Origin of the sequence: Pseudomonas sp. DWP3-1-3b3 (assembly GCF_049896305.1) — a bacterium.
GTDB lineage: Bacteria > Pseudomonadota > Gammaproteobacteria > Pseudomonadales > Pseudomonadaceae > Aquipseudomonas > Aquipseudomonas azotoformans_A.
In genome coordinates this window covers 50,048-106,455 of sequence record NZ_JAFCUA010000001.1, presented here as the reverse complement: position 1 = coordinate 106,455, position 56,408 = coordinate 50,048, and the positions used below count along the sequence as shown (strand labels likewise).

General features: G+C 60.5%; 50 protein-coding genes, 2 tRNA genes and 2 pseudogenes (1 of these 54 cut by a window edge). 38 read left to right on the top strand and 16 right to left on the bottom strand.

Annotation, left to right across the window (positions count from 1 at the left end; all coding sequences use genetic code 11):
• Positions 1-607, bottom strand: the 5' end (the start) of a protein-coding gene (locus ACP7BX_RS00515) for a serine/threonine protein kinase (protein WP_033897629.1). The gene continues 692 nt to the left of window position 1, outside the view; only the first 607 of its 1,299 coding nucleotides appear in the window; it begins with the start codon at positions 605-607; its stop codon lies off the left edge, out of view.
• Positions 608-843: 236 nt separating this feature from the next.
• Between ACP7BX_RS00515 and ACP7BX_RS00510 the strand changes: the two genes are divergently transcribed.
• A complete protein-coding gene (locus tag ACP7BX_RS00510) occupies positions 844-1,215 on the top strand; it encodes a hypothetical protein (RefSeq protein ID WP_314534227.1) in 372 nt (123 codons plus the stop codon).
• A gap of 110 nt (positions 1,216-1,325) precedes the next feature.
• Here ACP7BX_RS00510 and ACP7BX_RS00505 read toward each other — a convergent pair whose 3' ends face one another.
• Positions 1,326-2,879, bottom strand: coding sequence for a glycosyl hydrolase family 17 protein (locus tag ACP7BX_RS00505; RefSeq protein ID WP_426130395.1), 1,554 nt, complete (start codon positions 2,877-2,879; stop codon positions 1,326-1,328).
• A 332-nt stretch (positions 2,880-3,211) separates the two neighbouring features.
• On the opposite strand from ACP7BX_RS00505, the gene ACP7BX_RS00500 reads away from it, so the two are divergent.
• The 3 genes from ACP7BX_RS00500 (at position 3,212) to ACP7BX_RS00490 (ending at position 6,247) form a co-directional block, all read left to right on the top strand.
• Positions 3,212-4,063: a glycine betaine ABC transporter substrate-binding protein gene (locus ACP7BX_RS00500; RefSeq protein ID WP_025857941.1), complete on the top strand. Its 852-nt coding sequence runs from the start codon at positions 3,212-3,214 to the stop codon at positions 4,061-4,063.
• A gap of 217 nt (positions 4,064-4,280) precedes the next feature.
• Positions 4,281-4,592: a DUF485 domain-containing protein gene (locus ACP7BX_RS00495; RefSeq protein WP_016972153.1), complete on the top strand. Its 312-nt coding sequence runs from the start codon at positions 4,281-4,283 to the stop codon at positions 4,590-4,592.
• Complete coding sequence (locus ACP7BX_RS00490; protein WP_038850336.1) at positions 4,589-6,247, top strand: cation acetate symporter; 1,659 nt, start codon at positions 4,589-4,591, stop codon at positions 6,245-6,247. Before ACP7BX_RS00495 ends, ACP7BX_RS00490 begins: the two co-directional genes overlap by 4 nt.
• Positions 6,248-6,404: 157 nt before the next feature.
• On the opposite strand, the gene gltA is transcribed toward ACP7BX_RS00490, so the two are convergent.
• Entirely contained in the window at positions 6,405-7,694 is a 1,290-nt protein-coding gene (gene gltA, locus ACP7BX_RS00485; RefSeq protein WP_078047629.1) for a citrate synthase, read from the bottom strand.
• A 364-nt stretch (positions 7,695-8,058) separates the two neighbouring features.
• Between gltA and sdhC the strand changes: the two genes are divergently transcribed.
• The 11 genes from sdhC to ACP7BX_RS00430 all read left to right on the top strand — a co-directional run bounded on the left by sdhC (position 8,059) and on the right by ACP7BX_RS00430 (position 21,939).
• On the top strand, positions 8,059-8,433 hold the full coding sequence (gene sdhC, locus ACP7BX_RS00480; protein ID WP_016979564.1) for a succinate dehydrogenase, cytochrome b556 subunit: 375 nt from the start codon (positions 8,059-8,061) through the stop codon (positions 8,431-8,433).
• On the top strand, positions 8,427-8,795 hold the full coding sequence (sdhD, locus tag ACP7BX_RS00475) for a succinate dehydrogenase, hydrophobic membrane anchor protein (protein ID WP_016974690.1): 369 nt from the start codon (positions 8,427-8,429) through the stop codon (positions 8,793-8,795). The genes sdhC and sdhD overlap by 7 nt, the downstream gene beginning before the upstream one ends.
• Before the next feature lie 3 nt (positions 8,796-8,798).
• Positions 8,799-10,571 carry a succinate dehydrogenase flavoprotein subunit gene (gene sdhA / locus ACP7BX_RS00470; RefSeq protein WP_016979563.1) on the top strand — a complete coding sequence of 591 codons (1,773 nt, stop codon included), beginning with the start codon at positions 8,799-8,801 and terminating at the stop codon, positions 10,569-10,571.
• Between the two features lie 11 nt (positions 10,572-10,582).
• Positions 10,583-11,287, top strand: coding sequence for a succinate dehydrogenase iron-sulfur subunit (locus ACP7BX_RS00465; RefSeq protein WP_003172807.1), 705 nt, complete (start codon positions 10,583-10,585; stop codon positions 11,285-11,287).
• 262 nt (positions 11,288-11,549) lie between these two features.
• Positions 11,550-14,381 (top strand): 2-oxoglutarate dehydrogenase E1 component, encoded by a 2,832-nt coding sequence (locus tag ACP7BX_RS00460; RefSeq protein WP_016979562.1) that lies wholly within the window; start codon positions 11,550-11,552, stop codon positions 14,379-14,381.
• 44 nt (positions 14,382-14,425) lie between these two features.
• Complete coding sequence (odhB, locus tag ACP7BX_RS00455) at positions 14,426-15,646, top strand: 2-oxoglutarate dehydrogenase complex dihydrolipoyllysine-residue succinyltransferase (RefSeq protein ID WP_016979561.1); 1,221 nt, start codon at positions 14,426-14,428, stop codon at positions 15,644-15,646.
• A gap of 99 nt (positions 15,647-15,745) precedes the next feature.
• Entirely contained in the window at positions 15,746-17,182 is a 1,437-nt protein-coding gene (gene lpdA, locus ACP7BX_RS00450) for a dihydrolipoyl dehydrogenase (RefSeq protein ID WP_016979560.1), read from the top strand.
• Positions 17,183-17,386: 204 nt separating this feature from the next.
• A complete protein-coding gene (sucC, locus tag ACP7BX_RS00445) occupies positions 17,387-18,553 on the top strand; it encodes an ADP-forming succinate--CoA ligase subunit beta (RefSeq protein WP_003210567.1) in 1,167 nt (388 codons plus the stop codon).
• The gene (gene sucD / locus ACP7BX_RS00440) at positions 18,553-19,434 is read left to right on the top strand and encodes a succinate--CoA ligase subunit alpha (RefSeq protein ID WP_010166265.1); all 882 of its coding nucleotides are present in this window, start codon (positions 18,553-18,555) and stop codon (positions 19,432-19,434) included. Before sucC ends, sucD begins: the two co-directional genes overlap by 1 nt.
• A 309-nt stretch (positions 19,435-19,743) precedes the next feature.
• Entirely contained in the window at positions 19,744-21,057 is a 1,314-nt protein-coding gene (gene brnQ, locus ACP7BX_RS00435; protein ID WP_033897633.1) for a branched-chain amino acid transport system II carrier protein, read from the top strand.
• A 144-nt stretch (positions 21,058-21,201) separates the two neighbouring features.
• Entirely contained in the window at positions 21,202-21,939 is a 738-nt protein-coding gene (locus tag ACP7BX_RS00430) for a DUF599 domain-containing protein (RefSeq protein WP_033897634.1), read from the top strand.
• 91 nt (positions 21,940-22,030) lie between these two features.
• Here the strand turns inward: ACP7BX_RS00430 and ACP7BX_RS00425 are convergent, their stop codons facing one another.
• Entirely contained in the window at positions 22,031-22,282 is a 252-nt protein-coding gene (locus ACP7BX_RS00425; protein ID WP_010211724.1) for a hypothetical protein, read from the bottom strand.
• Between the two features lie 156 nt (positions 22,283-22,438).
• Here ACP7BX_RS00425 and ACP7BX_RS00420 point away from each other — a divergent pair, with 156 nt between their 5' ends.
• The 4 genes from ACP7BX_RS00420 to ACP7BX_RS00405 all read left to right on the top strand — a co-directional run bounded on the left by ACP7BX_RS00420 (position 22,439) and on the right by ACP7BX_RS00405 (position 26,147).
• Positions 22,439-22,915, top strand: coding sequence for a PaaI family thioesterase (locus ACP7BX_RS00420; RefSeq protein ID WP_426130388.1), 477 nt, complete (start codon positions 22,439-22,441; stop codon positions 22,913-22,915).
• On the top strand, positions 22,912-23,364 hold the full coding sequence (locus ACP7BX_RS00415) for a PaaI family thioesterase (protein ID WP_016979555.1): 453 nt from the start codon (positions 22,912-22,914) through the stop codon (positions 23,362-23,364). Before ACP7BX_RS00420 ends, ACP7BX_RS00415 begins: the two co-directional genes overlap by 4 nt.
• An 89-nt stretch (positions 23,365-23,453) precedes the next feature.
• Positions 23,454-25,358: a molecular chaperone HtpG gene (gene htpG, locus ACP7BX_RS00410; RefSeq protein ID WP_038850343.1), complete on the top strand. Its 1,905-nt coding sequence runs from the start codon at positions 23,454-23,456 to the stop codon at positions 25,356-25,358.
• 66 nt (positions 25,359-25,424) lie between these two features.
• Complete coding sequence (locus tag ACP7BX_RS00405; RefSeq protein ID WP_426130385.1) at positions 25,425-26,147, top strand: dienelactone hydrolase family protein; 723 nt, start codon at positions 25,425-25,427, stop codon at positions 26,145-26,147.
• 99 nt (positions 26,148-26,246) lie between these two features.
• Here ACP7BX_RS00405 and ACP7BX_RS00400 read toward each other — a convergent pair whose 3' ends face one another.
• Positions 26,247-27,113 carry a pirin family protein gene (locus tag ACP7BX_RS00400; RefSeq protein WP_426130383.1) on the bottom strand — a complete coding sequence of 289 codons (867 nt, stop codon included), beginning with the start codon at positions 27,111-27,113 and terminating at the stop codon, positions 26,247-26,249.
• 64 nt (positions 27,114-27,177) lie between these two features.
• Complete coding sequence (locus ACP7BX_RS00395; protein ID WP_033897639.1) at positions 27,178-27,594, bottom strand: OsmC family protein; 417 nt, start codon at positions 27,592-27,594, stop codon at positions 27,178-27,180.
• Positions 27,595-27,735: 141 nt separating this feature from the next.
• On the opposite strand from ACP7BX_RS00395, the gene ACP7BX_RS00390 reads away from it, so the two are divergent.
• From ACP7BX_RS00390 to ACP7BX_RS00380, 3 genes and pseudogenes are all read left to right on the top strand, one after another.
• On the top strand, positions 27,736-28,758 hold the full coding sequence (locus ACP7BX_RS00390; RefSeq protein WP_426130381.1) for an amidohydrolase family protein: 1,023 nt from the start codon (positions 27,736-27,738) through the stop codon (positions 28,756-28,758).
• A 95-nt stretch (positions 28,759-28,853) separates the two neighbouring features.
• Positions 28,854-29,624: pseudogene (locus ACP7BX_RS00385) on the top strand (MCP four helix bundle domain-containing protein); the annotation flags it as partial.
• Positions 29,616-30,479: a methyl-accepting chemotaxis protein gene (locus tag ACP7BX_RS00380; protein WP_371317968.1), complete on the top strand. Its 864-nt coding sequence runs from the start codon at positions 29,616-29,618 to the stop codon at positions 30,477-30,479. The pseudogene ACP7BX_RS00385 and the gene ACP7BX_RS00380, both read left to right, overlap by 9 nt.
• 164 nt (positions 30,480-30,643) lie before the next feature.
• On the opposite strand, the gene fabB is transcribed toward ACP7BX_RS00380, so the two are convergent.
• The 5 genes from fabB to ACP7BX_RS00355 all read right to left on the bottom strand — a co-directional run bounded on the left by fabB (position 30,644) and on the right by ACP7BX_RS00355 (position 37,590).
• Complete coding sequence (gene fabB, locus ACP7BX_RS00375; protein WP_016979549.1) at positions 30,644-31,864, bottom strand: beta-ketoacyl-ACP synthase I; 1,221 nt, start codon at positions 31,862-31,864, stop codon at positions 30,644-30,646.
• 11 nt (positions 31,865-31,875) lie between these two features.
• Positions 31,876-32,391 (bottom strand): 3-hydroxyacyl-[acyl-carrier-protein] dehydratase FabA, encoded by a 516-nt coding sequence (fabA, locus tag ACP7BX_RS00370; RefSeq protein ID WP_010211704.1) that lies wholly within the window; start codon positions 32,389-32,391, stop codon positions 31,876-31,878.
• A 249-nt stretch (positions 32,392-32,640) separates the two neighbouring features.
• Positions 32,641-34,542 carry an ATP-binding protein gene (locus ACP7BX_RS00365; protein WP_426130379.1) on the bottom strand — a complete coding sequence of 634 codons (1,902 nt, stop codon included), beginning with the start codon at positions 34,540-34,542 and terminating at the stop codon, positions 32,641-32,643.
• Complete coding sequence (locus ACP7BX_RS00360) at positions 34,539-35,468, bottom strand: ABC transporter substrate-binding protein (protein WP_314534272.1); 930 nt, start codon at positions 35,466-35,468, stop codon at positions 34,539-34,541. Before ACP7BX_RS00360 ends, ACP7BX_RS00365 begins: the two co-directional genes overlap by 4 nt.
• A gap of 1 nt (position 35,469) precedes the next feature.
• The gene (locus ACP7BX_RS00355; protein ID WP_426130376.1) at positions 35,470-37,590 is read right to left on the bottom strand and encodes a TonB-dependent receptor plug domain-containing protein; all 2,121 of its coding nucleotides are present in this window, start codon (positions 37,588-37,590) and stop codon (positions 35,470-35,472) included.
• A 195-nt stretch (positions 37,591-37,785) separates the two neighbouring features.
• On the opposite strand from ACP7BX_RS00355, the gene ACP7BX_RS00350 reads away from it, so the two are divergent.
• From ACP7BX_RS00350 to ACP7BX_RS00310, 9 genes are all read left to right on the top strand, one after another.
• Positions 37,786-38,811: an NAD(P)H-dependent glycerol-3-phosphate dehydrogenase gene (locus ACP7BX_RS00350; RefSeq protein ID WP_269133346.1), complete on the top strand. Its 1,026-nt coding sequence runs from the start codon at positions 37,786-37,788 to the stop codon at positions 38,809-38,811.
• A 10-nt stretch (positions 38,812-38,821) separates the two neighbouring features.
• Positions 38,822-39,169 (top strand): DUF4389 domain-containing protein, encoded by a 348-nt coding sequence (locus ACP7BX_RS00345; protein WP_314534274.1) that lies wholly within the window; start codon positions 38,822-38,824, stop codon positions 39,167-39,169.
• Positions 39,166-39,615 (top strand): phosphohistidine phosphatase SixA, encoded by a 450-nt coding sequence (gene sixA, locus ACP7BX_RS00340; protein WP_426130373.1) that lies wholly within the window; start codon positions 39,166-39,168, stop codon positions 39,613-39,615. Before ACP7BX_RS00345 ends, sixA begins: the two co-directional genes overlap by 4 nt.
• A gap of 85 nt (positions 39,616-39,700) precedes the next feature.
• Positions 39,701-41,350, top strand: a complete 1,650-nt coding sequence (locus ACP7BX_RS00335; protein ID WP_426130371.1) for an AMP-binding protein — start codon at positions 39,701-39,703, stop codon at positions 41,348-41,350.
• Positions 41,351-41,381: 31 nt separating this feature from the next.
• On the top strand, positions 41,382-41,825 hold the full coding sequence (locus tag ACP7BX_RS00330; RefSeq protein WP_038843957.1) for a hotdog fold thioesterase: 444 nt from the start codon (positions 41,382-41,384) through the stop codon (positions 41,823-41,825).
• Between the two features lie 97 nt (positions 41,826-41,922).
• Positions 41,923-42,726, top strand: coding sequence for an alpha/beta fold hydrolase (locus tag ACP7BX_RS00325; RefSeq protein ID WP_033897650.1), 804 nt, complete (start codon positions 41,923-41,925; stop codon positions 42,724-42,726).
• The gene (locus ACP7BX_RS00320) at positions 42,723-43,577 is read left to right on the top strand and encodes an alpha/beta hydrolase (protein ID WP_314534278.1); all 855 of its coding nucleotides are present in this window, start codon (positions 42,723-42,725) and stop codon (positions 43,575-43,577) included. The genes ACP7BX_RS00325 and ACP7BX_RS00320 overlap by 4 nt, the downstream gene beginning before the upstream one ends.
• A gap of 102 nt (positions 43,578-43,679) precedes the next feature.
• Positions 43,680-44,498: a DUF4892 domain-containing protein gene (locus ACP7BX_RS00315; protein ID WP_426130368.1), complete on the top strand. Its 819-nt coding sequence runs from the start codon at positions 43,680-43,682 to the stop codon at positions 44,496-44,498.
• A 72-nt stretch (positions 44,499-44,570) separates the two neighbouring features.
• The gene (locus tag ACP7BX_RS00310) at positions 44,571-45,632 is read left to right on the top strand and encodes an AI-2E family transporter (RefSeq protein WP_033897653.1); all 1,062 of its coding nucleotides are present in this window, start codon (positions 44,571-44,573) and stop codon (positions 45,630-45,632) included.
• Here the strand turns inward: ACP7BX_RS00310 and ACP7BX_RS00305 are convergent.
• Complete coding sequence (locus ACP7BX_RS00305) at positions 45,629-46,663, bottom strand: sensor histidine kinase (protein ID WP_426130366.1); 1,035 nt, start codon at positions 46,661-46,663, stop codon at positions 45,629-45,631. The two genes, ACP7BX_RS00310 and ACP7BX_RS00305, sit on opposite strands and share 4 nt — an antisense overlap.
• Positions 46,663-47,427, bottom strand: a complete 765-nt coding sequence (locus ACP7BX_RS00300) for a response regulator (protein ID WP_033897703.1) — start codon at positions 47,425-47,427, stop codon at positions 46,663-46,665. Before ACP7BX_RS00300 ends, ACP7BX_RS00305 begins: the two co-directional genes overlap by 1 nt.
• A gap of 260 nt (positions 47,428-47,687) precedes the next feature.
• Between ACP7BX_RS00300 and pyrF the strand changes: the two genes are divergently transcribed.
• Positions 47,688-48,386, top strand: coding sequence for an orotidine-5'-phosphate decarboxylase (gene pyrF / locus ACP7BX_RS00295; protein WP_010211681.1), 699 nt, complete (start codon positions 47,688-47,690; stop codon positions 48,384-48,386).
• 69 nt (positions 48,387-48,455) lie between these two features.
• Here the strand turns inward: pyrF and ACP7BX_RS00290 are convergent, their stop codons facing one another.
• Positions 48,456-49,463, bottom strand: a complete 1,008-nt coding sequence (locus tag ACP7BX_RS00290; RefSeq protein WP_177113624.1) for an NADP-dependent oxidoreductase — start codon at positions 49,461-49,463, stop codon at positions 48,456-48,458.
• Positions 49,464-49,692: 229 nt separating this feature from the next.
• On the opposite strand from ACP7BX_RS00290, the gene ACP7BX_RS00285 reads away from it, so the two are divergent.
• The 4 genes and pseudogenes from ACP7BX_RS00285 to ACP7BX_RS00270 all read left to right on the top strand — a co-directional run bounded on the left by ACP7BX_RS00285 (position 49,693) and on the right by ACP7BX_RS00270 (position 54,153).
• Positions 49,693-50,454, top strand: a complete 762-nt coding sequence (locus tag ACP7BX_RS00285; RefSeq protein ID WP_033897656.1) for an SDR family oxidoreductase — start codon at positions 49,693-49,695, stop codon at positions 50,452-50,454.
• Positions 50,455-50,658: 204 nt separating this feature from the next.
• Positions 50,659-52,071, top strand: coding sequence for a PLP-dependent aminotransferase family protein (locus tag ACP7BX_RS00280; protein ID WP_426130363.1), 1,413 nt, complete (start codon positions 50,659-50,661; stop codon positions 52,069-52,071).
• Between the two features lie 114 nt (positions 52,072-52,185).
• Positions 52,186-53,295, top strand: a pseudogene (locus tag ACP7BX_RS00275) (HAMP domain-containing protein); the annotation flags it as partial.
• On the top strand, positions 53,272-54,153 hold the full coding sequence (locus tag ACP7BX_RS00270) for a methyl-accepting chemotaxis protein (RefSeq protein WP_426130508.1): 882 nt from the start codon (positions 53,272-53,274) through the stop codon (positions 54,151-54,153). The pseudogene ACP7BX_RS00275 and the gene ACP7BX_RS00270, both read left to right, overlap by 24 nt.
• A gap of 36 nt (positions 54,154-54,189) precedes the next feature.
• Here the strand turns inward: ACP7BX_RS00270 and ACP7BX_RS00265 are convergent, their stop codons facing one another.
• Both ACP7BX_RS00265 and ACP7BX_RS00260 read right to left on the bottom strand, forming a co-directional pair.
• Positions 54,190-55,002, bottom strand: a complete 813-nt coding sequence (locus tag ACP7BX_RS00265) for an alpha/beta fold hydrolase (protein WP_426130361.1) — start codon at positions 55,000-55,002, stop codon at positions 54,190-54,192.
• 116 nt (positions 55,003-55,118) lie between these two features.
• Positions 55,119-55,889: a hypothetical protein gene (locus ACP7BX_RS00260; RefSeq protein WP_177053333.1), complete on the bottom strand. Its 771-nt coding sequence runs from the start codon at positions 55,887-55,889 to the stop codon at positions 55,119-55,121.
• Between the two features lie 360 nt (positions 55,890-56,249).
• Here ACP7BX_RS00260 and ACP7BX_RS00255 point away from each other — a divergent pair.
• A tRNA-Glu gene (locus ACP7BX_RS00255) sits at positions 56,250-56,325 on the top strand.
• A gap of 3 nt (positions 56,326-56,328) precedes the next feature.
• A tRNA-Gly gene (locus ACP7BX_RS00250) sits at positions 56,329-56,404 on the top strand.
• Positions 56,405-56,408: the final 4 nt, after the last annotated feature.

The following is a 56,408-nucleotide window of genomic DNA, read 5'->3' as shown; positions in this document are numbered from 1 at the left end:
TGCGACGCGTCTCGTCGAGCTTGCTGACGAACGCCGCATCCAAGGCGCCGAGGCTGTAGCCGGTGAGGTAGAAGTCGGTCACCGGCAACGAAGCGTTCTGCGCGCGCACGGCTTGCATCACGCGGTACATGTCTTCGGCGTCTTCCTGGGTGATCCCCGGCGTGGCGAAGCGCGAGGCGGCGCTGATGAAGTCGAAGCTGGTGGGCGACGACAGTTGCACCACGTGGTAGCCGGCCTGGTAGTACAGCTTTTTCAGGTATTCATTGATGCTGCTGTCGAAGCGCGCACCGGTGCCCGCGATCAGGAAGATCAGCGGCGCGGCACGATCTTGCTTGGCGATGCGGTAGGTGAGTTTCTTCACCGCCCAGAAGTTGTCCGGCAGGCTGAATTCGCGCTCGGGGCGCATGTTCAGGGTGTAATCGGATTGGTTGATCTCGTCATCACTCGGCAATTTGGGCCGAAGGTCAGGCGGGGTGGTGGCGATGGTGGCTTCAAACGGGTTGGTCAAAGGGTAGCCATAGCTGGCTTGGTCAATGTCGACGGCCAGTGCTGACGCACTCAGAAAAAGGCTGCCCAGCAGGGCAGCACAGCGCAAGGAACGGAGCATGACTTAATCCCTAGGAGGAAACGTGCTTGATGAAGTTCGCAGGCTATGACCGCCGTCCTATCGCCGAAGTGCCATCACGCGGCACGAAATGTCGGAAAATAACGTCGGAATCGGGGTAATAGTAGCCAGACGATACACTTTGACACGTGTAGGTAAACATTAATTGTGTGTATGCACCTTGCTAACGGCCTCTGGCGCATTAAGCTGAGCGCCGTTTTTGCCTATCGGAGTGCCTCATGTCCCGTCGTTTGCCGTTGATTCTGCTGCTTATTGCCCTGCCGCTGTGGCTGGCCGCCAGTTATGGCGCGCGCTATGGCTTTATGGAAGATGGCCAGTGGGTGGGCATCTGCGCGGATGAGGCCAGCCGCTGGGAATGCCAGTTGCGCTCGAACCTGGGCTTGATGATCCACTTCAAGGTGCTGGGCTGGGCGGCGTTGATCACGTCGGTGCTGGGGTTTTTCGTGCCGGGTCGCGCGGGGTGGGGGTTGGCCGTGCTGGGGATGGTGTTCGGGTTGCCGGCGCTGGCGTTGTATAACACCACGTTTGCGGTGTTTGCGGTGGTGATTGCGGGGTTGCGGTTGGTCAGGAAGCCTCGCGCTGCCTGGTAGGGCCTCTTCGCGAGCAAGTCGAACCGTCGAACCGCCGCTCCCACACTTGACCGAGTTCCAACATGAGAATGCGGTCGAATGTGGGAGCGGGCTTGCTCGCGAAAGCGGTGTTAAGCCTTGCGCACCCGCAAGCACCGCCACAAAGCCCCAACCATCAGCACGCTGACCACCGCCCAGCCCCAAGCCTGCTGGTTCAATAACCCCTCACGGTACAACTGCGGCGCAATACCTGCACCGATGATAAAGGCCAGCAGCGCAATCTCCCGGCGCGGTCCCGTCACTGGACGCACCAGATAAACCAGGGCCGGCAACACCAGCGCCGCGCTCGGGAAGCTGCGATAGCGCGGGTCAAACACCAACGCCAGCATCATCACCGCGCCCGCGAACCCGGCGATCGCCACCAGCCAGCCTGCCCGTTGCTCCAGCCAGTTGAACGCCCGCTCACGCCAACCTTCCCGTGGGCTCAAGGCCAAGGCCGCATGGGCCAGCACCAGCAGGTTCAACACCAGCAGCAAACCTGCCCACATCCATTCATCATTGAAGCGCGCCGTCACGCGGGTCAGCTCGGCCCAGGTGCCAATGGAGCAGGCTGCAACGGCGCCCAACAACGGCAGGGCAAGTGCGGCACGCGTGCTGCGAACGCGACCCCCGAATGCCAGGGTGCCCAGCAGGATCATCCCGCCGACGCCCAGCCACAGCGGCCAGTACGGCACATTGGTCACCGGCCCGGCGAGGATGCCCTTGTCCTGGCGATCCGCATCGAACAGGCCCCAGTAACCGCCCACGGCGCCTTCGCTCGCACGTTTCCACGGCTGGTCAAAGGCTTCGATCAGGTTGTAGTGCCAGCCATTGGCTTCAGCCATGGCGACAAAACCACGCATGAATTTCGCTTCATTGACCCGGCTCGGCACGGCGGTTTCACGCTGGCGGCCTTCGCTTGGCCAGCCGGTTTCACCGATCAGGATGTCCTTGGGGGCAAACTTGTTGCCGAAGGTCTGGCGCACATCGCCCACGTGCTTGAGGGCCTGGTCGATGCCGGACGGGTCATCTTCCCAGTACGGCAACAAGTGGATGGTGAGGAAATCCACGGCCGGGGCGATTTCCGGGTGTTGCAGCCAGAACTCCCACACGTCCGCGTAGGTCACCGGCTGCTTGATCTGGCTTTTGACGGTCTGGATCAGCTTCACCAGCTGTGCGGCGGTGACTTCCTTGCGCAGCAGCGCTTCGTTGCCGACGATCACTGAGGTCACCACGTCCGGATGGGCGTTGGCCGAGGCGATCAGTTCGTCGATTTCCTTTTGGGTTGCCACCGGGTCACTGCTGACCCAGGCGCCGGCCATCACCTTCAGCCCGTGCTTGCGCGCCATGTCCGGCAAGGCTTCCAGGCCGGTCATGGAATAGGTGCGGATGCACTCGAAGCGGGTCGCCAGCAGGGCAAGATCAGCGTCCATGCGCTCCGGACGCAGCGTGAATGGCTGGTCGAACGGCGATTGGTCTTTATCGAAAGGGGTATAGGACGCGCACTGCATCTTGTGCGTGGCACTGGCGACGTCGGGCAATACCACCGGCCGGCCGAGGCCATACCAGTAACCGATCAGGGCCAGCAGGCCGAGGATCAAGGCGAAAAAATAGGGCAGGGCGGGGAAGCGGGCAGTCGCGGGCATGGTCGGCTTAACTGTAGGAGCAAAGGCGCGCATCTTACCCGGATTTGCTCCGTCCCAGTGGGGCTGCATAATTTTGACATGCAAAGTTCGGGCGGGATTTTGACGTCAAGTCCTACAAAGCGTCCTACTGGCTATGTGATGTCGTTTCCTGCTTGTATGAGGTCGCTGACAGAGCAGGTCGAAGGCCCCGGCAGGTTGATGATCGAAGTGTCAGCACTCCACTGATGTCACTGCAACCGGATCGATGCGCGTGAAGGGGGCGCGGTGCACCACATAACAACAGGTTGACGTCGCTCGGCATCCGCCGGGCGCAGCACTTTCGGGGAAGTACTATGAAGATGCGACGACTCTTGGGCGCAGCTGCCACTCTGGTAGTTGCGATGAGCTCCACACTGGCCAGCGCCGACAGCAAGACCCTGAGCATCGGCTATGTGGACGGCTGGTCCGACAGCGTGGCCACCACCCACGTGGCGGCAGAAGTGATCAAGGCCAAGCTCGGTTATGACGTGAAACTGCAAGCCGTTGCCACCGGGATCATGTGGCAGGGCGTTGCCACCGGCAAGCTCGACGCCATGCTCTCCGCCTGGCTACCGGTCACCCACGGTGAATACTGGGCCAAGAACAAGGACAAGGTGGTCGACTACGGCCCCAACTTCAAGGATGCGAAGATCGGCCTGATCGTGCCGGAATATGTCAAAGCCAAGTCCATCGAAGACCTCAAGACCGACACCACCTTCAAGAACAAGATCGTCGGCATCGACGCAGGTTCTGGCGTGATGCTCAAGACCGACGAAGCCATCAAGCAATACGGCCTCGATTACAAGCTGCAAGCCAGTTCGGGCGCGGCGATGATCGCCGAGTTGACCCGTGCCGAAGACAAACAGGAATCCATTGCGGTCACCGGTTGGGTGCCACACTGGATGTTCGCCAAGTGGAAACTGCGTTTCCTGGACGACCCAAAAGGGATTTATGGTGCTGCTGAAACCGTCAACAGCATCGGCAGCAAGGGCCTGGAGAAGAAAGCGCCGGAAGTCGCAGCCTTCCTGAAGAAATTCCAGTGGGCCTCCAAGGACGAAATCGGCGAAGTCATGCTGGCGATTCAAGAAGGCGCCAAGCCTGATGCCGCCGCCAAGGATTGGGTTGCCAAGCACCCTGAGCGTGTCGCGGAGTGGACCGGTAAATAACCCCCGAAGCGTCTAAATAGTATCTTGCAAGCCCGCCTGGCGTTTTCGCCAGGCGGGCTTTGTCGTTTCTGGGGCAAAGGCTGTCAATTCAATCACTGCAAAACTGGCGGCAACCCCGATGTCGTTCTAATACTAAGGTCGTCTGGAACCTCTACGGCAGCCGCATACAGTGGATACGTTCCAATAATAAAAAAGCTGTGCTGCGAGGATAAAAACAATGAACGACAGCATTTACCTCTCGATTCAAAACAGCCCGCGTTTCAAGGAGCTGGTGAGAAAAAGGGAAAGGTTCGCCTGGATTCTCTCGGCGATCATGCTAGGGCTTTACTCCGCTTTCATCCTGTTGATCGCCTACGGGCCACAAGTACTGGGGGCCAAGCTCAGCCCCGGTTCGTCGATTACCTGGGGCATTCCCCTGGGCGTCGGGCTGATTGTGTCTGCCTTCATCCTGACCGGCATCTACGTGCGCCGGGCCAATGGCGAGTTTGACGACCTGAACAATGCGATTCTCAAGGAGGCTGCGCAATGATCGGTCGTCTACTGACACTACTCGGCGCTTCGTTCTTTGCTCCGGCCCTTTGGGCTGCGGACGCATTGACCGGCGAAGTGCACAAGCAACCCCTGAACGTTTCGGCCATCGTGATGTTTGTCGCGTTTGTCGGCGCCACCCTGTGCATCACCTACTGGGCTTCCAAGCGTAACAAATCGGCGGCCGACTACTATGCGGCCGGCGGCAAGATCACCGGTTTCCAGAACGGCCTGGCGATTGCCGGTGACTACATGTCGGCGGCGTCCTTCCTGGGGATTTCCGCGCTGGTCTACACCTCCGGTTATGACGGCCTGATCTACTCGATCGGCTTCCTGGTGGGCTGGCCGATCATTCTGTTCCTGATCGCCGAGCGCCTGCGTAACCTGGGCAAGTACACCTTTGCCGACGTGGCGTCCTATCGCCTGGGCCAGACCCAGATCCGCAGCCTCTCGGCCTGTGGTTCGCTGGTGGTGGTGGCGTTCTACCTGATCGCGCAGATGGTGGGTGCGGGCAAGCTGATTCAGTTGCTGTTTGGCCTGGACTATCACGTTGCGGTGATCCTGGTCGGTATCTTGATGGTGATGTATGTCCTGTTCGGCGGCATGCTGGCGACCACCTGGGTACAGATCATCAAGGCGGTGCTGTTGCTGTCCGGTGCCTCGTTCATGGCACTGATGGTGATGAAGCACGTCAACTTCGACTTCAATGCCCTGTTCTCCGAGGCGATCAAGGTTCACCCTAAAGGTGAGGCGATCATGAGCCCCGGCGGCTTGGTGAAAGACCCGATTTCAGCCTTCTCCCTCGGGCTTGCGCTGATGTTCGGTACCGCTGGCCTGCCACACATCCTGATGCGCTTCTTCACCGTCAGCGACGCGAAGGAAGCCCGCAAGAGCGTGTTCTACGCCACCGGTTTCATTGGTTACTTCTACATCCTGACCTTTATCATCGGCTTTGGCGCGATCCTGCTGGTCAGCACCAACCCGGCGTTCAAGGATGCCGCAGGCGCCTTGCTGGGCGGCAACAACATGGCGGCGGTGCACCTGGCCAACGCGGTGGGTGGCAGTATTTTCCTGGGCTTCATCTCGGCCGTGGCCTTCGCCACCATCCTCGCGGTGGTTGCCGGCTTGACCCTGGCCGGTGCGTCGGCGGTGTCCCATGACCTGTACGCCAGCGTAATCAAGAAAGGCAAGGCCAACGACAAGGATGAGATTCGCGTTTCGAAGATCACCACTGTCGCGTTGGGCGTGCTGGCTATCGGCCTGGGTATCCTGTTCGAAAGCCAGAACATTGCGTTCATGGTCGGCTTGGCGTTCTCCATTGCCGCCAGCTGTAACTTCCCGGTGTTGCTGCTTTCCATGTACTGGAAAAACCTCACCACGCGCGGCGCGATGATTGGTGGCTGGTTGGGCTTGATCAGTGCCGTTGGCCTGATGGTGCTCGGCCCGACCATCTGGGTGTCGATCCTGCACCATGAAAAAGCCATCTTCCCTTATGAGTACCCGGCGCTGTTCTCGATGATCATTGCGTTCGTCGGCATCTGGTTCTTCTCCATCACCGACAAGTCGGCGGCGGCAGAGAAAGAGCGTGCGCTGTACTTCCCACAGTTTGTGCGTTCGCAGACTGGCCTGGGATCGAGTGGGGCGGTGTCTCACTAAGGTAATAGCTGGATAGGAAAATACCCCGGTCGAAAGGCCGGGGTATTTTTTTTGTCTATAAATTAGAGATTGATCTGACAAAACTGTTTCTCAAATCCTGCACAAATAAAAACGGCCTCCACTAAGGGAGGCCGTTTTCAGTGCAACTAAGCGAGGCTTACTTGCGATCTTCCAGCTTGGTGATGTCACGCGACTCGTAGCCGGTGTACAGCTGGCGCGGGCGGCCAATCTTGTACGGGCTGGAGAGCATTTCTTTCCAGTGGGAGATCCAGCCCACGGTCCGCGCCAGGGCGAAGATCACGGTGAACATGCTGGTTGGAATGCCGATCGCCTTGAGGATGATCCCCGAGTAGAAGTCGACGTTCGGGTACAGCGAGCGTTCGATGAAGTACGGGTCGGTCAGGGCGATCTCTTCCAGGCGCATGGCCAGTTCGAGTTGCGGATCGTTCTTGATGCCCAGTTCCTTCAACACTTCGTCGCAGGTCTGCTTCATCACGGTGGCGCGCGGGTCGCGGTTCTTGTAGACCCGGTGACCGAAGCCCATCAACTTGAACGGATCGTTCTTGTCTTTGGCCTTGGCGATGAATTTGTCGATGTTCGAGACATCGCCGATTTCATCGAGCATGGTCAATACGGCTTCGTTCGCACCGCCGTGAGCAGGGCCCCACAGTGCGGCGATGCCGGCGGCGATACAGGCGAACGGGTTGGCACCCGAAGAGCCCGCCAGGCGCACGGTGGAGGTTGATGCGTTCTGCTCGTGGTCGGCGTGGAGGATGAAGATCCGGTCCATGGCCTTGGCCAGTGTCGGGCTGATCGGTTTGATCTCGCACGGCGTGTTGAACATCATGTGCAGGAAGTTTTCCGCGTACGTCAGGTCGTTGCGCGGGTACATCATGGGTTGGCCCATGGAGTACTTGTAAACCATTGCGGCCAGGGTCGGCATCTTGGCAACCAGGCGGATCGCGGAAATTTCGCGATGCTGAGGGTTATTGATGTCGAGGGAGTCGTGATAGAAGGCCGACAGGGCGCCGACCACACCGCACATGACGGCCATCGGGTGGGCGTCGCGACGGAAGCCGTTGAAGAAGGTCTTCAACTGCTCGTGAACCATGGTGTGGTTCTTCACGGTGCTGACGAACTGGGCTTTCTGCTCGGCTGTTGGCAATTCGCCATTTAGCAGCAGGTAGCAGGTTTCCAGGTAGTCCGACTGTTCAGCAAGCTGCTCGATCGGGTAGCCGCGATGCAGCAAAATGCCATTATCACCATCGATATAGGTGATCTTCGACTCGCAAGAGGCGGTCGACATGAAGCCTGGGTCGAATGTGAAACGGCCCGTGGCCGTCAGGCCCCGTACGTCGATAACATCGGGACCAACGGTGCCGGTTAAAATGGGCAGCTCGACGGGGGCTGCGCCCTCGATGATCAACTGCGCTTTTTTGTCAGCCATGTGGCCTCCTATTTATGCTTCAAATCATCAGACAGACCCCCCACGCAGGGCCCGCACCACTATATTGATATAAATCCAGATGTCAATTTGCCTAAAGTCTTGCACCAGAAGGCTTTAACCGTACTTTTTCCTCGAAATTGACTGCCATTTACGCCTTTTATCCCGTCAGCGCAATCCGCTATTAGGGTGAGGTGAGCGCGTTGTCATTAGTAACCTAACTGTCTATACTCGGCCACCGACCGCCAAGGGCTTTTGGGCTTGCTTTCATTGGGGGTCGCACTCCCTGGGTGGTGCTTACCTGACCAGTGCACTCCCCAACAACTTTGCCCTGATTGTTAGGGGCTCTTCAGTGTGAAAAAAAGCCGTGAATAGCCAACGACCTGTAAACCTAGACCTAAGGACCATCAAACTCCCCATCACCGGCGTTACGTCGTTCCTGCACCGTGTTTCCGGCATCATCCTGTTCCTGGGCTTGGGCATCATGCTTTATGCATTGAGCAAATCCCTGGGTTCCGAGGAAGGTTACGCCGAGGTGAAGGCATGCTTGACCAGCCCGCTGGCCAAGTTCGTAGCATGGGGCCTCCTGTCCGCTCTGCTGTATCACCTGGTAGCCGGTGTGCGCCACTTGATCATGGATGCGGGTATCGGTGAGACGCTGGAAGGCGGCCGCCTGGGCTCGAAAATCATCATCGCCATTTCCGTGGTGCTGATCGTTCTGGCAGGAGTTTGGATATGGTAACCAGCGTTACGAACCTTTCGCGTTCGGGCCTCTATGACTGGATGGCACAGCGTGTGTCTGCGGTCGTTCTCGCGGCTTATTTCATTTTCCTGATCGGATACCTCGTCGCAAATCCAGGCATCAGCTATGAGCAATGGCATGGCCTGTTTTCCCACAATGCGATGCGAATCTTCAGTCTGCTGGCCCTTGTAGCCCTGGGCGCACACGCCTGGGTTGGCATGTGGACCATCGCGACCGACTACCTGACGCCGATGGCGCTGGGCAAGTCCGCGACTGCAGTACGTTTTCTCTTCCAGGCAGTCTGCGGCGTCGCGATGTTCGCTTACTTCGTCTGGGGTGTGCAGATTCTTTGGGGTATCTGATTCATGGCTAACATTCCAACTATTTCATTCGACGCCATCATCATTGGTGGCGGCGGTGCTGGCATGCGCGCTGCGCTGCAGCTGGCCCAGGGCGGTCACAAGACTGCCGTGATCACCAAAGTGTTCCCGACCCGTTCCCACACTGTATCGGCCCAGGGTGGCATCACCTGCGCCATCGCCTCTGCCGATCCGAACGATGACTGGCGCTGGCACATGTACGATACCGTCAAGGGTTCCGACTACATCGGTGACCAGGACGCTATCGAATACATGTGTCAGGAAGGCCCGGCCGCGGTGTTCGAGCTGGACCACATGGGTCTGCCGTTCTCCCGTACCGAGCAAGGCCGCATCTACCAGCGTCCATTCGGCGGTCAGTCGAAGGATTACGGTAAAGGCGGGCAGGCTGCTCGTACCTGCGCCGCCTCCGACCGTACCGGTCACGCGCTGTTGCACACCCTTTATCAGGGCAACCTGAAAGCCGGTACCACGTTCCTGAACGAGTACTACGCTGTCGACCTGGTGAAAAACGCCCAGGGCGAATTCGTCGGTGTGATTGCTATCTGCATCGAAACCGGTGAAACCACCTACATCCGCGCCAAGGCTACCGTGCTGGCGACGGGCGGTGCAGGCCGTATCTACGCTTCCACCACCAACGCCCTGATCAACACCGGTGACGGCGTCGGCATGGCACTGCGTGCTGGCGTACCGGTACAAGACATCGAAATGTGGCAGTTCCACCCGACCGGTATTGCCGGCGCTGGTGTACTGGTTACAGAAGGTTGCCGTGGTGAAGGTGGTTACCTGATCAACAAGCACGGCGAGCGTTTCATGGAGCGTTATGCGCCGAACGCGAAAGACCTTGCCGGTCGTGACGTTGTGGCCCGTTCGATGGTTAAAGAGATCATCGCCGGTAACGGCTGTGGCCCGAATGGCGACCACGTACTGCTCAAGCTCGATCACCTGGGCGAAGAAGTGCTGCACAGCCGCCTGCCAGGTATTTGCGAGCTGTCCAAGACCTTTGCTCACGTTGACCCGGTGGTTGCTCCGGTGCCGGTTGTTCCGACTTGCCACTATATGATGGGCGGCGTGCCGACCAACATCCACGGCCAGGCGATCACCCAGAACGCCGAAGGCCAGGACGAAATCATCCACGGTCTGTTCGCCGTAGGCGAAGTGGCTTGCGTATCGGTACACGGTGCCAACCGCCTGGGCGGCAACTCGCTGCTCGACCTGGTGGTATTCGGCCGTGCTGCGGGCCTGCACCTGGAAAAAGCGCTGACCGACGGCATCGAATACGATGACGCGACCGACGCCAACATCGAAGCGGCCCTGGCTCGCCTGAACGCTCTGAACGAGCGCACCGACGGCGAAGACGTGGCAACCCTGCGTCGCGAGCTGCAAAGCTGCATGCAGAACTACTTCGGTGTGTTCCGTACCGGCGAATACATGCAGAAGGGCATCGCCCAGCTGGCTGATCTGCGCAAGCGCATCGCCAACGTCAAGATCAACGATAAGAGCCAGGCGTTCAACACCGCTCGTATCGAAGCCCTTGAGCTGCAAAACCTGCTGGAAGTGGCTGAAGCGACCGCAATCGCTGCCGAGGTTCGTAAAGAATCCCGTGGTGCCCACGCCCGTGAAGACTTTGAAGATCGCGACGACGAAAACTGGTTGTGCCACACCCTGTACTTCCCGGGTGACAAGCGCGTAACCAAGCGTGCCGTGAACTTCTCGCCGAAGACGGTTCCGACGTTTGAACCGAAGATTCGGACTTACTAAGGGTGGCTGCCATGTTGAAAGTCAGTGTTTATCGTTACAACCCTGATCAGGACGCTGCGCCGTTCATGCAGGAATTCCAGGTCGATACCGGTGGTAAAGACCTGATGGTGCTGGATGTATTGGCACTGATCAAAGAGCAGGACGAAGGTTTCTCCTATCGTCGCTCTTGCCGTGAAGGTGTGTGCGGTTCCGACGGCATGAACATCAACGGCAAAAACGGCCTGGCGTGCATCACGCCGCTGTCCGCCGTGGTCAAAGGCAACAAGCTGATCGTTCGTCCTCTGCCAGGTTTGCCGGTTATCCGTGACCTGGTCGTCGATATGAGCATCTTCTACAAGCAATACGAGAAAGTTAAGCCGTTCCTGCAGAACGACACGCCGGCTCCGGCTATCGAACGTCTGCAGTCCCCGGAAGAGCGCGAGAAGCTCGACGGTCTGTACGAGTGCATCCTGTGCGCTTGCTGCTCGACCTCTTGCCCGTCCTTCTGGTGGAACCCGGACAAGTTCCTGGGTCCAGCTGCCCTGCTGCAAGCGTACCGCTTCCTGGCAGACAGCCGTGATACCAAGACGTCCGAGCGTCTGGCTTCGCTGGATGACCCGTTCAGCGTATTCCGCTGCCGCGGGATCATGAACTGCGTCAACGTATGTCCCAAAGGCCTGAACCCGACTAAGGCCATTGGTCACATCCGTAACATGCTGCTGCAGAGCGGCGTGTAACTGACGTTGTAGTAAAAGCAGGACCGTTGTGCCCGTAAATGCTACGGCGCAGGCTTCAACCGGCGCCGTAGTTTTAACTTGAGCAGCGACTTACAAAGCCGCGGCTCTTATTTTGAAGAAATGAGACAAGCAGGGGCATTCGGGTTGGTACCCGAACTATCAGCGTGATCCTAAGTGGCTTGTTTTGGTCGCTGCACTTGGCCTTTTGCAAGCAAACTCGGTGTTTTCGCCGGTGGTGTCCCCAAATCGAGGGTGACCAAGCATGCAAGAAAGCGTGATGCAGCGCATGTGGAACAGCGGCTATCTTTCAGGTGGTAACGCTGCCTATGTGGAAGAGCTTTATGAGCTCTACCTGCACGACCCTAACGCTGTGCCAGAAGAATGGCGCACCAAATTTCAGACGTTGTCTTCAGACGGCAACGCTGCCACCGATGTATCGCACGCCACAATTCGCGATCAGTTTGTGCTGCTGGCAAAGAACCAGCGCCGCGCCCAACCGGTTTCCGCCGGCAGCGTGAGCAGTGAGCACGAGAAGAAGCAAGTTGAAGTATTGCGACTGATCCAGGCCTACCGGATGCGCGGCCACCAGGCGGCCCAGCTTGACCCGCTGGGGCTCTGGAAGCGTCCTGCACCTGCTGACCTGTCGATCAATCATTACGGCTTGACCAATGCCGATCTTGATACGACCTTCCGTGCCGGCGACCTGTTCATCGGCAAAGAGGAAGCGAGCCTACGCGAAATTCACGAAGCGTTGCAGCAGACATATTGCCGCACCATCGGCGCTGAGTTCACGCACATCACCGATTCCGAGCAACGCCACTGGTTCCAGCATCGCCTGGAAGGTGTGCGCGGTCGTCCGGTTTTGTCCGCTGACGTACGCAGCCACTTGCTTGAGCGCGTAACCGCTGCCGAAGGCCTGGAAAAATACCTGGGTACCAAATACCCGGGCACCAAGCGTTTCGGCCTGGAAGGCGGCGAAAGCCTGATCCCGATGCTCGACGAGCTGATCCAGCGTTCCGGTTCCTACGGCACCAAGGAAATCGTGATCGGCATGGCCCACCGTGGTCGCCTGAACGTGTTGGTCAACACCTTCGGCAAGAACCCGCGTGAGCTGTTCGACGAGTTCGAAGGCAAGAAAAAGGTCGAGCTGGGTTCCGGTGACGTTAAATACCACCAGGGTTTCTCGTCCAACGTGATGACCACCGGCGGTGAAGTTCACCTGGCCATGGCCTTCAACCCATCCCACCTGGAAATCGTTTCTCCAGTGGTCGAGGGTTCGGTCCGTGCGCGCCAGGATCGTCGTAACGACACCACCGGTGAAAAGGTCCTGCCGATTTCCATCCACGGTGACGCGGCATTCGCCGGTCAAGGCGTGGTCCTGGAAACGTTCCAGATGTCGCAGACCCGCGGCTTCAAGACTGGCGGTACGGTTCACATCGTCATCAACAACCAGGTTGGCTTCACCATCAGCAACCCGCTGGACGCACGCTCCACCGAGTACGCGACCGACGTTGCCAAGATGATCCAGGCGCCGATCCTCCATGTGAATGGTGATGATCCGGAAGCCGTGTTGTTCGTGACCCAGTTGGCCATTGACTACCGCATGCAGTTCAAGCGTGACGTCGTGATCGACCTGGTTTGCTACCGCCGTCGCGGTCACAACGAAGCCGACGAACCAAGCGGCACCCAGCCGTTGATGTACCAGCAGATCACCAAGCAGCGCACCACCCGTGAGCTGTACGCCGAAAGCCTGACCAAGGCCGGCGTGGTTGACGATGCGCGTGTTCAGGCCAAGGTCGATGAATACCGCAACGCGCTGGACAATGGTCTGCATGTTGTAAAGAGCCTGGTTAAAGAGCCGAACAAAGAGCTGTTCGTCGACTGGCGTCCGTACCTGGGCCACGCCTGGACTGCGCGTCACGATACGTCGTTCGATCTGAAAACCTTGCAGGAATTGTCCGCCAAGCTGCTGGAAATTCCTGAAGGCTTCGTGGTTCAGCGCCAAGTGGCGAAGATCTACGAAGACCGTCAGAAGATGCAAGCCGGCGGCCTGCCGATCAACTGGGGTTACGCCGAAACCATGGCGTACGCGACCCTGGCGTTCGAAGGTCACCCGATCCGCATGACCGGCCAGGACATCGGCCGTGGTACGTTCTCGCACCGTCATGCGGTATTGCACAACCAGAAAGACGCGGGCACCTACATCCCGTTGCAGAACCTGTACGAAGGCCAGCCACGTTTCGACCTGTACGATTCGTTCCTGTCTGAAGAAGCGGTTCTGGCGTTCGAATACGGTTACTCGACCACCACGCCAAACGCGCTGGTGATCTGGGAAGCCCAGTTCGGCGACTTCGCCAACGGTGCCCAAGTGGTGATCGACCAGTTCATCACCAGCGGCGAGCACAAGTGGGGCCGCCTGTGCGGTCTGACCATGCTGCTGCCACACGGTTATGAAGGTCAGGGTCCTGAGCACTCCTCGGCCCGTCTGGAGCGTTACCTGCAGCTGTGCGCCGAGCACAACATCCAGGTGTGCGTGCCGACTACCCCGGCCCAGATCTACCACTTGCTGCGTCGCCAGGTAATCCGTCCGCTGCGCAAGCCGCTGGTAGTGCTGACACCGAAGTCGCTGTTGCGTCATAAATTGGCCATCTCGACCCTGGAAGATCTGGCGGATGGTTCGTTCCAGACCGTGATTCCAGAAATCGACACGCTGGACGCGGCAAAAGTGACTCGCCTGGTCCTGTGCAGCGGCAAGGTCTACTACGACCTGCTGGAAAAACGTCGTGCCGAAGGCCGCGAAGATATCGCCATCGTGCGTATCGAGCAGCTTTACCCGTTCCCGGAAGACGACCTGATGGAGGCCATCGCGCCTTACACCAACCTCACCAACGTGGTGTGGTGCCAGGAAGAACCGATGAACCAGGGCGCGTGGTACAGCAGCCAGCATCATTTGCGTCGCAGCATGGGTAACCACAACAAGGCGCTGAACCTGGAGTACGCCGGTCGTGATGCTTCTGCAGCACCTGCGTGTGGTTATGCGTCGATGCACGCCGAGCAGCAGGAAAAACTGCTGCAAGATGCTTTCACTGTTTAACGCCTTCGCGCTGACTGAAACCGAATTTTAAGGACCCACAGATAATGGCTATCGAAATCAAAGCCCCGTCATTCCCGGAATCGGTTGCCGATGGCACCGTTGCCACCTGGCACAAGAAACCAGGCGACGCTGTAAAGCGTGACGACCTGATCGTCGACATCGAGACCGACAAAGTCGTGCTGGAAGTGTTGGCCGAAGCTGACGGCGTGCTGGGCGCAATCGTTGCTGAAGAAGGCGCTACCGTTCTGTCGAACCAGGTACTGGGTTCGATCGAAGAGGGCAGCGCTGCTGCCGCTGCTCCTGCTGCAGCACCGGCCGCCGCCGCTGCCCCTGCCGCCGCTCCGGCTGCTGGCGCTGAAGACCCGATCGCTGCACCGGCTGCCCGTCAGCTGGCTGAAGAGAACGGCATCAACCTGGCGTCCGTCAAAGGCACCGGCAAAGACGGTCGCATCACCAAGGAAGACGTGGTTGCTGCTGTTGAAGCCAAGAAAAACGCTCCAGCTGCCGCACCTGCCAAGGCTGCTGCCCCGGCTGCCGCTGCTCCAGTGTTCGCCGCTGGCGACCGCACCGAGAAGCGTGTACCGATGACTCGCGTACGTGCCACCGTGGCCAAGCGTCTGGTTGAAGCCCAGTCGAACATGGCAATGCTGACCACCTTCAACGAAGTCGACATGACCGAAGTCATGGCCCTGCGTTCGAAGTACAAGGACCTGTTCGAGAAGTCCCACAACGGCGTACGCCTGGGCTTCATGTCCTTCTTCGTGAAAGCGGCCACCGAAGCGCTGAAACGCTTCCCGGCTGTCAACGCTTCCATCGACGGCGGCGACATCGTTTACCATGGCTACGCAGACGTCGGCGTAGCCGTGTCCAGCGACCGTGGCCTGGTGGTGCCGGTACTGCGTAACGCCGAGCTGATGAGCCTGGCTGAAATCGAAGGCGGCATCGCCGGCTTCGGCAAGAAAGCCCGTGACGGCAAGCTGACCATCGACGAGATGACCGGCGGTACCTTCACCATCACCAACGGTGGTACCTTCGGTTCGATGATGTCGACGCCGATCGTCAACCCGCCACAAGCCGCGATCCTGGGCATGCACAACATCATCCAGCGTCCGATGGCCATCAACGGCCAAGTCGTGATCCGCCCGATGATGTACCTGGCGCTGTCGTACGATCACCGCCTGATCGATGGTAAAGAAGCCGTGACTTTCCTGGTGACCATCAAGAACCTGCTGGAAGACCCGGCTCGTCTGCTGCTGGACATCTAAAGACGCAGCTGCACGTTGCGAGCTACAGGCTGTAGGAAAAAGCAGCTTGGCTTGCAACGTGTCGCTTGAAGCTTGTCGCTGAATAGAGGAACTATTTTCATGACGCAGAAATTTGACGTTGTAGTGATTGGTGCAGGTCCTGGCGGCTACGTTGCTGCCATCAAGGCCGCACAACTGGGCCTCTCGACTGCTTGCATCGAAAAATACACCGACAAGGAAGGCAAACTGGCACTGGGCGGTACTTGCCTGAACGTCGGTTGCATTCCTTCCAAGGCGCTGCTGGACAGCTCCTGGAAATTCCACGAAGCCCAAGACGGTTTCGCGATCCACGGCATCAACCATGCTGGCGTGACCATGGACGTGCCAGCAATGGTCGGCCGTAAAGCCAACATCGTTAAAGGCCTGACTTCCGGCGTTGCCACCTTGTTCAAGGCCAACGGCGTGACTTCCCTGCAAGGCCACGGCAAGCTGCTGGCTGGCAAGAAAGTTGAAATCACCAAGCCAGACGGCTCGACCGAAATCATCGAAGCCGAGAACGTGATCCTGGCTCCAGGTTCGCGTCCAATCGACATCCCGCCTGCTCCCGTTGACCAGAACGTGATCGTTGATTCGACCGGTGCCCTGGAATTCCAGGCTGTGCCTAAGCGCCTTGGCGTGATCGGCGCTGGCGTGATCGGCCTGGAACTGGGTTCGGTATGGTCCCGCCTGGGTTCCGAAGTGACCGTGCTGGAAGCCCTGGACACGTTCCTGCTGGCTGCCGACACTGCTGTATCCAAAGAAGCGCTGAAAACCCTGACCAAACAAGGTCTGGACATCAAGCTGGGCGCTCGCGTGACCGGTTCGAAAGTCAACGGTGAAGAAGTTGTCGTCAACTACACCGACAAGGATGGCGAAAAAACCATCACTTTCGACAAGCTGATCGTAGCCGTGGGTCGCCGTCCAGTGACCACCGACCTGCTGGCGGCTGACAGCGGCGTGACCCTCGACGAGCGCGGCTACGTGCACGTTGACGATCACTGCGCAACCACCGTGCCTGGCGTCTACGCCATCGGCGACGTGGTTCGCGGCATGATGCTGGCGCACAAGGCTTCCGAAGAAGGCATCATGGTTGTCGAGCGCATCAAGGGCCACAAGACCCAGATGAACTACGACCTGATCCCATCGGTTATCTACACCCACCCGGAAATTGCATGGGTCGGCAAGAACGAACAGCAGTTGAAAGCTGAAGGCGTTGAAGTTAACGTCGGCACCTTCCCGTTTGCCGCTTCTGGCCGTGCCATGGCAGCCAACGACACCGGTGGTTTTGTCAAAGTCATCGCTGATGCCAAGACTGACCGCGTATTGGGCGTCCACGTGATTGGCCCAAGCGCTGCAGAACTGGTTCAGCAAGGCGCGATCGGTATGGAATTCGGCACCAGTGCCGAGGACCTGGGCATGATGGTCTTCTCCCATCCGACCCTGTCCGAAGCGTTGCACGAAGCAGCGTTGGCAGTGAATGGCGGCGCCATCCACATCGCCAACCGCAAGAAGCGCTAAGCGAGATAATAAGAAACCACGGCGGAGTTGCCCGTCGTGAGCCTTGCGCGCAAGACTCACCGCGGAATATCCGCTGGACGCAGCCTTGCGCAGCTTTACGGGCTTTGAGCCCTGCAAGTTGCGCAAGCAGCAGTCACAGGTGGCGCGGCACTCATAATGAGCGCAGCGCCGAATGCGCAGTACCTAACGAAGACGGTAAAAAGCATGAATCTTCACGAGTATCAGGGTAAGCAGCTGTTCGCTGAATACGGCCTGCCAGTTTCCAAGGGCTACGCAGTAGACACCCCGGAAGCAGCAGCAGAAGCTTGCGACAAAATCGGCGGCACTGAGTGGGTTGTCAAAGCCCAGGTCCACGCTGGTGGTCGCGGTAAAGCGGGCGGCGTTAAGCTGGTTCGCAGCAAAGAAGACGCCAAGGCCTTCGCACAGCAGTGGCTGGGCAAGCGTCTGGTGACTTACCAGACTGATGCCAATGGCCAGCCAGTCACCAAGATCCTGGTTGAATCGTGCACTGATATCGCTAAAGAGCTGTACCTGGGCGCTGTCGTTGACCGTTCGAGCCGTCGCATCGTGTTCATGGCTTCCACCGAAGGTGGCGTGGACATTGAGAAGATCGCCGAAGAAACCCCAGAAAAAATTCTGAAAGCCACTATCGATCCACTGGTTGGCGCTCAGCCATTCCAGGGTCGCGAGCTGGCTTTCCAGCTGGGCCTGGAAGGCAAGCAAGTTGCCCAGTTCGCCAAGATCTTCGTGGGTCTGGCCAAACTGTTCCAGGATCACGATCTGGCCCTGCTGGAAGTGAACCCGCTGGTGATCAAGGCTGACGGCGATCTGCACTGCCTGGACGCCAAGATCAACATCGACGCCAACGCCATGTACCGTCAGCCTAAGCTGAAGACTTTCCACGATCCGTCGCAAGACGATCCGCGCGAAGCGCACGCTGCCAAGTTCGAACTGAACTACGTAGCCCTGGAAGGTAACATCGGTTGCATGGTGAACGGTGCTGGCCTGGCCATGGGTACCATGGACATCGTCAACCTGCATGGCGGCAAACCAGCCAACTTCCTCGATGTGGGCGGTGGTGCTACCAAAGAACGCGTTACCGAAGCCTTCAAGATCATCCTGTCCGACTCCAACGTCGCTGCAGTACTGGTCAACATCTTCGGCGGCATCGTTCGTTGCGACATGATTGCCGAAGGCATCATCGGTGCAGTGAAAGAAGTCGGCGTCAAAATCCCGGTTGTTGTTCGCCTTGAAGGTAACAACGCTGAACTGGGCGCTAAAGTACTGGCAGAAAGCGGTTTGAACATCATCGCGGCTACCAGCCTGACCGACGCTGCTCAACAAGTTGTCAAAGCTGCGGAGGGCAAGTAATGAGCGTCCTGATCAATAAAGACACCAAAGTTATCTGCCAGGGTATTACCGGTTCGCAAGGTAGTTTCCACACCCAGCAAGCCATCGAATACGGCACCAAGATGGTTGGCGGCGTAACTCCGGGCAAAGGCGGCACCGAGCACCTGGGCCTGCCAGTGTTCAACACCGTGAAAGATGCTGTAGCTGCCACTGGTGCCACCGCCAGCGTGATCTACGTTCCAGCTCCTTTCTGCAAGGACTCGATCCTGGAAGCGGCATTCGGCGGCATCAAGCTGATCGTCTGCATCACCGAAGGCATTCCTACCCTGGACATGCTGGACGCTAAAGTTAAGTGCGACGAGCTGGGTGTTACCCTGATCGGCCCTAACTGCCCAGGCGTGATCACTCCAGGCGAATGCAAGATCGGCATCATGCCAGGTCACATTCACTTGCCAGGTAAAGTCGGTATCGTTTCCCGTTCCGGCACCCTGACCTACGAAGCTGTGAAGCAGACCACTGACGCCGGTTTCGGTCAGTCGACTTGCGTCGGCATCGGCGGTGACCCGATCCCAGGTTCGAACTTCATCGATATCCTGAAACTGTTCCAGGAAGACCCGAAGACCGAAGCGATCGTCATGATCGGTGAGATCGGCGGTTCGGCTGAAGAAGAAGCGGCTGCCTACATCAAGGCACACGTGACCAAGCCGGTTGTTTCCTACATCGCTGGTGTGACTGCCCCTGCTGGCAAGCGCATGGGCCATGCTGGCGCAATCATCTCTGGCGGCAAGGGTACTGCAGACGAGAAGTTTGCTGCCCTGGAAGACGCAGGTGTTAAAACCGTGCGTTCGCTGGCAGACATCGGCAAGGCTTTGTCCGAGCTGACCGGTTGGGCTGTCAAGTAAGCCTCGCGCTTAGCTGACGCTTCACCCACACAAAGGCCACCTTCGGGTGGCCTTTGTGCTTTCTGGGGATTGCTGATCCATCATTTAAGTATGAAAACGCGACATTAAGATGTCGCTTATCGGACAGTCCGCCCCGCAACAGTGCGTTTGTCAGCCCGATTCTGTAACCTACCCGCCTCTTTATGCGTGCGCATCCCAAAAGGAAGCCCCGCGCTAGACCGGTCGGCTCCCATAAGGGCCGGCAGTATTTCCCTCATCCATAGGGAATCCCTCTCTAAATTCCGATTCAGTAGTGTGGTATTTCCCGAAATGAAAGTGTTGAAAAGCCAGGATGTCCTGGCGTTGGGCTTTATGACGTTTGCCCTGTTCGTGGGCGCCGGCAACATCATCTTCCCGCCTATCGTTGGTTTGCAGTCCGGACCTCACGTCTGGATGGCAGCGCTGGGCTTTCTGATCACCGCAGTGGGTTTGCCGGTGGTCACCGTGATCGCCCTGGCCAAGGTCGGTGGCGGTATGGACGCGCTGAGCAGCCCGATCGGCAAGATCGCCGGTGGCCTGCTCGCGGCGGCGGCGTATCTGGCGGTAGGGCCGCTGTTCGCCACCCCGCGCACCGCGACCGTGTCCTTTGAAGTGGGCCTGGCGCCGCTGACCGGCGAAAGTCCGCTGGCGCTGTTCCTCTACAGCTCGGTGTACTTCCTGGTGGTGTTCTTCGTTTCCCTGTACCCAGGGCGTTTGCTGGACACCGTCGGTCGCTTCCTCGCACCGCTGAAGATCATCGCGCTGGCCGTCCTCGGTATCGCCGCCTTTGCCTTGCCGGCTGGTGAAGTGGGCGTCGCCACCCCGGAATACGTGGCTGCACCGTTCTCCCAAGGCTTCATCAATGGTTACCTGACCATGGATACCCTGGGTGCCCTGGTGTTTGGCATCGTGATCGTCAACGCCATTCGCTCCCGTGGCGTGGAGTCGCCGAAGCTGATCACCCGCTACGCGATCATTGCCGGCCTGATCGCCGGTGTGGGCCTGGCGCTGGTGTACGTCAGCCTGTTCCGCCTGGGTTCGGGCAGCCATGCGGTTGCCGCGGGCGCGAGCAACGGCGCTGCGGTGCTGCATGCTTACGTGCAACATACCTTCGGTTCCCTGGGCAGCGGCTTCCTGGCCGTGCTGATCTCCCTGGCGTGCCTGGTCACTGCCGTAGGTCTGACCTGCGCGTGCGCCGAGTACTTCAGCCGTATCCTGCCGCTGTCCTACAAAACGCTGGTGGTGATCTTGGCTCTGTTCTCGCTGTTCGTGTCCAACCTGGGCCTGACCAAGCTGATCGCGTTCTCGATTCCGGTGCTCACAGCGATCTACCCGCCGTGCATCGTGTTGGTGGCCTTGAGCTTCTGCAAAGACTTCTGGCAAGAGCAGGGCCGCATTGTCGGTCCGGTGATGCTGGTGTCGTTCATCTTTGGTTGCATCGACGCACTCAAGGGCGCCGGTTTCGCAGACTGGTTGCCGGCGCAACTGACCAACCTGCCGCTGAGCGAGCAAGGCCTGGCCTGGCTGGTGCCGTCGGTGATGGTCCTGGTGGTGGCCGTGGTGATTGATCGGATGCTTGGCAAGCGCAGCGAAGCGATCGCTTGATCCGCTGAAGGCTCTGCCGAAATGCCCCGTATCAATCGATACGGGGCATTTTTTTTGGGCGTCAGGCAGTGTCTTTTAGCTTGGGCTAACGTCGAAGGGGTTAGGAAAACTTCAAGTTCAAACGCGCTCGTCATAAGGACCCGCATGTCGTTTATCGAAACCAATCAGATCCACCTGCTTGCCGCGCTCTGGTTTGTCCTTTGCTGGGGGGGCTACACCCGTTATGCCACCTGGAAAGCCCGCGACACGGCCTGCCTGGCCAGTGTGTTGCATCTGTATCGAGAAGACTGGATGCGCCGCATGCTGCTGCGCGACAACCGCATCGCCGACGCCAGCGTGATCGGCAACCTTGAACGCAATGCCTCGTTCTTCGCCTCCAGCACCTTGATCATCCTCGCCGGTATTCTCACCGTACTCGGCGCTTCAGAGCGCGCGGTGTCGCTGCTGGCGGATATCCCCATGGTGCAGCAGGCGTCCCAGGGCATGTCGGAGATCAAGCTGCTGTGCCTGGCGCTGGTGTTTGTCTATGCGTTCTTCACATTCAGTTGGTGCATGCGCCAGTACAACTTCGCGGCGGTGCTAGTGGGCTCGGCGCCGATGATCGGTGAGCGACATGTGTCGGAGCAGGAGCGCAATGCGTTTGCCCTGCGCGCGGCGCGGGTGATTTCCATGGCCGCCAACCAGTTCAACTTCGGCCTGCGTTCTTATTACTTCGGCATGACCATGCTGGCGTGGTTTGTCAGCCCCTGGTTGTTCATGTTGATGAGCAGTGGGGTGGTGTTGGTGCTGTACCGTCGGGAGTTTCATTCCGACGTGCTGCAAGTGATGGTGTATACGCAGACGGACACGCCGCCGCCGGAGCCGGCTAAAGAAGTGGGCTAACTAAGGCCTTTAAATAAAAACGCCAGACAAAGAAAAGCCCGCTATCTAAGCGGGCTTTCTTTTTGCAGCCAAGCTATTTCAAGCCGCGGTCTCAAGAACCGGTGGCAGGGGTAGCAGGTGCTGCTTCTTTGGCGGCGGCTTCGTTCGATTCAGCCTGAGCTTTGGCAGCATCGGCGTTTTCTTTCGCAGCGTCGTTCACTTTATCCTGAGCCTTCGCCATGTCTTTCTGAGCTTGCTCAGAGTGCGCGGCGGCGTCTTGGGCTTTGTCTTCGGATTTTTTGTCGCAGGCAGCGAGACCGAGGGCAGCGGCGAGCATCATGGAAATAGCTAAAGTCTTGCGCATGGGTGTTTCTCCTTATTGAAGATATCTACTGGCCTTTCGAGCATGGCGGTTCGGCATTAGTTCCTTTTATTCCATAGATATATAAATCCCTGACTAACCGGAACTTTTGCCCGCCCACCCCTTCCGCGAATCAACACTAATAAGAGTCTGGAACGAATGACCGAAAATCCCCTGTTAGAGCGTGCGACGCGCTTTGTTTCGGCCTTGCGCCATTGTCAGGTGCTGGGTATTACCGCTCATCAGGCCAGTGAGGAGGGCATCACCTTGATCATGCCCTACGCGGCGCATTTGGTCGGTGATCCCCAGTCGGGCGTGATCCATGGCGGCGCGCTGACCTCCCTGATGGACACCGCCTGCGGCATGGCCACCCTGTGTGTGCTGCCGGAATTCGAAGTGTGCCCGACCCTCGACCTGCGCGTTGACTACATGCATCCCGCGGCGCCCCACAAACCCCTGTATGGGTTCGCTCAATGCTACCGGGTGACCACCGACGTGATCTTCACCCGTGGCTTTGCCTATCAGGACGACCCCCAGCAACCCATTGCCCATGTGGTGGGCACGTTCATGCGCATGGGCAAACGCCTCAAGGGCACTCAAGGATTGGGCAGTACGATCAAGGGAGAGCAGGCATGACGCACCGATTCAAGACCCGCCTGGAGCAGGCCCATGAGCGTGGCGATTACGAGGCGCTGCTCAATCTGATTCCCTACGCCAAGCTCATCGGCATTGAATGCACGCGGCTGGGGGATGAGCTGCTGTTCCGCCTGCCGGCCAACAAGGACAATATTGGTAACCCCATATTGCCGGCGCTGCACGGCGGCGTGATCGCAGGCTTTATGGAGCTGTCGGCGGCGCTGCACCTGCTGGTGTTCACGGGCGCGCCGGGCATCCCGAAAATCATCGATTTTTCCCTGGATTACCTGCGCGCCGGGCAGTTTCGCGACACCTACGCCAAATGCCAGGTGTGGCGCCAGGGCCGACGGGTGGCGAACGTGGCGATCACCGCCTGGCAAAGCACGGCGGCCGAGCCCATCGCCACCGCTCGTGCGCATTTCAAGATCGAGGAACAGGGCCGCCCTTGAAATCCTGGTCTTAGCCCCCAACTTTGATGACAACCCGCCGCCAACCCTCAAGGGTGCGGCCACTGCCATCCAATTGGAGTTTGATGACCATGAGTGTGGAAACTCAAAAGGAAACCCTGGGCTTCCAGACCGAGGTGAAGCAACTGCTGCACCTCATGATCCATTCGCTGTATTCCAACAAGGAAATCTTCCTTCGCGAATTGATCTCGAACGCCTCTGACGCTGTCGACAAATTACGTTTCGAAGCCCTGTCCAAGCCTGAGTTGCTGGAAGGTGGCGCCGAACTGAAAATCCGTGTGAGCTTTGATAAGGACGCCAAGACCGTCACGATCGAAGACAACGGCATCGGCATGAACCGCGAAGACGCGATTACCCATTTGGGCACCATCGCCAAATCCGGTACGGCCGATTTCATGAAGAACCTGTCGGGCGACCAGAAGAAAGATTCGCACCTGATCGGCCAGTTCGGCGTGGGCTTCTACTCGGCCTTCATCGTGGCTGACCAAGTGGAAGTGTTCAGCCGTCGCGCCGGCCTCGACGCCAGCGAAGGCGTGCACTGGTCGTCCAAAGGCGAGGGCGAATTCGAAATCGCCACTGTCGACAAGGCAGACCGTGGTACCCGAATCGTCCTGCACCTCAAAGACGGTGAAGATGAATTTGCCGATGGCTGGCGCCTGCGCAACATCGTCAAGAAGTACTCCGATCACATCGCCCTGCCAATCGAGTTGCCGAAAGAACAAGCGGCTGCCGAAGGCGAAGAGGCTCCTGCCCAGGAATGGGAAGTGGTCAACCGCGCCAGCGCGCTGTGGACCCGTCCGCGTACCGAGATCAAGGACGAGGAATACCAGGAGTTCTACAAGCACATCGGTCACGACTACGAAAACCCGCTGAGCTGGAGCCACAACAAGGTCGAAGGCAAGCTGGAATACAGCTCGCTGCTCTACGTACCGGCCCGCGCCCCGTTCGACCTGTACCAGCGTGAAGCGCCGAAAGGCCTGAAACTCTATGTGCAGCGCGTGTTCGTGATGGACCAGGCGGAATCCTTCCTGCCGTTGTACCTGCGCTTTATCAAAGGCGTGGTCGACTCCAACGATTTGTCGCTGAACGTGTCGCGGGAAATCCTGCAGAAAGACCCGATCATCGACTCCATGAAGTCGGCGCTGACCAAGCGTGTCCTCGACATGCTGGAAAAACTGGCGAAGAACGAGCCTGAGCAATACAAAGGCTTCTGGAAAAACTTCGGCCAGGTCATGAAAGAGGGCCCGGCGGAAGATTTCGCCAACAAGGAAAAAATCGCCGGCCTGCTGCGTTTTGCCTCGACTCACGAAGAAGGCGGCGAGCAAGTGGTGTCCCTGGCCGAATACCTGGCACGCGCCAAGGAAGGTCAGGACAAGATCTACTACCTGACCGGCGAAACCTACGCCCAGGTCAAGAACAGCCCGCACCTGGAAGTCTTCCGCAAGAAAGGCATCGAAGTGCTGCTGCTGACCGACCGTATCGATGAGTGGCTGATGAGCTACCTCAACGAGTTCGACGGCAAGTCCTTCGTCGACGTGGCCCGTGGTGACCTGGACCTGGGTAACCTGGACTCCGAAGAAGAGAAGAAAGAAGCCGAAGAAGTCGCCAAGTCCAAAGAAGGCCTGGTTGAGCGGATCAAGGCGTCCCTGGGCGAGGCGGTCAGCGAAGTGCGGGTTTCCCACCGTCTGACCGACTCCCCGGCGATCCTGGCTATCGGTGAAGCGGACCTGGGCATGCAGATGCGCCAGATCCTCGAAGCCAGTGGCCAGAAGGTGCCGGATTCCAAGCCAATCTTCGAATTCAACCCGGCTCACCCGTTGATCGAGAAACTCGACGGCGAGCAAAGCGAAGAGCGGTTTGGCGACCTGTCGCACATCCTCTTCGACCAAGCGGCCCTGGCCGCTGGCGACAGCTTGAAAGACCCGGCCGCCTATGTGCGCCGCCTGAACAAGCTGTTGGTTGAACTGTCGGTTTGACCCTGATGTAGAAAAACCCGCTTCGGCGGGTTTTTTCGTTCTAGTGCACCTCAACTGGAGTAAATGATGAGCCAAGTCACTGTGCGTTCCGTGGTCTATCAGATTGATGGCCAGTCTTATGAAAGCCGCCTCGCATTCGATTCCAGCCACAAGGGCCCGCTGCCGGGCCTGCTGATGGCGCCGAACTGGATGGGGGTGAGTGCGGGTGCCGAAGAGATCGCCAAGAGCGTGGCCAGCAAGGGCTACGTGGTGCTGATCGCGGACCTGTACGGGCAGACCGTGCGTCCGTCGAATGGCGATGAAGCTGGCGCGGCGATGATGCCGTTGAAGAATGACAACCCTAAGCTGCTCAAGCTCATGCAAGCAGCGCTTGATCAACTGCAGGGCCAGGCCGAGGTTGATACTTCGAAGCTGGCGACCTTCGGTTTCTGCTTTGGCGGTTTCTGCTCGCTGGAACTGGCGCGGACCGGTGCGCCCTTGAAGGCGGCGGTCTCGTTCCACGGCACCATCGACACCCAGAACCCGGCCGGTGCCAAGCACGTCAAGGGTTCAGTGCTGGTGCTGCATGGTGCGTCCGATCCATTGGTGCCGAAAGCGCAACTGCCGGCGTTCGAAGATGAAATGAACGCGGCCGGTGTGGATTGGCAATTGCTGAGCTATGGCGGTGCGGTGCATTCCTTCACCGATCCCCATGCCAATGTGCCGGGCAAGATGATGTATGACGCGAAGACGGCCAAGCGGGCGTTCAAGTCGATGCATGATTTGTTGGATGAAGTGTTCCAGGGCTGATATTTCAGCGCCTGTTCCGGCCCTATCGCGGGCAAGCCCGGCTCCCACATTTTGATCGGCGTACACCGGTAAATGTGGGAGCGGGCTTGCTCGCGAATGCTATCTCACCGGCAACTCGATTCTTTCAGACTCACCCGGCACCGTCGGCCAATCCCCAGCCGCCCAGCGCCGCCTGGCCTGTTCGATCACCGCCGGATCACTCGCGACAAAATTCCAATTGATCCGCCGTGGCCCATCCAGCGGCGCGCCGCCAAGTACCACCAAGTGGCAATCGCTCTCGGCGAACAGCGTCATCTCCTGACCGACGGGCAAGACCACCAGGCTATGCACCTCAAGCAGTTCACCGTCCAACTGTGCTTCACCTTCCAGCACATACACCGCTCGTTCCTCATGCTCATCCGGAACCAGCAGCGTCGTGGCCGTCTGCATCTGCACCTCGGCGTACAGCGTGGGTGACAGCACCGGCACCGGCGACTTGAGGCAGAACCCATCGCCCGCGATCATGCGGACCTGCACGCCCAGGTTGTCACTCACCGGCAGGCTCGCTGCCGGGTGATGGCTGTAATGCCCCGGTCCCGTCTCATGGTCCTTGGGCGAGGCCAGCCACACTTGCAGCCCGTGCAGGCTGAAACCGCTGGCCTTGAGCGGCTCGGGGGTGCGTTCGACATGGGCAATCGCGCTGCCGGCGGTCATCCAGCTCACATCACCGGCCTGCACCACCTGGTCCGAACCCAGGCTGTCCTTATGCTGCAAAGCACCTTCAAACAGATAGGTGAGGGTCGACAGCCCGATATGCGGATGCTGGCGGATATTCATGCCATCGCCCGGTGCATAGCGGGTGAGCAGCATATGGTCGAAGAACACAAAGGGCCCCACGCTGCGGCATTCCCGCGACGGCAGCGGGCGCAGGATCGGTTGGCCTTCGACGTCTTCGAGGCGAGGGCGGATCACGGTGAGGGGGGTCATGGCACGTCCCAGTCTGAGCGGGTTAGATGAAGCTGAGCATAACCCGCTCGGTAGGATGTTGCTGCTATTGGCTGAAGGCGCCTTCCGACAGCTTTGTCTCAATGGTGACTTCGGCAGTGGTCATCAGCTTGTGCACCGGGCAGCGATCCGCCACACGGTGCAGTTCGTCGCGTTGCTCGTCGGTGAGTACGCCCTTGAGCGTCAGCTTGACGTTGAGTTTGTATTTGCCTTTTTGCTCTTCAGTGGCGTCGTGGGTGACTTCCACGGTCACGCCAGTCAGCGGGATGTCTTTCTTCTGCGCGTAGAGCTTGACGGTCAGGGCTTTGCACGATGCCAGGGCGGCATCGAAGTAGTCGTGGGGAGAGGGCGCCGAATCGTCGCCGCCGAGGCTTTTGGGCAGGTCGGTAAACAACTCGTGGTTATTGATATTGACGCTATGACGAAAGTTGTCCTGGTTCAGGGTATTCACGGTAACAGGCATGGTAAACCTCACAGGGTGGCAGGATGAAGGTCATGCAGTTATAGAGCATGCTGGCACTTCGGTGTTCCGCGTTTTTTTTCCGGATGAACCCAGGCAGCGTGGGCAAGGTCTACCCGTATCAGCCCTTATCGAGGTTTTATCGTGCCCTGGACCCGCCTGACGCTGGCCCTTTTGTTCGCCGCCAGCAGCTTTGCTGTGCAGGCTCGCGACTACGCCTATAGCGATGCGCACCTGCATTACGTGGATTTCTTCCAGGAAACCGCCGGCATGGACAAGCTGCTCACGGCCATGGCGGAAAATCGCATCGAGCATGTGATGATTTCCGGCATACCCGTTGCGAAAAAATGGCACGAAGACGAACCCAAGCGGCCGCGTTACTACGCCGGTGATGACGCCGATGCCTACTGGTACAGCGCCACCGACGTGATCGTCGCCGCAGCGCTCAACAAGCTGACCCCCGAGCAACGCCGCCACTTCCATCCGTTCCTGTCCGGCTTCAACCCCAACGATAAGAACTCGGCCGCCCATATCCAGCGCATGCTCGACCTCAACCCAGGGCTGTGGCAGGGCATTGGCGAAGTCTTCACCCGTCATGACGACCTCACGGCCATCACCGCAGGCGACACCCCGCGCGCGAATAACGAAGCCATGACCCGCATCTATCACCTTGCGGCAGAAAACGACCTGCCGGTGATGCTGCACTCCAATATCACCTCCAAGCGCGAGCGCAACCCGCTGTACCTGGCCGAAGTGGAAGAACCGCTGCGCAATCATCCGCACACGCGCTTTATCTGGGCCCATGCCGGCACCAGCAAGGAAATCCATCGTCATCAGGTGCAGATGGACTTTTTGTTGCCGACTTTGAGTCGCCTGCTGGAGGCCTATCCCAACCTGTACATCGACCTGTCCTGGAGCATGCTTACGCCGTATCTGCTGGATGATGCCGGCCAGCCTCGCCCCGAGTGGGTAGCGCTGGTGGAGCGCTTCCCTGAGCGGTTTATGTTGGGTTCGGACGTAGTAGGGCGTTTCAACAAGTTGGGTAAGAAAATACGAAGCTTCGATCCCTTTTTGGATGCCTTGCCGGAGGCCGTCGCCCGAAAAGTGGCGCGGGACAACTTCCTGGCCATCCTGCCTAAAGCGGCCCGCGATGGAGTGGCGCGTTGATATCGCGTTTTCGTCTTACGCAAAGGCGCTCATAGGCCGATACCTTTCAAGAGCCAGCTGCAAATGGATGCAGCGCATTTGGAAGGAGCCAAGGCATGAGTATCAGAAGTCTGAATATCGCCCCGCGCGCAGGCCTGGGGTTTGGCCTATTGGCGTTGATGGTGTTTGCCCTGGGCGGTTTCGCTTTGTTGCAGATGGCCAATATGCGCCAACAGTCGGATCAGGTGGAAAACAACTGGCTGCCCAGCGTGATGGCTGTGGGGGAGATGAGCCAGGACCTGCTGCGCATCCGGGCGCTGACCTTGCGCCTGCTGGTCAACCGCGATCCCCAGGCGCTGGCGCAGAACGAGCAAAAACTCAGCGACCTCAAAAACGGTCTGCACCATGCGCAAACGCTCTACGAAGCGCTGATTGTGCTGCCCGAGGAGCGCACGCTGTTTGATCGCTTCAAGGCCCAGGAACAGCAGTACCTGCAACGTCAGGAGCAGGTCGTGGGTTTTTCCAAGGCCAACCAGCTCGAAGACGCGATCAGGGTAGTCAACGGTGAGATGAACCAGCTTGCCGACGAGATGGCCACGACCCTGCATGACCTGGTCAACCTCAACAAAGCCAACGCCAATCAGGCTGCCAGCCTGGCACAAAGCGTGTTCAGCCAGTCGCGCAGCTGGGTGATCGGCATGATCGTGCTCACCGCACTGATCACCATCGGCCTGGCCGTGTGGCTGACGCGCAGCATCGTGTTGCCCCTGGCCCAGTCGCTGAAAGTCGCCCAAGGCGTAGCCAGTGGCGATCTGACCGGCGAGATTCATGTGAGTGGCAACGATGAGCCGGCGCGCCTGCAGCAGGCGCTCAAGGGCATGCAGGACAACCTGCGCGACACCATCCGGCGTATTGCCGAATCGTCGAACCAGTTGGCCTCCGCCTCGGAGGAACTCAGTTGCGTGACTGAAGATGCCACTCGCGGCCTGCACCAGCAGAACCAGGAAATCGAGCAGGCCGCCACGGCGGTGAACCAGATGACGGCGGCGGTGGAGGAGGTGGCAAGCAACGCGGTGGCCACGTCCCAGGCTTCACGCGAGTCCGACCGCATTGCCCAGCATGGGCGTGAGCAGGTGCATCAGACGGTGGTGTCAATCGAGGCGCTGGCCACCGATGTCACCGACAACGTGACCCAGGTCGAGGACCTGGCGCAGAAGGTGTATGGCATCAGTAAGGTGCTGGACGTGATCCGCTCGATTGCCGAGCAGACCAACCTGCTGGCGTTGAACGCGGCGATTGAAGCGGCGCGCGCCGGGGATGCCGGACGTGGGTTTGCGGTAGTAGCCGACGAAGTGCGGGCTTTGGCCCATCGCACCCAGCAGTCGACCCAGGAAATCGAGCAGATGATCAGCGGGATTCAACAGGGCACCGATCAGGCGGTCAGCTCGATGCAACACAGCAACACCCGTGCACGCTCGACCTTGGACATCGCCAAGTCGGCGGGCACGGCATTGGAGGAAATCGCCTCGGCGTTCACCTTGATCAACGAGCGCAACCTGGTGATCGCCAGCGCGTCAGAGCAACAGGCAGCGGTGGCGCGGGAGGTGGATCGCAATTTGATGAACATCCGCGACCTGGCGCATCAGACCTCGACCGGGGCCAACCAGACCAGCGCGGCGAGCCAGGAGTTGTCGCGGTTGGCGGTGGACTTGAACACCATGGTGGCGCGGTTTTCGGTGTAGGGCCGGGAACCGGGTGGGCGCTATCGCAGGCAAGCCAGCTCCCACATTTGAAATGCATTCCCCTGTGGGAGCTGGCTTGCCTGCGATGAAGGCGACTCGGTCCATTACCCACAAAAAAAGCCCCGAACCAGTCGGGGCTTTTTCATGCAATCAAGCTACAGGTCTTACTGACCCTGCCAGCGTTTCAGCACCAGGGTAGCGTTAGTGCCACCAAAGCCGAAGCTGTTGCTCATCACGGTGTCGATTTTCGCATTCTCAACGGTCTTGGTCAGGATCGGCATGTCAGCCACCACCGGATCAATCTCGTCGATGTTGGCCGAGCCGGCCATGAAGTTGCCTTCCATCATCAGCAGGCAGTAGATCGCTTCATGAACGCCAGCGGCGCCCAGGGAGTGACCGGACAGGCTCTTGGTAGAGCTGATCGCCGGAGCCTTGTCGCCGAATACCGCACGCACGCCTTCCATTTCCTTGGCGTCGCCGACCGGAGTCGAGGTGCCGTGGGTGTTCAGGTAGTCGATTGGGGTATCAACAGTGGACATTGCCATCTGCATGCAACGGATGGCGCCTTCACCGCTCGGGGCAACCATGTCGTAGCCGTCGGAAGTGGCGCCGTAACCGACGATTTCCGCGTAGATCTTGGCACCACGGGCCAGGGCGTGTTCCAGCTCTTCGACCACCACCATGCCGCCACCGCCAGCGATGACGAAACCGTCACGCTTGGCGTCGTAGGCGCGGGAGGCCTTTTCCGGGGTTTCGTTGTACTGGGTCGACAGTGCGCCCATGGCGTCGAACAGGAACGATTGGCTCCAATGCTCTTCTTCACCGCCGCCGGCGAACACGATGTCCTGCTTGCCCAGTTGGATCTGCTCAACCGCAGTACCGATGCAATGTGCACTGGTGGCGCAGGCAGAGGAGATCGAGTAGTTCACGCCCTTGATCTGGAACGGCGTGGCCAGGCAGGCGGAAACGGTGCTGCCCATGGTCCGCGTGACACGGTACGGGCCAACGCGCTTCACGCCTTTTTCGCGCAGGATGTCCAGCGCTTCCATCTGGTTCAGGGTCGATGCGCCGCCGGAGCCGGCGATCAGGCCGGTGCGTACGTTCGAGACCTGGTCTTCGCTCAGGCCGGAGTCGGCGATTGCGTCTTTCATGGCCAGGTAGGCGTAAGCGGCAGCGTGGCCGACGAAGCGATAGATCTTGCGATCGATCAGTTCTTCGAGGGGCAGGTCGATGGAGCCGGAAACCTGGCTACGCAGACCCATTTCGGCATATTCCGGGTTGAAGCGGATGCCAGGGCGACTTGCACGCAGGTTAGCGGTGACGGTCTCTTTGTCATTGCCCAGGCAAGAAACAATGCCCAGACCAGTGATAACGACGCGGCGCATGCGGATAACCCTTAAAAGTTGTCAGTGGATGTGAATACGCCGACCCGAAGGCCTTCGGCAGTATAGATCTCGCGACCGTCGACGCTCACCGAACCATCGGCGATGGCCAGGTTCAGCTTGCCCTTGAGGACGCGCTTGATTTGAATGTTGTAGGTGACTTTCTTGGCGGTCGGCAGGACCTGGCCAAAGAACTTCACTTCGCCCGAACCCAGGGCGCGACCGCGGCCCGGCAAGCCTTGCCAGCCGAGGAAGAAACCGACCAGCTGCCACATGGCGTCAAGGCCCAGACAGCCTGGCATGACAGGATCGCCTTCGAAATGGCAGGCGAAGAACCACAGGTCCGGGGTGATATCCAGCTCGGCGACCAATTCACCTTTGCCGTACTTGCCACCCTCTTCGCTGATATGGGTGATGCGATCCACCATCAGCATGTTCGGGGCGGGCAGTTGCGCGTTACCTGGGCCGAACAGCTCACCGCGACTGCAGCGCAGCAGGTCTTCCCGAGTAAAGGCGTTTTGTTTGGTCATGCGAGCTCCTCAATAATCCCATGCGGCAGGGTAGGGTAAATCTTCCCGAACCGAATGAAGCGTTCATGCCTCATGTCGGCAGCCTACACATAGACTATTGCGTTGTAGTGAAAGTCACAGCGGCAAGGTACTGAATGTACACTTGTTCACTGAAATTTTAAACCGGGCCTGTTTATCGGCCCGTTCGGGTGCCTAAGACTGCCGCACTTTCGCCTTTCACGCCAGTCGGAGTTGGCTGATGGCGCGGCGCTATTGCACCCAACGCTGTAGGATTTGCTGCAAATCCGTGCGTTTGAACGGCTTGGCCAGGTAATCGTTCATTCCCGCTGCCAGGCAGGCTTCACGGTCGCCCTGCAAGGCGTTGGCGGTCAGCGCGATGATCGGCAAGTCGGCACAGCCCGGCAACCGACGAATCTGCCGGGTGGCTTCGTAGCCGTCGATCAATGGCAGCCGGCAATCCATCAGGATGGCGGTGAAAATCAGGCTCTCGGCGCTGCGGATCGCTTCGGCACCGTCGGTGGCCAGGCTCACTTCAAACCCCAGACTGCGCAGCATGGCTTCGACCACGGTGCGGTTGACCGGGTTGTCTTCCACCAGCAGCACATGGCGACCATCGCCCGCACTGGCTTTGCCGTCGGCGTCGCTGGCAATCGTCGGCACACTGTGCTGGTCGATGGCCAGGGGAATTTCCAGGGTGAACACCGAACCGCGGCCTTCTTCACTCTGGGCGCGCAGGGTGCCGCCCATGCGTTCGGCCAAGGTACGGGCGATGGGCAGGCCCAGGCCGGTGCCACCGTAACGTCTTGAAATGGAACTGTCGGCCTGCTGGAACGCGTCGAACATCGCCTCCAGGCGTTCGGCGGAAATGCCGATGCCACTGTCGCGCACGGTGCAGGTGAACCACACCAGTTCATGGTCGAGGGTCTGCCAATGGGGCTCGACGCTGACGCTGCCGTGCTCGGTGAACTTCAAGGCGTTGCCGATCAGGTTCACCAGGATCTGGCGGATCCGCGTCGGGTCACCCTGCACGTGCAAGGCGTCCATCCCCAGCGGGATCGCCAGTTGCAGCGCCAGCCCACGTTGCTGGGCACTGTGCTGGAAGGCCTGGGCGCAACTGTTGATCAGGTCCGCCAGGTTGAACGGAATATGCTCCAGCTCCAGGGCGGCGCGTTCGATACGCGAGAAGTCGAGGATGTCGTTGATGACCTTGAGCAAATGCTCGGTGGACTCCGACGCCAGCGCCGCGTATTCGGTCTGTTCCTCGGTCATCTCGGTGGTTTCCAACAACTGCAACATACCCAGCACGCCGTTCATGGGGGTGCGCAGTTCATGGCTCATCATCGCCAGGAAGTCTGACTTGGCGTTGTTGGCGCGCTCGGCCTCTTCGCGGGTCTGGATCAACTGGGCCATGGCCTGTTGCTGTTCGCGACTGGCCTGGTTGAGGCCCTCGGCAAGGTTGTTGATATGCCGCGACAGGTCGCCCAGCTCCGAGTCATCCACAATCGGCAGCGGCGTCTGGTAGTCGCCTTGCTGGATCGCCTTCACCGCATGGCCCATGGCGCTGATCGGCTGCGACAGGCTGGCGGCCAGGCGCCGTGCGAGCAGGAAGGTAAACAGCAGGGCGAACAGCGCGAGGATACCGGCCTTGAACAGGATCTCCTGTTGGCGCTGGCTGAACGCATCGTTGGACATGCCGACGATCACCCGGCCCAGGTAGTCCGCGCGCGGGGCCTTGGGTTCATTGAGGTTGTCCTGGAAAAAATCATTGCCCAGCTGGATATGTTGCAGGCGGATCGGCGCCTGGAACACTTTCACCGACAGCGAACGGTCGTGCTTCTCCGACGGTTGCTCGACATACACCAGAATGTTTTCGCTGCTGTCCTGGATCTCCAGGAAACGCACATGGGGTGTGGCCAGCGTGGCGCGCAGCAAGCTGTCGAGCACATCATTGTTGCCGGATATCACGCCGTACTCGGTGGCGGGCGCCAGTTGGTTGGCGATCAGTTGGCCGGTGTGGTCCAGTTCCTGGCGCAGGTCCTGGATACGCACGAAGGTGAAGAAGCTGATCAACAGCAACGTCAGCAACAGCGCCGGGCCCAAGGTGATGAGCTGGGTTCGCGTGTTGATGTCCCAACGACGACGCAAGGTCATGGGCGTTTTTCTCCTTCGGCCAATCGGGCGCCGACACTGGCTTCATCTACCTGTTCGATCCCCAGTGAGCGCGCGACTTGCGGGTTGCCCACGACTTTGAAGCGTTCCGGGTACAGCGAGCGCGGCCAGTTGGCCGGCGAGTGGTCGAGCAGGCGGTCGAGCACGGCCAGCCAGTCGGCCTGGTCGCTGTAGGTGCTGGCCAGGCTGCCCGCCCGCACGAAGCCCGCGTTCGGGCCTATCAGCGGCAATTGCTGGGCGTAACTGCTCAGCAACAGGTTCTTCGCGGTTTTCGGGTTGTACAGCTGCGGGTCGTCGAGGCCGAGCAGCACGTCACTGTTGCGGAACAGGGTCTGCAGCGGCCGACTGTCATTAATGTTGTCCCACAGCTGCGGCACGATCTCCAGGCCTAGCGGCGCGGCATGCTGGCGCAGTTCGGGCAGCAGGAATTCACTGTCGGCGCCATAGAGCACGCCGATGCGTCGCGCCTGCGGCAGGATGCCCGCGATCAAGCGCAGTTGGCGATCCAGCGGCGGGTCGCTCCACAGCAGGCTGATGCGTGGGTGCGGCATGTTGCCCAGGCGCTGATGGGCTTGCAGGCGGCTGATGCGCAGCACCAGGGTCGGTGGACCCTGAGGTTCTTGCAGGCGCCAGTCGAGGCCGGGCAAGTCCAGCAAAATCAGACGGGTGTTGGCCGGCAGTCGACCGGGTGCCGGCAAGTCTTTGAGGGCGGTGAAGGTGACACGGTCTTCAGGGCGTTGCTGGGCCAGGGCCTGGGCAAAGGCTTGCACACCGGCGCCGTCTTCGGCGGCGGTCAGCAGGACGTCGGCGCTCCACGCCGGCGCCGCCAACAGCAGGCACGCGAGCAGCACGGCACGCCGCCAGAGCCGAGTGATCAACACGCCAGTCATCCGTGACGAGTCGCCCATGTCAGAACTCTAACTCGGCGCTGAAGTAGAGCACGTGGCGATGGTCATAATTGTTGTCGGCCCAGGTGGTGGGCTGGTTGTCGAGGCGTTCTTGCAACATGCCGGCCAGCTCCACGTTGGCTTTGCCCAGGGCAATGCGCTTGGCCACCCGCAGGTCGACCCGTTCGAAGCGATATTGGTTGAGTGCGTCATCGCCATAGTAGAACAGCGCGCTGGACCAACCCTGGCCCCACTCACGCAACCAGCCGGCGGAGCCACTGTTGCGCGCGGTCTGTGCTTTGTCCAGCGGGTTGCTGCTGCTGGCATCGACGTAAGCATAGGTGAGCCGCAGACGATCGGCGTTGCTCACGCGCCAGTCGAACTGCGACTCGGCGCCGGTGAACCGCGCGCTGTTGGCGTTGCTGGCAATGTACTGGTTATTGCGCAGCGGCGAGCTGATCATGTCGGTGATCTCGTCGTAGAACAGTTTCACGTCCATGTTCAGCCCGATGTCTGCAAAGAAGCCGTTGTACCCCAGTTCCCGTGACTTCATCATCTCTTTATCGAGGTTGCCCGGGCCCCGGGTTTTTACGAAGTATTGCCCGGTGGTCTGTCCGTAGGCCGGGGAGCTGAGGTTGGTGACGCGATAACTCCAGTTGACGTTGTTCTCGAACATGTCCGGCGAGCGGATTGCCTCGGAATACACCGCGCGCAGGCCGTGGCGCGGGTTGATCAGGTAGTTGACCGCCACCCGTGGCGTCAGCGAGTTGCCGCTCAGGTGGGTGTCTTCATACATGGCGCCGCCTTGCAGCAGCCAATGCTCGCTCGCGCGCCATTCCAACTGGCCGAACAGGCGCCAGGTGGTGTCGTCCAGAGTGCCGTTGAAGTAGGTGTCGGAGTCGGCGCGGTCATAGCGATAGTTCATACCGCTGACCAGGCGCAGGCTGTCGGACAGGCTGAGGGTGTCTTGAATTTCCAGGTCGTAGCGGCTCTCGCGGGTGCTCTGGTCGATGTCGCCGCAGACGCTTTGGCTGGCACCGTTGCGCCATTGTTGCAGCACCTGGTTGGCCAACGCCTGTTCGGCGGCGCTGCCCGGTGGTGCGCTGCCTTGGCTGTAGGTGTCCATGTGCCGGGCCAGCAGTTCGGCGTAGTTGGGGTTCATCTGCCACAACTGGGTCAGCTCGGGGCTGAACGAGACCTTGGCGTCACAGGCTTTCCAGACTTGCTGGCGGTCCCACTGCTGGGCCGAGCCCTGGATATACAGGCTGTGCTCAGGGTTGAAGTCGAAGTTCCAGCGCACGGAGCCGGCGTAATCCTTGGCTGTGACGTCGGAGTTGTCGCCGCCTTCGGTAATCCCGGCAAAGACAGGGCTGTAGGTATACGGCCGCTGGTTGGTGCCTTCCTTTGCGTCCAGTTGCACGTCGATGCTTTGCTGCGTGTTCAGCGTCTGGCTGATCGCCAGGCTGAAGCGGCTGAGGCGGCGACTGTCGCGGCGGTCGGCGCCAGACGCATCGCTGTCGAAGCCGTCGTCTTGCTGCCCGGACAGGGACAGGCGCAAGTCGCCGGTTTCCCAGCCCGCGCCCTGGCTGGCATAAAAGTCGTTGATACCGCGTTCGCCACGTACCACTTTTACCCGCGTGCCGTGGCTGTTGGCCGGCGAGCGCGTAAGAATGTTCACCACCGCCATCAAGGCATTGGCGCCGTAGCTGACGGTGTTGGGGCCACGGAACACTTCGATGCGCTCGATATCCTCCATGGCCACCGGAATGTCGCTCCAGTCCACGGTGGCCAGGCCCGCGCGGTACACCGAGCGGCCGTCGATCAACACCTGCATGCGCCGCGCGTCGCTGGCGCTGGTACCGTGGTAGTTCACCGCCGCCTGGTTGCCGGTGGTGTAGCCGACCATCATCCCCGGCACCAGGCGCAGCAACTCACTGATGTCCCGCGCGCCGCTGGCCTTGATCAACTCGCTGTCGATCACGGTCATGCTGCCCGGTACAGCGGCGGCCGACTGTTTGAGGCGCGTGGCCGTCAATACCTGGGGCAGCGGCTGGCTGTCGAGGAACAGGTCGTCGGCCAGCGTCGGTGCGCTGCACAACAACATCAACCAGAGGGATGAGCGAGGAGGAGGGCCCAAATACACGGCACGGCCTTGATAATTGCGGATAGCCGCCCATGTTAACTGAGGTGGGGCCTTTTGCCAGTCGTCGGACTTGCAATTGCTTCATGAAAATGTGGCATTTTCCGACAAACGCACGAATTGATGCGGGGGCTGGCCGCCAGCGGGTCGGCCCGTATAATGCCGCCATCGCCACTGGTATGGATTAACGGATTGCATATGACTGAACAGCGCCCTATTGCGGTCCTGGGAGGCGGAAGTTTTGGTACCGCCGTGGCAAACCTGCTGGCCGAGAACGGCCACGCTGTGCGCCAGTGGATGCGCGACCCCGAACAGGCCGAGGCCATTCGGGTGCACCGGGAAAATCCGCGTTACCTCAAAGGCATCAAGATTCATCCTGCGGTCGAGCCGGTCACCGACCTGCTGGAAACCCTCACAGCGTGCGACCTGTGCTTCGTCGCGTTGCCCTCCAGCGCCTTGCGCTCGGTGCTGGCGCCCCACGCCGAGCGTCTGGCCGGCAAGCTGCTGGTCAGCCTGACCAAGGGCATCGAGGCGCAGACCTTCAAGCTGATGAGCGAAATCCTCGAAGAAATCGCTCCCCAGGCGCGCATTGGCGTGCTGTCCGGGCCGAACCTGGCACGGGAAGTGGCCGAACACGCGCTGACCGCCACGGTGGTCGCCAGTGAAGATGAGGCACTCTGCGAACGCGTCCAGGCCGTGCTGCATGGCCGTACGTTCCGCGTCTACGCCAGCAGCGACCGTTTTGGCGTGGAGCTGGGCGGTGCGCTGAAAAACGTCTACGCGATCATCGCCGGCATGGCCGTGGCGCTGGGCATGGGCGAAAACACCAAGAGCATGCTGATCACCCGCGCCCTGGCCGAGATGACCCGTTTTGCGGTGAACCAGGGCGCCAACCCGATGACCTTCCTGGGGCTGGCAGGCGTGGGCGACTTGATCGTCACCTGCTCCTCGCCGAAAAGCCGCAACTACCAGGTCGGGTTTGCCCTTGGCCAGGGCCTGAGCCTGGAAGACGCAGTGACCCGCCTGGGCGAAGTCGCCGAAGGGGTCAATACCCTCAAGGTGCTCAAGGCCAAGGCCCAGGAAGTCGGCGTGTATATGCCGCTGGTCGCCGGGTTGCACGCGATCCTGTTTGAAGGGCGCACCTTGAACCAGGTCATCGAGTTGCTGATGCGTGCCGAGCCCAAGACCGATGTCGACTTTATTTCCACCAGTGGTTTCAACTGAGGAACGCGTCATGAACGATCCGAAAGCAGCCCCCAAGTACGAATCCATTGCCCTGCGCATCCTGTGGATGCTGGTGTTTGCCCTGGTGTGGCAAGTGGCGCAGTTCCTGCTCGGCGCGCTGGTGGTGGTGCAACTGATCTACCGTCTGGTCTACGGCGCCCCGAACCTGGGCCTGATGAACTTTGGCGACAGCCTCAGCCAGTTCCTGGCGCAGATCGGCCGTTTCGGCAGCTTCCACACCGAGCAGAAACCGTGGCCGTTCGCTGACTGGCCGACTCCGCGCGCACCCGAGGGCGAAGTCGCCCACAGCGTGCCGCCGGCGCCGCACCCGGTGCGTGATGAAGAGCCGAAACTGTGAAGCTGTGGATCCTGCGCCACGGCGAGGCCGAAGGGCACGCGCGCACCGATGCCGAACGCAACCTCACCGAGCATGGCCGTGGCGAAGTGTTGCGCAGTGCTGCGCACCTGATCGGCCAGCCCCTCAGCGCGATCATCGCCAGCCCCTATGTGCGGGCGCAGCAGACCGCACACCTGGTGCGTGATGCGCTGGGCTTCGAGCCGGAGATCCGCACGGTGCCGTGGCTGACCCCCGAGGGCAACCCGTTGCAGGTGCTGGAACAGCTCGACACCGATGACAATGTGTTGCTGGTCAGCCACCAGCCGTTGGTGGGCAGCCTGATCAGCTTTCTGCAGCACGGTCACCAGCGCCAGCCGGAGCCGATGCACACCGCCAGCCTGGCGGAACTGGAAGGGGATTTCCCGCTGGCGGGGTTGATGAGCCTGGTCAGCGTGAAGAATCCGTAGGCATTATCGCGGCTTTGTGTGTGCTATATAGTCAACCAAGCAAGTGCTTGGTTGGCTATCGTCGGACCACAAAGGAGCGCGTCCCATGCCCGTCGCTTTTCGTTTGCCGTTGCAGGTCTTCTACGAACGTGAAGCGCGACATCCGCGCAAAACCTTTCTGGTGCAGCCGGTGGGCGGTGGCCAGGTGCAAAGCCTCACCTGGGGCGACGTCGGCCACCAGGCCCGCTGCGCCGCGCACTGGTTGCGCGCCCGGGAGCTGCCCCAGGGCGCGCACATCGCGCTGATTTCGAAAAATTGTGCGCACTGGATCATCGCCGACCTGGCGATCTGGATGGCCGGGCATGTCTCGGTGCCGCTGTACCCCAACCTTACCGCTGATTCCGTCGCACATGTGCTGACCCATTCCGAGGCGGCGCTGGTGATTACCGGCAAGCTTGATGATTGGCCAGCCATGGCGCCCGGCGTGCCTGCGGATGTGCCGACCATCAGCCTGCCGTTATGCCCAGCGGGAGAGTTCGATTTCAGTTGGGCTGACCTGCAAGCCTGTTCTCCGATCCAGGATGCCCCGGCGCCGGTCGCCTCGGACCTGGCGACCATCATTTATACCTCCGGCACTACCGGCCTGCCCAAAGGCGTGATGCACAGCTTCGGCGCGCTGGGGTTTTCCGCCACCCGTGGCACCGAGTTGTTTGGCCTGGGCGAGGGTGACCGTTTGTTGTCCTACCTGCCGCTGTGCCATGTGGCGGAACGGATGTTTGTGGAAATGGCCTCGATCTACACCGGGCAAACGGTATTTTTCGCCGAAAGCCTGGAAACCTTTCTGACAGACCTGCGTAGGGCGCGTCCGACCGCGCTGTTTGGCGTACCGCGCATCTGGACCAAATTCCAGCTGGGCGTCTACGCCAAAATCCCCGCGAAACGCCTGGATACCTTGCTGCGCCTGCCCTTCATCGGCAAACACGTGGGCCACAAGGTGCTCGCCGGCCTGGGCCTGGACGCGTTGCGTATCGCGCTTTCGGGAGCGGCGCCTGTGCCTGAGGCGTTGCTGCGCTGGTATCAACGCCTGGGCCTGGATGTGCTTGAGGTGTATGGCATGACCGAAAGTTGCGGCTACTCCCATGTGTGCCGCCCCGGCCAGCAGACCCTCGGCTGGATCGGCTTGCCGTGCCCCGGTGTGGACGTGCGTATCGACCCAGCGGGGGAAGTGCAGGTGCGCAGCGGCGCGACCATGCTCGGCTACTTCAAGGACCCGCAGAAAACTGCCGAAACCATCACCGCCGACGGCTTCCTGCGCACGGGCGACAAAGGCGAGCAGGACGCCGAGGGGCGTCTGCGCCTGACCGGCCGACTCAAGGAAATCTTCAAGACCAGCAAAGGCAAATACGTGGCGCCGGCGCCGATTGAAAACCGCTTGGCCGAGCATCCGCGTATCGAGCAGGTGTGCGTGGTGGGCGAGGGACTGATCGCGCCGATAGGCTTGTGCGTGTTGTCGGCGGGTGGGGACGACTCGCCAGCCCTGCGTGCCAGCCTGGAGCGCTGGTTGGAACAGGTCAACCAAGCGCTGGATAAGCATGAACGCCTGCGCCAATTGGTGGTGGTCAAAGACAACTGGGCGGTGGAAAACGGCTTCCTGACGCCGACCTTGAAGATCAAGCGCAACGTGATCGAATCGGTTTACGGCGAATATTTCCAGACATGGAGCGAGCGTTCCGAAACCGTTCTGTGGCAGGATTAGGATCGTAATAAAACCAATAAGGACACTCTCCATGAGCCTGTGGCGCACCCAACCGAATATCGACCAACTCAACGCGATCCAGAAAAACACCATCGGTGAACTGCTGGACATCCGTTTTGAACGCTTCGACGACGATTCCCTGACCGCGAGCATGGTGGTCGACCATCGCACCCATCAGCCCTACGGCTTGCTGCATGGCGGCGCCTCGGTGGTGTTGGCCGAGAGCGTTGGCTCCATGGCGGCCTACTTGTGCATCGACCCGAGCAAGTTTTATTGCGTGGGCCTGGAGGTCAACGCCAACCACCTGCGCGGTGTGCGCAGCGGGCGGGTGACGGCGGTGGCCAAGGCTGTGCATATTGGCCGCACCACCCAGGTCTGGGACATCCGCCTGACCAATGATGAGGGCAAGGCCAGTTGTGTGTCGCGCCTGACCATGGCCGTGGTGCCGCTGGGCGAGAACCCACCGGCGCGATAGGCGTGGCGTGAGTGTCATCATTCCTGGCAGTTACAGTCATTGCTGTGCCGGCCGGGCATGGTGACAATCAATCTCTGTTTTTGTAGATGGATCCGGTATGTCGCAGCACGTGTTTTTTGCCCACGCCAATGGCTTTCCCTCGGCCACCTACGGCAAGTTGTTCGCCGCCCTGGCCCCGGAATATGCGGTGGCACACCTGCCGCAGCACGGTCACGACCCGAGGTTTCCGGTGGACGACAACTGGCAGAACCTGGTGGACGAATTGATCCACCACCTGGAGCAGCAACCGGAACCGGTGTGGGGTGTGGGCCATTCCCTCGGTGGTGTGTTGCACCTGCACGCGGCCATGCGTTGCCCGCAGTTGTACCGCGGGGTGGTGATGCTGGATTCACCGGTGCTGACCCGCGCCGACCGTTGGGTGATCCGCGCGGCCAAGCGCTTCGGGTTTATCGACCGCCTGACCCCGGCCGGGCGCACCTTGGGCCGTCGGGAGGAGTTCAGCGACCTGGACGCCGCGCGCAGCTACTTCGCCGGCAAGACCCTGTTCCGTGGCTTTGACCCCGAATGCTTCGACGCCTACCTGCAACACGGCCTGCTGCAAGTGGGCGATCGCCTGCGCCTGCGCTTCGATCCGGCCACCGAAATCAGCATCTACCGTGGCGTGCCCCACACCAGCCCCGGCCAAGTGCGCCAGCTGAAGGTGCCGTTGGCGGTGGTGCGCGGCCGGCAGAGCCGGGTGGTGATGCGTCACCACGCCAGCGGCGTCGGGCGCCTGCCCATGGGCGAAATGCTCACCATGCCCGGCGGCCACATGTTTCCTCTTGAACGGCCCCAAGACACCGCGACCTTGATCAAGAACCTGTTCTCCCGCTGGGAAGCCCGCGAGCGCAGTTGCGCATGAGCACCCCGGTCGAAGAAGTGCGCCTGAGCCTGCCCCATATCGAGCTGGCGGCCCATCTGTTCGGGCCCGAGGACGGCTTGCCGGTGATTGCCCTGCATGGCTGGCTGGACAACGCCAACAGCTTTGCGCGGCTGGCGCCGAAACTTCAGGGCCTGCGCATCGTTGCATTGGATATGGCCGGGCATGGGCATTCGGCGCACCGTCCTACCGGGGCCGGATATGCCTTGTGGGATTACGTCTTTGACGTGCTGCAAGTGGCTGAGCAACTGGGTTGGAAACGTTTTGCATTACTTGGCCATTCCCTCGGTGCCATCGTGTCCCTGGTGCTGGCCGGTGCGTTGCCGGAGCGCGTGACACACCTGGGATTGATCGACGGTGTGATCCCGCCCACCGCCAGCGGCGAGAACGCCGCCGAGCGACTGGGCATGGCCTTGCAGGCGCAGTTGAACCTGCAAGACAAGCGCAAGCCGGTCTACAACACCCTGGATCGAGCGGTCGAGGCTCGCATGAAAGGCGTGGTGGCGGTCAGCCGCGAAGCCGCCGAACTCCTGGCCCAGCGCGGTTTGATGCCGGTGCCGGGCGGTTACACTTGGCGCACAGACAGCCGTCTGACCCTGGCTTCGCCGGTTCGTCTGACTGAAGAACAGGCGATGGCTTTCGTGCGACGGGTGAGTTGTCCTACCCAGTTGGTGGTCGCTGCCGACGGCATGTTGGCGAAACATTCCGAATTGCTTTCCCATCTGCCCTTTACGGTCACCACGCTGCCAGGCGGCCATCATTTACACCTGAATGATGAGTCCGGCGCGGTCCTTGTTGCAGACTGTTTCAATCGGTTCTTCTCCGCGCCTTGACTTGGGGCGGTCAACTGCCGAGGCTGGGCGGATTGAAAGGGAGTCAACCATGAACAAACTCAACACCGCTGCGACCTCCGATGGCCAGGGCTCGTTGATCTTATGAGCGTGCGTAACGGATGTATCCGTATCCTGGGCTTGAGCCTTTTGAGCCCACTGGTATTCGCCGCCGACGTACCGGGCAGCCAGGACCTGCCCACCGTGGCCCGTCAGGTCGATTCGCAAATCGTCGACTACCGCCCCGCCGAAGAAAAAGAACGCATCTACCCCATGGGCGCGATCCGCAAGATCAGCGGCCAGTTGCGTTATGAAGGCCAGGCCACCGCCCGTGGCCAAACCACCGCCATCACCTATGAACTGCCCGCCGAGCACAGCTCCAGCGCCGCGTTCAAGGCGACGCGTGAAGCCTTGCAGGAGAAGGGCGCGCAGTTGTTGTTCTGGTGTCAGGCGCGCGATTGCGGTGAAAGCAGCCTGTGGGCCAATGAAGTGTTCGGCAACGCCAAGCTGGTCGGTGCCGACGGGCAGCAGGAATACCTGCTGCTGCGCCTCGCGGCTCCTCAGGAAAACTCCCTGGTGGCGCTGTACGGCATCACCCGTGGCAACCGCCGTGCCTACCTGCACGTAGAACAGTTGGACGCCAACGTGCCGCTGGCCGACCTGCTGCCCACCTCAGCGACCCTGCTGCGGGAATTGAAAAGCACCGGCGAGCTGGATTTCCCTGCATTGGGCGGCGAGCCTGACGACACCTGGCTGACCCTGATTTCCCGTGGGCTGAACCTGGATGCCACGTTGCGCGTCAGCTTGACCGGCCCAACCGCCGAAGCCTGGCGCCAGGCGTTGGTCGACAAGGGCGTGCGCGCTGCACGCATGGAAACCGGCACAGGTGACGCCAAAGGCCTACACCTGCATCTGATACGCTAGGCGTAACAGGGCGAACGGACCCGTGCCGTTCGCCTAAGCTGTCTTCCTACAGTCTTCCTTTCGAGATCCTACATGCTCAATAACGATCGCCTACTGGTGCAAATCCTGCTGCTGGTGCTGTTCGGTGCCAGCTTCTGGGTGATGGCGCCGTTCTGGTCGGCGCTGTTCTGGGGCGCGGTGCTGGCGTTTGCCAGTTGGCCGGTGATGCGCCTGCTGACCCGTTGGTTGGGCGGCCGGGAATCCCTGGCAGCGGGCATTCTGACGCTAGGCTGGATGTTGCTGGTGGCAGTGCCGCTGGTGTGGCTGGGCTTCAACCTGGCGGATCATGTGCGTGATGCCGTGGGCTTGATCAAGGATATTCAGGTCGACGGTTTGCCCGAGGCGCCGACGTGGCTGGGTTCGATCCCGTTCGTGGGCGAACGGCTGGTGGCGATGTGGGACAGCATCGACCAACAGGGCGCAGCCTTGATGGTCAGCATCAAGCCCTATCTGGGGCAGGTGGGTAATTGGTTGCTGGCGCGCAGCGCGCAGATCGGCGGAGGCATCCTTGAGCTGACGTTGAGCCTGGTGTTCGTGTTCTTCTTCTACCGGGATGGGCCGCGCCTGGCGGTCTTCGTGCACCGCCTGCTGGAACGCTTGATCGGCGATCGCGCCGGTTACTACATCGAACTGGTGGCCGGCACCGTGCAACGGGTGGTCAACGGCGTGATCGGCACCGCCGCCGCCCAAGCGCTGTTGGCGTTGATCGGCTTCTGGATCGCCGGCGTGCCGGGTGCATTGGTGCTGGGTATCGTCACCTTCCTGCTCAGCCTGATCCCCATGGGCCCACCGCTGGTGTGGATCCCGGCCACGGCCTGGCTGGCGTGGAAGGGTGATTACACCTACGCGGTGTTCCTCGGCGTGTGGGGCACCTTCATCATCAGCGGCGTGGACAACGTGCTCAAGCCCTACCTGATCAGCCGTGGCGGCAACCTGCCGCTGGTGATCGTGTTGCTCGGCGTGTTCGGCGGTTTGATTGCGTTTGGGTTCATCGGCCTGTTTATCGGCCCGACCCTGCTGGCGGTGGCCTACAGCCTGTTGATGGATTGGAGCGCGACCCAGGCCCAAGGCCGTCGGGAAGACAAACCGCTTTAAGCCCTGGGCAACCACATCACGGCGGTCAAGCCACCGCCGGGGGTTTCTTCCAGGTGCAGTCGACCGCCGAGGCGTTCGGCGGCTTCCTTGGAAATCGTCATGCCCAGGCCGACCCCGCCGGAGTTGCGATTGCGTGAGCCTTCCAGCCGATAGAACGGCTCGAACACCGCCTCACGCTTGTCGGCGGCAATGCCAGGGCCGTGATCGATCACGCGGATCACCAAGGCCTCGCGGCTGTCTGCCAGCTCAATGCGTGCCGTACCGGCATAGCGCAGGGCATTGTCGATCAGGTTGTTGAGGCACGAACGCAAGGCCATCGGCTGCACCTGCAGCGGCGCGCAGGTGCCGGCGAATTGTACGTCGCAGCCTTGGTCCTGGGCGTTTTCGCTCATGGACTCGACCAGCGCCTGCACGTCGAGCCAGTGCCGGGTTTCGCTGGTGCGTTGTTCGTGCAGGTAGCTCAGGGTGGCGTCGAGCATGCCGATCATATCGTCCAGGTCCTGGCGCATCTGGCCTTGCAGCTTGGTGTCTTCGATCTGTTCCAGGCGCAGCTTGAGGCGCGAGAGCGGGGTGCGCAGGTCATGGGAGACCGCGCCGAGCATGCGCGCGCGTTGGCTGACCTGTTCGCGAATGCGCCGTTGCATCAGGTTGAAGGTCGACGCGGCCTGCCGTGCCTCACGCGGTCCCGACTCGTCGAGGGGCGGGCTGTCGAGGTCCAGGCTCAGGCGTTCGGCGGCTTCGCTCAGGCGCTGGATCGGGCGGCTCAGCAGCTTGGCGCCGTACCAGGCGGCGATGATCAACGAGATGAACTGGAACGTCAGCGGCACCACCGGGCCGCCAAACCACGGACGTTTGTGCTTGGGCAAGAGCTTCATCGTGCCGTCGGGCTGTTCGACAAAGGTTTCCTGGGGCGGCGGTGGGGGCGGGCCGTAATAACGAAACCAGGAGATTGCCAGCACGTGGGCCAGCACAATCGCCACCAGCAACACGCCAAACAGTCGACCGAACAGCGTGTTGAAGGTGTTGCGCATCAACCGATATCCCGCGCATCGAACAGGTAGCCTTCGCCGCGCACGGTCTTGATCAGTTGCGGGGCCTTGGGATCGTCCCCGAGTTTTTGCCGCAGGCGCGACACCAGCAAGTCGATGCTGCGATCAAAGGCTTCAATGGAGCGCCCACGGGCGGCATCCAGCAATTGTTCGCGGCTCAACACCCGGCGCGGACGCTCGATGAACACCCACAGCAGGCGGAATTCCGCGTTGGACAGCGGCACCACCAGGCCATCGTCGGCCACCAGTTGGCGTAACACGCTGTTGAGGCGCCAGGTGTCGAAGCGGATGTTGGCGCGCTGTTCGGTGCGGTCATCGCGTACACGGCGCAGGATGGTCTGGATCCGCGCTACCAGCTCACGCGGCTCGAACGGCTTGGACATATAGTCGTCAGCGCCCAGCTCCAGGCCGATGATGCGGTCCGTCGGCTCGCAGCGGGCGGTGAGCATCAGGATCGGAATGTCCGACTCCGCGCGCAGCCAGCGGCACAGCGACAGGCCGTCTTCACCGGGCAACATCAGGTCGAGCACCACCACATCGAAGGTTTCAGCCTGCATGGCCTGGCGCATGGCGGTGCCGTCGGTGACGCCAGTGGCCAGGATGCCGAAGCGGGCGAGGTAGTCGATCAGCAGTTCGCGGATCGGCACATCGTCGTCAACGATCAGCGCACGGGTGTTCCAGCGCTTGTCATCGGCGATCACCGCGCCTTTTTGCTCGTCGTTCAAAGAGACGGAAGGGGTCTGCATAATGCGATCATCTGCCTGGTCGTTGCGGTCAGCATAGGCGTCCAGCCCCATGGCTGGAAGTGCTGGTCGGTGGGTCGTGCGAGCGAGGCTAGCCGTGGGGCGTGTTGGGGGCATGTCGTGAATGTATCAGCTTTGAAATAATTACCTGAAAATGCCCGCCCGATGGCGCTTGGTCAGTATTTACCGATCATCGGATCCCGCAACGGCGCCGCTTGCGCTACAATCCGCGCCGATTTCGACTTGCCTGAGAGCCCATTCCAATGTCCGTCTGCCAGACTCCTATCATCGTCGCCCTGGATTACCCCACTCGTGACGCCGCACTGAAGCTGGCTGACCAGTTGGACCCGAAGCTTTGCCGGGTCAAGGTCGGCAAGGAATTGTTCACCAGTTGCGCGGCGGAAATCGTCGGCACCTTGCGTGATAAAGGCTTCGAGGTGTTCCTCGACCTGAAATTCCACGATATCCCCAACACCACCGCCATGGCGGTCAAGGCCGCTGCCGAAATGGGCGTGTGGATGGTCAACGTGCATTGCTCCGGTGGCCTGCGCATGATGAGTGCTTGCCGGGAGGTGCTGGAACAGCGCAGCGGGCCCAAGCCTTTGTTGATCGGCGTGACTGTGCTCACCAGCATGGAACGTGAAGACTTGGCTGGTATTGGTCTGGATATCGAGCCCCAGGAGCAAGTGTTGCGCTTGGCTGCCTTGGCGCAGAAAGCCGGTCTCGATGGCCTGGTGTGTTCCGCGCTGGAAGCCCAGGCACTGAAGACGGCACACCCGTCGCTGCAACTGGTGACGCCGGGGATTCGTCCGGCGGGCAGCGCACAGGATGACCAGCGCCGTATTCTGACGCCGCGTCAGGCGCTGGACGCGGGTTCTGATTACCTGGTGATCGGGCGGCCGATCAGTCAGGCGGCGGATCCGGCCAAGGCGTTGGCGGCAGTGGTTGCCGAGATCGCCTGATATCAGGTCGAATCTGGTAACAAATGTGGGAGCGAGCAAGCCCGCTCCCACAATTCGATCCACAGTGTGTCAGTTGACCTTCAGTACCAACTTGCCAAAGTTCTCGCCGTTGAACAGCTTCATCAGCGTCTCCGGGAACGTCTCCAGCCCCTCCACAATATCTTCCTTGCTCTTGAGCTTGCCCTGGGCCATCCAGCCGGCCATTTCCTGGCCAGCAGCGGCAAAGCCTGCGGCGTGATCCATGACTACAAAGCCTTCCATGCGCGCACGATTGACCAGCAGTGACAAGTAGTTGGCCGGGCCCTTCACGGCTTCCTTGTTGTTGTATTGGCTGATGGCGCCGCAGATGACCACGCGGGCTTTCAATGCCAGACGGCTGAGGACGGCGTCGAGAATATCGCCGCCGACGTTATCGAAATACACGTCGACGCCTTTGGGGCACTCGCGCTTGAGGGCAGCGGGCACGTCTTCGCTTTTGTAGTCGATGGCGGCGTCGAAGCCCAATTCGTCCACCAGGAACTTGCACTTGTCGGCGCCGCCGGCAATGCCCACTACGCGGCAACCCTTGAGCTTGGCGATCTGCCCGGCAATGCTGCCCACGGCACCGGCTGCGCCGGAGATCACCACGGTTTCGCCGGCCTTGGGTGCACCCGTTTCCAGCAGCGCAAAGTAGGCGGTCATGCCGGTCATGCCCAGGGCGGACAGGTAGCGCGGCAACGGCGCGAGCTTCGGATCAACCTTGTAGAAACCACGTGGCTCGCCCAGGAAATAATCCTGCACGCCCAGCGCGCCATTGACGTAGTCGCCGACGGCGAACTTCGGGTTGTTCGACGCAATTACCTTGCCCACGCCCAGCGCGCGCATGACTTCGCCAATACCGACCGGCGGAATGTAGGACTTGCCTTCATTCATCCAGCCGCGCATGGCCGGGTCGAGGGACAGGTATTCGTTGCGCACCAGCACCTGGCCATCCTGGGGCGTGCCCACTGGGACTTCCTGGTAAGTGAAGGTGTCCCGGGTGGCTGCGCCGACCGGGCGCTTGGCGAGCAGGAATTGGCGGTTGGTCTGGGCGGTCATGGCAGCGACTCTTCTGGAAATGAACCTGAAGTGATAGACCTTGAACGCGCCGGGGGCAAGGTTCACCGAGGGTGCGAATGGCGGTCGATAGGCGTTGCTGATAGTCGTCAGGTGCCTTCTATCACTGCAATCCATGCGACGCCAACCGGCGGTTTGATAGTGCTGACGCGTGCGACGCGGCGTTGGCTAGACTCGACCCACGGCTAATTTCTCCCACAGGACATCTTCTATGAGCATGACGTTTTCCGGCCAGGTCGCCCTGGTAACTGGCGCCGCCGCTGGCATCGGCCGCGCTACCGCGCTGGCGTTCGCCGCCGAAGGCTTGAAGGTGGTAGTGGCCGACCTGGACGTGGCGGGCGGTGAAGGCACTGTCGCCCTGATCCACCAGGCTGGCGGTGAAGCGTTGTTCGTGCGCTGCAACGTCACGCTGGAGGCGGATGTGCAGCAATTGATGGCCCAGACCATTGCCGCCTACGGTCGCCTGGACTACGCCTTCAATAACGCCGGGATCGAGATCGAAAAGGGCAAGCTGGCCGACGGCAGCCTGGATGAGTTCGACGCGATCATGGGCGTCAACGTCAAGGGCGTGTGGTTGTGCATGAAGCACCAGTTGCCGCTGTTGCTGGCCCAGGGCGGCGGCGCCATTGTTAACACCGCCTCGGTCGCGGGCCTGGGAGCGGCGCCGAAGATGAGCATTTATGCGGCCTCCAAACATGCGGTGATCGGCCTGACCAAATCGGCGGCCATCGAGTATGCGAAGAAGAAAATCCGCGTCAACGCAGTCTGCCCAGCGGTGATCGATACCGATATGTTCCGGCGCGCCTATGAAGCCGACCCCCGCAAGGCTGAATTTGCCGCCGCCATGCACCCGGTCGGGCGCATCGGCAAGGTTGAGGAAATCGCCAGTGCGGTGCTTTATCTGTGCAGCGACGGCGCGGCCTTTACCACGGGTCAAGCCTTGGCGGTGGACGGTGGTGCGACCGCTATCTAGGACCTCACGCCGCCCTTCATTCGAAAAGGTTTGGGGGGGCTGTGGGGCGTTTCCATAGCTGGCACCGTGCCCTGTCAGAATGTGTATCAGAAGGTAAATAATCTAATAAAATCAATACTTTAATAAAACTTGGCGAGCGGCCGAAATGCGCTTCTGTGCTTAACTGTTCTGGGTTGAGTAACAGACAGTTGAAGTGAGTGGCGCATGGATTTAGGGATCGATCGACAAGCCCTGGTACCGGTGGTGCAGCAAATCATCAGCGCAGTGGCGCAATGGATTCGCACAAGTGGGGTGAGCCCTGGCACACGCTTACCGTCCATTCGACAGGTGGCCCTCGATAACCTGCTCAGCCAATCCAGCGTGATCGAGGCGTTCGAGCGGATGGTCGCCCAGGGTGTGCTGGTTTCCAAGCCGGGCTCGGGTTTCAGCGTGGCTCAGCCACCGGCCTTGCATGAGGGCCAGTGGTACGAAGGCGCCGAGCGGGAATGGGGCGGCTTTGTCGATAGTCCACTGGGAGAGCTGAAGTTGGGCTGCGGCTGGTTGCCCGATGCCTGGCGTGAAAGCGATGACATCAGTTATGCGATTCGTGAAGTCACCCGTACCGACACCGCCGGCCTGTTCAACTACAGCACGCCGCTGGGGTTGCCGGCGCTGCGCGAGCAACTGCTCAAGCGGCTGAGCCGAATCCACATTGCGGCCCACCAGGACCGTATCCTCACCACGGCGGGCGCGAGCCATGCCCAGGACTTGCTGATACGCACCTTGCTCAAGGCCGGCGACTGCGTGGTGGTCGAAACGCCAGGGTACGCCAACCTCTATAGGCAATTGGCATTCCACGGTGTGCAACTGCTGCACGTGCCGCGAACCCCTGCGGGCCCGGACGTTCCGGCGCTGGAAGCGCTGCTGCAGCGGCACCGGCCCAAGTGCCTGTTCATTAATAGCCTATATCACAACCCCACCGGCTCCAGCCTGAGCCGTGCGGTGGCCGAGCGCTTGCTGGCGCTGGCGCGGCGCGACAACTTCCTGATCATCGAAGAGGATGTCTTCGGTGACTTGCAACATGCCAGTTGCACGCGTCTATCGGCGTTGCCCCATGATGATCGGGTGATCTATGTCGCCAGCTTTTCCAAGACCTTGAGCAGTGCCTTGCGCGTGGGTTACCTGAGCGCCAGCACCGCGATCATCACGCAGTTGGCCAGCCTCAAGACCCTGACCGGTTTCGGCACCTCACGTTTTGCCGAGGCGGTGGTGGCCACGCTGCTGGCCAATGGCACTTATCGCAAATGGGTACAGCGCTTGCGCAAGCGGTTGAATGCGCAAATGACGGCTACGCTGCAGGTGCTGGAGGACGAGGAGTGGGAGGTGTTCACCGCGCCTGCCGGCGGTATGTTCGTGTGGGCGCGACCAGGGGCACGGGACTCATCGCGGTTACAGGTATGTGCCCGGCGGCTCGGGGTTTTGTTGTCGCCGGGGGCGCTGTTCAGCCCAACCAGCGAGCCCAGTGAGTGGCTGCGCATCAATGTGGCCTATGCCGATGATCAACGGGCCTTGGCGTTGTTCCGCGCCATGGGGCCCGCCAGATCGACCTCGACCATTCTGAAAACGACGAACGTGTAGCTTTTTGCCATTATTGTGGCGCCAACGACTTGTGTTCAGTGCCTTGTGGTTGCGAATCTCGCCTGTGTAAACCGGGCTCGATGGCAACCGCCATTGCAAGAGGATTCAAGTGCAATGATTTCGGCCGTGCAACGACAATTCGCCAACCTTGGTATGGCAAAAAAGCTGGGCTTGGGTTTCACCCTGGTATTGCTGTTGACGGCCTTGGTCGCGGCGATCGGGGTGTGGTCCCTGCAAACCGTTGGCCAGCGTTTCGAAGGCCTCAAGGCCATGTCGTCGCTTAACAGCGGCTTGCTCAAGGTGCGCCTGATCGAGCAGGACTACGCCTTGCACGCCGACCCCAAAGCCGTCGATGCCCTGCATGAAAGCGTTGATGCCTTGGCGGCGCTTGCGGCCAGTCTCAAGGCCCAGTCGGCGGCCAACGTGCCGGTCATGACCGATGTCGAACAGGCCTTGGCCGCCTACCGCAAGGCGTTCGATGAGTTTGTCGAACTGACCCAAACCAAAGACCTGGCGTTGGAAATGGCCAGTTGGTCGGTGTCCAGCGTGGCCAACAACCTTGACGTGTTGCAGGCCGGGCTGGCGGATGACGGCGCTTATGGCTTGAAGGAAAGCCAGGGCAAGGAAGGCGCTGAGTTTATCGAGCAGGCGGGGCAGGTCAGCCAGGTGTCGCGCCTGATGCTGCAGGCCATGAATGAAGCCCATGTACGCCTGAACCAGAGCCGAAAAGTCGATGAGGACAACGGTGAGCAGGGCAAGATCGAGCAAGCCGACCAGGCTCTCGCCCAGGTCGAGCAACTAAAAACCGCAGTCAAGGATTCCGGCTACCAGACCGTGCTCAACGAAGTGGCCGGGCATATCGCCGCATTCAGTGAAAAGCTCGGCGAGTACACCGGCCTGCTAGCCCAGGAAAAGGTGGTCTACAAGCAGCTGCATGATCGGGCGGGTGAGGTCGTCAGTCGGGTCAACCAGGCCTACGACGCCGAAGACCAGTCGATGCAGGCGCAGTTGAAGAAAAGCGCGATGTTGATCATCGGCTCTTCGGCTTTGGCGTTGTTGGTGGGGTTGATTGCGGCGTGGGTGATCACCCGTTTGATCGTTGCGCCGCTGCGCAGTGTGATTGCGGTGGCCCAGCAGATTGCCGCCGGCGATTTGAGCGGACGTATGGAGGTCAGCCGTCGTGATGAAATCGGCCAGTTGATGCAGGCGATGCAACAGATGGGTAATGGGCTTAGCCAGATGGTCAGCGGCCTGCAAGCCGGTATCGAGCAACTGGCCAGTTCGGCGCATTCATTGTCCAGCGTCACCGAGCAGACCAACGTCGAGGTCAGCAGCCAGAAAGAAGAAACCGAACAGGTTGCCACGGCGATGAACCAGATGACCGCCACCGTGCACGATGTGGCGCGCAACGCCGAAGAGGCCGCGCAAGCCGCACAGACCGCCGATGACAAAGTCGACAGCGGCCAGCAGGTGGTGCGCCAGAGTTTGCAGCGTATTGAATTGCTGGCCACATCCAGCACCTCTGCCAGCGCCAGCATCGAGAGCTTGAGCGCGGAAATTCAGCACATCGGCAGCGTGTTAAGTGTGATCAAGAGCGTGGCCGAACAGACCAACCTGCTGGCCCTCAACGCCGCCATCGAAGCCGCCCGCGCTGGCGAGCAGGGCCGTGGTTTTGCGGTGGTCGCTGACGAAGTACGGGCCCTGGCCAAGCGTACCCAGCAATCTACCGAGGAGATCGAGCGACTGGTCAGCACCTTGCGCAGCGCGGCCCAGTCCTCGGTGCAGCAGATCCAGCAAAGTGGCGAGTTGGTGAAGCTGGCGGTAAGCGATGCGCTGGAAACCGAAAGTGCCTTGGGCAGCATTGCGGTGGCGGTGTCGTTGATCCAGCAGATGAACCAGCAGATTGCCGCGGCGGCTGAGGAGCAAAGCTCGGTGGCCGAAGAGATCAACCGCAGCGTCACCAGTATCCGTGCCAGTGCCGATCAGTCGGCGCTGAGCATGCAGGGCAACGCCGCGTCGAGTATTCAACTGGCGCAGTTGGGCGCGGAACTCAAGGGCATGGTGGGGCACTTCCGCCTGTGATCGCCGCGTGAGTGCGACGACCACAGGGGAGGGCGGTCACGCGTTGTTGGCGAGGAAGGTCAGCAGGGCTTCGTTGACGAAGTCCGGGTTTTCCCTGGCGCTGATATGGCCGGCTTCCGGAATCAGGATCAGGCTGCAACCGATCAGGCCCGCCATTTCCTCGGACTCGGCGGGAGGGCGCGGTTTGTCCTGCTCGCCGCACATCAGCAAGGTGGTGTCGGCGTCCAGGCGCGGCAGTTGCTCCAGCACGTCTTCGCGACTGAAGATCAGCCGACCCAGGGGCACGATGCTCTGCAACAGGCGCTCCTTGGAGTAGCCCTGCAATTGCCGGCGGAAATCCTGGTACAGCGCTGATTCGCGGTCGATACCCGGACGGAAGAAGATCGGCGCGACCACATCCAGCAGCGGCTCGGGGATGACACCGGCGTCTTCGATCATCTTGAACAGCGAAAAGTAGTACTGGCGCGTGGCCTCGGGCTCGGCGCCCAGGTAGGTGTCCATCAGCACCAGGCTGTTGATTCGCTCGGGGGCCAGCAGCGCCAGGCGTGCGCCCCACATACCGCCAACCGAGAGCCCCACCAGGTTGATCTGCGGGATGTCCAACTGGTCGAGCAGGGCCAGGGTTTGGCGCGCGAGGTCGTCCAGGGAATGGGTTTGCGCGGGCAACGGGCCGGATTCACCGTGGCCCCATAGCTCCGGCACGATCACCCGGTACTGTTGCGACAGGGCTTCGATCTGCGGCGCCCACATGCCGGCGTCCCACAGGTAACTTGAACCCAGCAGGACGACCGGGCCGGTGCCTTGGTCTACGTAGTGCAGCGGTTGTCCATCAATGACGGCGACAGGCATAGCGGGCCTCTGACTTCACGGAGTAAGGGGCACTTTTTACGCTAGTCGGGGGCGGGGGGATAGATGCAAAGTGATGGCATGTGGCGAACCGGGTTCGCCACAGGGGGGAGGGCCAATCAATCGTAGATGACTTTCTTCTTCCACTCGGCGTCGGTGTCCACCACTTTGAGGCCTTCGGTCAGTTCGTTGACCTCGTCTTCGGCCGGCTTGCTGTTGGTCAGCACCGTGGAGTTGGCACGGGCCAGCTGGGCTTCCAGGTGTTGCAGCTGTGCGCTGTAGATCACCGGCTCTGGCTGTTTACGCAGGTACTGCACGCCGCGCTCGAACGCCAGGCGTGCCTGGCCTGGCTGGCCTTGTTGCAGGGCGTGCTGGCCGAGGTTGTTGAAGAACTCGATGTGCAGCAACACCAGGATATGGCGGATTTCACGGATCCAGTGCTTGGCCTCGTTGGCCGGCAGGAAACCGTCCTGTGCGGCGCGGGTGACCTGGCCGTGCAGGGCTTCGAGCAGGAAACGCACGTCCTTGGCCTTGGCTTCGGTCTGGATCGGCGCGGGCGGGTTGTTCACCGGGATCGATTCGCCCTGGGCCACCAGCGTATTCAGCTCGGTGATGCGGGCCTTCAGCGGTGCGCTGCCTTTGTTGAGGTTCAACAGGCGCTGGTTGACGTTGAGTTCCAGGCGAGTCATCAACAGTTTGAGCGCCGGGGTCATCAACTGGCCGGGGAAGGTCTCGGTGATTTCACCGCAGCGACGCAGGCGATCATTAAGCTCGATCTCGGTGCGCTTCTTTTCCAGCTTGTTGTTTTCCACCACGTGGTTCATGTAGCCAATGGCTATCAGTATTACGATCCCGGCTATTACCAGCAGGGTGATCATGAGTGGTGTCACCGGTGTGACCTCTTTATAGGGTTTACAGTGGAGTGTAGTGACTGGGCCATCCGGCGGATAGGACTGATCGACCAGTTGCCCAGGTAGTTTGCTTCTATATAGATAGGCGCTCCCTGCATGGATGCACATTGCCATCATTTGCCGGAGCGAACTATAGCGCCTTGTCGGGCGCCAGAATATAGGCGTCAAAGCCCGGACGCGCACAATTCGCCCGCAGGCCCTGAAAGCAGGTCGAAGTCATTGATTTTAATAAATTTATCCTTGGGGGTTGACGACCTTTCAATCCATCCATAGAATGCGCGCCACTTAACGCGTAAAGCACACAGCGAAACGCGGTTAGGTAGTGAATGTTGTACGTGTGTCCCCTTCGTCTAGTGGCCTAGGACACCGCCCTTTCACGGCGGTAACAGGGGTTCGAGTCCCCTAGGGGACGCCATTTGCGGGAATAGCTCAGTTGGTAGAGCACGACCTTGCCAAGGTCGGGGTCGCGAGTTCGAGTCTCGTTTCCCGCTCCAAGTT

Bases quoted from the DNA above. Each gene is read 5' to 3' on its own strand.
- ACP7BX_RS00510 (WP_314534227.1), top strand. From the start codon at position 844: ATGTCCCGTCGTTTGCCGTTGATTCTGCTGCTTATTGCCCTGCCGCTG.
- ACP7BX_RS00335 (WP_426130371.1), top strand. From the start codon at position 39,701: ATGCCCGTCGCTTTTCGTTTGCCGTTGCAGGTCTTCTACGAACGTGAA.
- ACP7BX_RS00505 (WP_426130395.1), bottom strand. From the start codon at position 2,879: ATGCCCGCGACTGCCCGCTTCCCCGCCCTGCCCTATTTTTTCGCCTTG.
- sucC (WP_003210567.1), top strand. From the start codon at position 17,387: ATGAATCTTCACGAGTATCAGGGTAAGCAGCTGTTCGCTGAATACGGC.
- ACP7BX_RS00415 (WP_016979555.1), top strand. From the start codon at position 22,912: ATGACGCACCGATTCAAGACCCGCCTGGAGCAGGCCCATGAGCGTGGC.
- ACP7BX_RS00400 (WP_426130383.1), bottom strand. From the start codon at position 27,113: ATGACCCCCCTCACCGTGATCCGCCCTCGCCTCGAAGACGTCGAAGGC.
- ACP7BX_RS00290 (WP_177113624.1), bottom strand. From the start codon at position 49,463: ATGACCGCCCAGACCAACCGCCAATTCCTGCTCGCCAAGCGCCCGGTC.
- ACP7BX_RS00395 (WP_033897639.1), bottom strand. From the start codon at position 27,594: ATGCCTGTTACCGTGAATACCCTGAACCAGGACAACTTTCGTCATAGC.
- ACP7BX_RS00315 (WP_426130368.1), top strand. From the start codon at position 43,680: ATGAGCGTGCGTAACGGATGTATCCGTATCCTGGGCTTGAGCCTTTTG.
- ACP7BX_RS00360 (WP_314534272.1), bottom strand. From the start codon at position 35,468: ATGGGCGACTCGTCACGGATGACTGGCGTGTTGATCACTCGGCTCTGG.
- ACP7BX_RS00460 (WP_016979562.1), top strand. From the start codon at position 11,550: ATGCAAGAAAGCGTGATGCAGCGCATGTGGAACAGCGGCTATCTTTCA.
- ACP7BX_RS00420 (WP_426130388.1), top strand. From the start codon at position 22,439: ATGACCGAAAATCCCCTGTTAGAGCGTGCGACGCGCTTTGTTTCGGCC.
- ACP7BX_RS00320 (WP_314534278.1), top strand. From the start codon at position 42,723: ATGAGCACCCCGGTCGAAGAAGTGCGCCTGAGCCTGCCCCATATCGAG.
- ACP7BX_RS00305 (WP_426130366.1), bottom strand. From the start codon at position 46,663: ATGCGCAACACCTTCAACACGCTGTTCGGTCGACTGTTTGGCGTGTTG.
- htpG (WP_038850343.1), top strand. From the start codon at position 23,454: ATGAGTGTGGAAACTCAAAAGGAAACCCTGGGCTTCCAGACCGAGGTG.
- ACP7BX_RS00285 (WP_033897656.1), top strand. From the start codon at position 49,693: ATGAGCATGACGTTTTCCGGCCAGGTCGCCCTGGTAACTGGCGCCGCC.
- ACP7BX_RS00365 (WP_426130379.1), bottom strand. From the start codon at position 34,542: ATGACCTTGCGTCGTCGTTGGGACATCAACACGCGAACCCAGCTCATC.
- pyrF (WP_010211681.1), top strand. From the start codon at position 47,688: ATGTCCGTCTGCCAGACTCCTATCATCGTCGCCCTGGATTACCCCACT.
- ACP7BX_RS00310 (WP_033897653.1), top strand. From the start codon at position 44,571: ATGCTCAATAACGATCGCCTACTGGTGCAAATCCTGCTGCTGGTGCTG.
- ACP7BX_RS00495 (WP_016972153.1), top strand. From the start codon at position 4,281: ATGAACGACAGCATTTACCTCTCGATTCAAAACAGCCCGCGTTTCAAG.
- ACP7BX_RS00325 (WP_033897650.1), top strand. From the start codon at position 41,923: ATGTCGCAGCACGTGTTTTTTGCCCACGCCAATGGCTTTCCCTCGGCC.
- ACP7BX_RS00345 (WP_314534274.1), top strand. From the start codon at position 38,822: ATGAACGATCCGAAAGCAGCCCCCAAGTACGAATCCATTGCCCTGCGC.
- ACP7BX_RS00465 (WP_003172807.1), top strand. From the start codon at position 10,583: ATGTTGAAAGTCAGTGTTTATCGTTACAACCCTGATCAGGACGCTGCG.
- ACP7BX_RS00425 (WP_010211724.1), bottom strand. From the start codon at position 22,282: ATGCGCAAGACTTTAGCTATTTCCATGATGCTCGCCGCTGCCCTCGGT.
- ACP7BX_RS00405 (WP_426130385.1), top strand. From the start codon at position 25,425: ATGAGCCAAGTCACTGTGCGTTCCGTGGTCTATCAGATTGATGGCCAG.
- ACP7BX_RS00300 (WP_033897703.1), bottom strand. From the start codon at position 47,427: ATGCAGACCCCTTCCGTCTCTTTGAACGACGAGCAAAAAGGCGCGGTG.
- gltA (WP_078047629.1), bottom strand. From the start codon at position 7,694: ATGGCTGACAAAAAAGCGCAGTTGATCATCGAGGGCGCAGCCCCCGTC.
- sdhD (WP_016974690.1), top strand. From the start codon at position 8,427: ATGGTAACCAGCGTTACGAACCTTTCGCGTTCGGGCCTCTATGACTGG.
- sucD (WP_010166265.1), top strand. From the start codon at position 18,553: ATGAGCGTCCTGATCAATAAAGACACCAAAGTTATCTGCCAGGGTATT.
- fabA (WP_010211704.1), bottom strand. From the start codon at position 32,391: ATGACCAAACAAAACGCCTTTACTCGGGAAGACCTGCTGCGCTGCAGT.
- ACP7BX_RS00265 (WP_426130361.1), bottom strand. From the start codon at position 55,002: ATGCCTGTCGCCGTCATTGATGGACAACCGCTGCACTACGTAGACCAA.
- ACP7BX_RS00330 (WP_038843957.1), top strand. From the start codon at position 41,382: ATGAGCCTGTGGCGCACCCAACCGAATATCGACCAACTCAACGCGATC.
- brnQ (WP_033897633.1), top strand. From the start codon at position 19,744: ATGAAAGTGTTGAAAAGCCAGGATGTCCTGGCGTTGGGCTTTATGACG.
- lpdA (WP_016979560.1), top strand. From the start codon at position 15,746: ATGACGCAGAAATTTGACGTTGTAGTGATTGGTGCAGGTCCTGGCGGC.
- ACP7BX_RS00380 (WP_371317968.1), top strand. From the start codon at position 29,616: ATGCAGGACAACCTGCGCGACACCATCCGGCGTATTGCCGAATCGTCG.
- ACP7BX_RS00430 (WP_033897634.1), top strand. From the start codon at position 21,202: ATGTCGTTTATCGAAACCAATCAGATCCACCTGCTTGCCGCGCTCTGG.
- sdhA (WP_016979563.1), top strand. From the start codon at position 8,799: ATGGCTAACATTCCAACTATTTCATTCGACGCCATCATCATTGGTGGC.
- ACP7BX_RS00500 (WP_025857941.1), top strand. From the start codon at position 3,212: ATGAAGATGCGACGACTCTTGGGCGCAGCTGCCACTCTGGTAGTTGCG.
- ACP7BX_RS00490 (WP_038850336.1), top strand. From the start codon at position 4,589: ATGATCGGTCGTCTACTGACACTACTCGGCGCTTCGTTCTTTGCTCCG.
- ACP7BX_RS00350 (WP_269133346.1), top strand. From the start codon at position 37,786: ATGACTGAACAGCGCCCTATTGCGGTCCTGGGAGGCGGAAGTTTTGGT.
- ACP7BX_RS00280 (WP_426130363.1), top strand. From the start codon at position 50,659: ATGGATTTAGGGATCGATCGACAAGCCCTGGTACCGGTGGTGCAGCAA.
- ACP7BX_RS00270 (WP_426130508.1), top strand. From the start codon at position 53,272: ATGCAGGCGATGCAACAGATGGGTAATGGGCTTAGCCAGATGGTCAGC.
- odhB (WP_016979561.1), top strand. From the start codon at position 14,426: ATGGCTATCGAAATCAAAGCCCCGTCATTCCCGGAATCGGTTGCCGAT.
- fabB (WP_016979549.1), bottom strand. From the start codon at position 31,864: ATGCGCCGCGTCGTTATCACTGGTCTGGGCATTGTTTCTTGCCTGGGC.